Here is a 57,671-nt window from a genome sequence, read left to right as displayed (position 1 = left end):
CAACCACAGATATTGATGCAACTACAGGAGAATTATCTGCTGGTGTTGCTGAATTTAAACGAAAACTAGAAGAAAAAATAGTTGAAGCAAAAAGCAAATACACTGATTTTTCAGCTTTCTCTACTTTAAAAGAAGAAATTGATACTTTAATTAGACGTGAAGGCGAATATGCTAAATTAAATACTGATATTACTGCGTTAAAAGCAAAAGTCGAAACTATAACATATAAACTAGGTACAGGAGCAACAACTGATCCTACAACCAAAAAAGAACAATTTAAACAATTTGTTGCAAAATTAATTGAATATGGTGCAAGTAGTCAAATAAAAGATGACTCAATTAAAATTTCGCTATTGAATACTATTGTTTCAAACACTGATTCTTTAATTGATATTCAAAGTGAAAAATTAAATCATTACGAAAAAACTCCTTGAACTTATGACAATGTTCAATATGGTTATGAATCTGATGAAAAAAACATCGGACAAGCAGTTCTAGATTCAGTCCCTGATGTTCCTACGGGCGAGTTCAATTCAACCGAATTATCAAATGGAATTAATCTTTTAAAACAAAATCTAAATTCAGAATATGAAGCAGCCGATAATTTATATAAAGCTAGAGTTATTGCTTTAAACAAAATCAAAGAATTACTCGTTGTTGAACAAGGTCAAATTAATCAAATCCAAAATCCAGGAAATAAATATGATGAACTGACAGAAGATCAAAACATTTTCTTCAAAGAACAATTAACAAAAGTTAAAAATGTTGTCTTGCCAGCAAACATTTCGCAAATTGAAACAATTGAACAAGATACTATTAAAGCACACGATTTATTAAGCTTATATATTGAATTAGCTAATACAGTTGCCGACGCTAAAGCTAAAGTAGCCCAAGTAAATCAAACTAGCGCAAATAAAGCACAAGAATTAACTGATGTAATCCACGACATTACTGAAAAATACGAAGAAATTGATAAAGATTCAGCAACCCAAACTGCCGATAACTATTACTTCAATCAATTAAATAGAGCGGACATTGAACAAAAAAATGAAACATTAACTTCATTGATTGCTAAAGTTGATTTACTTGTTAAATACAATGAAAAAGTAAATGAACTTGAAGGCGAAACATTAGACAGTGACAGTACTGTAAACAATAAGTTAAAAGCTCCACTAAAAGCAATTCTTGCAAGTTTAATTAGTGATTTAGCTAACTATACAACAATCAATATCGATACAATCGACACACTAACCAATAAATACTTATCTGGTGGTGCTAATAGTTTTGACACTGCGTTGGCAAATACTAAGAAATTGAATGCTGCAATCGCAAAAGCAAAATCATTTGACGGTAAAAGTGACAATGATTACTACAACATAGAAACAAGCGAAATGAAAGCGCTTTATGATGATTTACAAACAATATTGGCTAATGCAAACACAAACATTAGACAAACATTTGACTATCCAACACCACACGACGAAGCTAATAAATTACAATCGATTTACAATATTGAAAACGATATTGACGGAATAATTGCAAGAATAAAAGCAGAAAAAGATAAAGAAGTTAAACAAGCTTTATACGAAATCAAAGTTATTGATGATTATCTAAGCGAAACATATACCGGTAGTCAAAGTCCTGAACAACGAGCTTTTAAGGATCTAGCAATTAGAAATAATGCTAACGATTCTGTTGAAACGTTAGCTAATATTAAATCAGTAAACGAAATTTATATCGCTGCAAATACAGAAATAGCAAAACAAAAAGAAGCTATTATTAATTACGAAAAAAATCGCTTAAAAGTGATGTATGAAAGATTAAAACCTTATGTTAACTTCCTAAGTGGAGAAAACTATACAAGTGGTTCAACAACAGGTGTTTTAACACCAGAACAATCAAGTAAAATTTCTAAATATTTAGGTTTAAACCTATTTATCAACGGAATTAAAGACGATTTAAACAGATATACACAAGTTCATGACTCAACCACAAATGATTCTAATTTCATTTTAAGAACAAAAGAATTAAGAAGTCTATACAATGTATTAGAAAACGACTATTCAACAATCAAAACAATCTCTCAAAAATCTATCATTAATCTAAAAAGTGAAATAAATAATTTCAATGAACAATTGAAAGAAGATACTACCGATCACTCGCACTTGTATGAATTAATCAAGAAAATTGCGGATAAAAACGGAAGTTTTCCAACAATTCAAATTCATATATCAGAAGTTAACTCAGCCAACTCAACAATCACAAGTGATTTTAATTCATTAGGTGTTAAAACCTATGAATCAATTGACTATAACCAAGATACTGATTCAAATACACAAAGTGATATTGAAAGAGAATTTGCAACATACGAAGAATCATCAAAAGGTATCCTAAATGCAATTAACAAAATCGATTTATTGATTTATGGAACTAGCGAAAACGATGTTGACGGTTTACAAGGTAATTACAATAAATTTATTGAGAAAAGAACAATGAATGAGATGTTGAAATTAGTTGCTGGCGAAGATTATCGTGAAAATGCACAAACCAACATTCCTTTTGCTGACATTATTTTGACATACGCATCAATTTATAATTCACTAACAGATGCAAACCAATCTTCAGCAAACACTGAATTAGCTAAGAAAAATGATCTATCTATTAATCAAAAACTTTCTGCTTTATTCAGCGTGTATAAACCAAGTGTTTCATTATTAGAATGAATGGAGCAAGAAACAAACAAACAATTCTTCTTTAATTACTTATTAGGAAATGATGAAGCAAAAATTAGAAAAGAAATTTTACCTAACTCAGATGTGTTATTAGAAACTGTAATTGAAAAAGTTAGAGCTGCTGATCCAAATAACGATAAATTAGAATTAGAAGTAACTCAAATTAATGAATTTATGGACCAATTTGATAAATTCATTTTCCTAAAAGATGTTAGCGCGCACGATAACAATTACAAGTTATATAACACAAATAATGTTAAAGTTTTCATTACCAGAACAAACACAACTGATGAATGAGTTCCAACAATTCTTCAAAGTGACACAAGTATTAAGAAAACTAAATTTAATATTAAGGTTAAATATGTTAGACCAACAAGCGGCGAAGAAGCTAACAACTTCTTTAATGATGTTACTGATTTTGAAATCAAATTCAATGATGTTTGAGTAACATTTAATACACTAAAAGCGTTAAGAATATCTAAACACGATATTTATAAAAATGATTCTGCAACAGTTGCCGAAAGTAGAAGCTATTCAAGTAGCAAAGTTCTTTTTGAAGCATCAAAAGCCGGATGAAATAATAAAACATTTAATACTGTATTATTGGGAAGACTATTAAAAGGTGGTCAACAGTACCAAAGTAGAAATAATTTACCTTTTTATAGAGAAGATGTTTCCTTTGATGATGCTCAATGAGATAATGCAATAAAAAATGAAATACAAAAACCAGCGAATGTAAATTCATTAAGTCTAAAACAAATTTTAGATGGTAACTATGATTCAAATACCGATCTTTCCACATCAGGTCCTAATTTAAAATTTAAAATTAAATTTAAAGAGAGTGTTGCTGGATTGTTGGCTGAAATAAATAGCGGAAGCAACGACCACTGAAATATACCGAAAATTGGAAATAAACAATTTATGTACTGAATTCAAAGTTCATCTGACTTAGTTTTACGTGGTACAGATTACACTTCGTATATTCCTTTCTTTGTATCTATTCCAGTAGTATCGGATACAGGTAAGTATGCAGTTCTTTACATTTTTTACGAAACATCAACGACAGTTGACTTCAATTCAAACGTGGATTTTGGATATGCTTACAACAATATCCCAGATGCTTTTGCTAATTGAAGCATTTACTTACCATTGGAGTCTACTGACAACAATTCATTTAATAGTCTAACTGAATCGGCAATAAATTCAAGTCCTGATGTTCAAGGTGTTACAGATACTGAAGCATTAAATGCTATTAAGGCAAATGTATTTGCGCAAAACTTCTTGACTCGTTTCAATGACAAAAGAGCTCAGGCTAGAGATAACTATAGAGGTAGAAGAATTGGACAGTTCAATTACTACGGTCCAGAATTAAATAACGTTATAGACAAGTTTGATATTTATCTAACGCTACACGATAAAAAAGAAGAAGGGAGAAACTAATGAAGAAAAGTAATATTTTATTAACATCAATAGTATTATTAACAGCTGGGTCTTCAGCTTTAACAATTCTTGCTATTAGCTCAAAAGAGTCAAAGATTTCTAATCGTAAAAATGCGATTAGAAGATATGAGGAATTTAATGCTCCGTTCGCTAAATATAAAAATACTTTCAATTTAAACGAGCAAGAATCAAAAGAATTGGATAATGAAACGAACTTAGCAGAATTTACTATTACTAATCCTGATTCAACCACACTTCAAAAATTTATCGCCCTTAATAGAATCGGAAATTATCAATTAGGAATTATTAGCAAATGAGCTAATTCTCAGTTGGATGCTGGTACATTCGACGACAAAATGGATGAGTTTAGACAACTATTGGAAGGTCAAGTTAATAGACTAAGAGAAATTGATTTACGTAGCCAATTTGATAATATTGAATCGATAAATCCTAAATATTCATTTGCAGAATTTTCTAGCCTTTCAAACGATGCTAAAAAAGAATGAATTAAAAAATTCAATACTGAATTTACAAAGAAAATCAATGATCAATATGAGCTAATTAGCGTTCATTTAATGGAACCAAATAATACATTAGATGATAATGTTGTTTCATTGATTCAAAAATACCCTACATTAGCATTGCGTAATGAAGTTATGCAAAATGTATTTCAAATTGAAAATGATCTTCTAGATAGAAGATTTAGAATCAATAATATTGCTATTAATAAAACTTACATTGAAAACAAACTTAAAGACGCAAGTAGTGAAAATACAGAATTTTTAAACAGATATAACGAAGTGTTAACTGAAATGAATAATATTGTAAACTCAAACTTTACAAATGTATTCAATAATATGCTTTCAGTTATTCCAACCAATTATCAATTGACCCAAGATCTTAAAGATGAAATAGCAATATTGAAATCTAACATTAGAAAAGAAAATTCTGCACTAGCAAACCGTGAAATTTTCGATAAATTAGTTAATTTAATTTCAAATGAAAAAATTGTTACTAAGAAAGCGCTAGACAAACATCTTAATTTAAAATCAATATCAAACTATATGTCGTTAAGCGATTATTTCAACAACACAAGTTCGCTTAAAATTCAGGCATCAACAACCACAAATGATTTAAATGACGCATTAGATAACTTAAAAACATTCAATAGTATGTTAGACTCAGCTAACTCAACAAATCAACAAATTATTGATGAATATCTAGCTTTTGTCAAAGCATTCCCAAAAACCAATTTTGAAAAAATTGAACAAAATCTAAAATTTGATAAATCATTCATGAATTTGATAGACACTAAAAAAATACAAGAAATTGATAAAAATGAATTAATTTCAACTGTAACTAATCTAAGAAACTCATTTAACACTTTACGTAATTTAGAGCAAAAATTCAATGTTGCAAAAGAACATTTTGCAAAAATTACTAAACAAGTAACTAATGCGTATCCTAACCCACTACTTACTCAAATTGAACTAGACGAATTCAATAATTTTGTCAAAGAAATCGGCAAGAAAGATATTAATGTAGAAAAATTAGTTAAAGAAGTTAATAATAAAATTGACTCTGTATCTACTTTAATTGAAACTCGTTTTGAATTTAGAGATTTAGCTTCTCAAATCAAAGAAACTATCTTAAATTTAAACGATTATCCTGAACAACTTAAAGCATTGTATCTAAATGGCAATGTTAAACAGTTGGCTACTGATTTGCAAAATAGAATTTTAAGCCTAGACATTTATGCTAATTTAGATAAAGACAAATTAGTTGCGTACAAATACAATGTTCGTGAACAATTGCGTGGTTTACAAAAAATAGAATTAGCATTTCTACGCTCAAAAACTATTGAGCAACTAGCAAAACTAAACAAAAACAAAATCACTGATTTCCAACAACTAGAACAAAGAATTACTGAAATTGCAACTGTTTTACAAAGTGATGATTTAAAACCACTTAATGTTAATTCCGAACTGTTAGAACAAAAATTAAATGAGCTTAATGGCAGAGTTAATAAAGAAGTTTCACTTCAATTTAACCCTATAATTTCAGACAAAATATTAGAGCTGATAAAAGAATATAAATTTATCGTTAACGCATTAGAAACATCGATAGTACAAGATAAAGCAACATTAGAGTTATATAAAGCAATTCAATATACATACGATTCTTTCAACCCTACAAACGACACGAATTATCTACCAACGGAATATCAAATTAACCAATTGAAAAAATTAACATCATCAAACAAATTATTAAGAGAACAAAACCAAAAAACAAATGATTTATTACTTCAAGATGATGCAGTAAATAATGATTCAAATTTATTCAATGATGATTTTCTAAACTCGATAAAGTCGGTTATGGATGTTGCTAAAAATACTCAACAAGATGTTAAACATATTGATGATGTAAGCAAAATTATTGATAAATTAGATAAAACAAGAAAAGAAATTGAATCTGATCCAGATATTAGAAACAATTTCGCAGAAGAATTTAACAAAATTGATGAAATCAGGGCAAAAATTGTCGAAGAATTATCAAATGATGTTATTGATTCTGACAAGATTGAAAAATTATCGGAGCAAGCCACAACACTACTTCATGAAATTAATGAAAAACGTAAAGACGGCTTTTTAAACCAAAAATTAGACAAAATTAAAGAAGCTATTGATAAAGCTTATCCAGAAAGCTCGACACAAAGTCCAGGCGAAGATGGTCTTCGTACAAGATGAAAAGATTTGTATAACCAAGCACAACGTCCAAACTTGACTAAAGAACAAAAAAACGATCTTTTAGCTAAGGCGGATAAACTATCGCAATCAGTTCCATTAGTGAAAAAACTTGAAGAAAAATTAAGAGAGTATGAAAAAGATGCTGAAAAATACAATAGTGATCCAGATAGAAAAACTAGAGTTCCAGAAGCTATTCTAGAGGCTAAATCAGTAAAAGATTCAATTAACGCTCTATTTATTGCAGTCGGTTCAGGTGATGATTTGCCAAGTATTGACAAATTAGATGGTGCATTGCATGAAATATCTAACGAGAAGGCGAAACTTGACTTAGCTTATAATCAAGACAAAATCGAGTCATTGAACGAGAGAATAGTCGCTAAAAAATACACAATTGATAGCCAATCTCCACACGCACTTAAATCTGAATTAAACAAAGCAATCATAAATCTTGATAAATATTCTAAACAAAAAATAGCATCAGATGCCTTGCCAGATACTGTAGACGCTTTAGAGAAACTAAATGCCGAAAATGATCTAATTGATGTTGTTAAGAATGCCATTAATGCCTACGATGAAATAAAAAATGATAAAGATTTAGATGAAACTAATAGTGCAATTGAAGCAAATAAACTTCAAGAAATAATTATGGAAAATATGCCAAACTTAACCGTTGAACCAAAAGATACAGTTGAGGAAATTGCGCGTAAAAAAGCTGCAATAGAAGAAGCAGTTCAAATTGCACAAGCAAAAAACAAATTACGTAAAGTAGTCGTAAATGAATTACCAAAAGTATTAACCGATGCTGAAGAAAACCGTGATTTGTTAAAATCAATTAAAGATAGCGTAAATGAAGCTAAAGCTCAATATCAAAGCATATTAGATTCTGATAATGGAGCATACAGCCCAGAAGCTATTGATGATAAACGTGTAGAACTTGAAAACAAAATTGCTAAATTAATCGAAGAAAAACAAAAATTATTATCAAAATATAACAAAGCAAAAAGTGATTCTGAGGCTATTAGAACAGAATATGACCAAAAGGCATTTATTGGAGACGGGGTTTCTGCTCCTGAGGGGGAAGACTTCAATAACTATAAATTAGCTAGACAAGAATATCTACAAGATTTGCAAAATACCGATAAATCTACACCTAGCACCATTGAAGCTGCTGTATTAGCAATGAAAAAAGCTTACAACAAAGATGTTGTTGAAAACGCAATTGATAAGTACAAAAAATTCGCAAACGACGAAATTAAATCAGTTACAGATGACGAAATCAATACTGTTAAAGAGTTAACTAACGATTTTACCAACTATGTTGACGCTATTTTAAATAGTGCTAACGGTATTGATACTGAAGAACAAGCTCTACAGATTTCAAAACAAACACAAGCAATGAAAAACTATAACGACACTCAAAAAGACGTTGTAGATGCTATTCGAAAATATAAAGAATTAGCAAAAGAAAACCCAGAAGATAACGAAATTACTGAAGGTATTGAACAATTAAAAGCATTGCTTAACAAAAACCTATTCCCAGAAAGTCCTTTTGATGTTGAAACAATAAAATCTAAACATAAAGACTTGATTGCTAAAATCACAAAAATTAAAGAAGAAATCGGGAAAAGAAGTGAAAATAAAGCATTGGCCAACGAGTTGATTGCTCACGCTGACAATTTTTCAAAATTACCTGGTGAATCTAACCCAGATAGAGTTGTAGTTAATGACGCAATTACAGAGATTTTTGGTGAAGCAAAAAACCTAGGCAATTCAGTTGATCCTGAATTTAGAATACTAACTAATAAAATACTAGATGACATTAAAAACACTAATGCTGATACTCTAGATAAAACAACTTTAAGTAAAATTAAAAATAAACTTGATGTAATTGATGAAACTAAAAAATACTCAGATGCACTTGCATTAATGGTAGGTTCAGCTCAAATATTAAAAGAAAATAACTCAGCTAACACATCAAACATTGTTACATCACTTATTTCTAAAGATCTAAATCCATTAATCAAAGAAGCTCAACAGTTATACGCAAATTCAATTTCGCTTGATGAAGATAAAAATCAAGAATCGGTTGATAGAATCAAAAATGCATATATAGAAAAAATTAAAGAGATTCAAGCAGCTAAAACAAGACTAGAACAAGCATTAGAAATTGATAAACTAGTGAAAGATACTATTGCTGAAAGTAATTCGGTAAACTATTTTGATCTAAATGGAGTTAACGGAGAAAGTAACTTACAAAAAGCGAAAAACTGATTGCAAAGTATTTCTAATTCCGCTACTATTGATAGCAATTTAACTACTGAACAAAAAGATGAAAAACTATCTGTTGCCGATGCGATGGCTCAAAAAGCAAAATTATTTATTGCCAAACAAAAAGAGATTTCAGACACTATTGAGCAGTGAAAACAACAAAGAGAAAACCAACCTGACGATTTATACGCTAACACAGTAAAAGATGAACAAAATCTAATTAAAGCAATGTGAGATAACTTGCCACAAGGTAGTGAAAATCTTGACGCCGACCAAATCCAAGTACGTTTAACAAATATCGAGAATGCTTTAACATTGCAAACAAGCAATCGTGCAAAACGCATGGAAACAACCACTCAAATCAAAGAATTTGAAAAGTCTGAATTGTATAGCAATACGACAAAATATCCAAAATTACTAGCAAGCTTAAAAGCAAAAGTCAAAAATCTATATAAAGAAAATTCAAACGCAGATAATGTTACACAAATGGAAGCAGTGCAAACAAAACTTGCAAACTTAAAAGAATTTATAGTTAGTCAAACACTTCTAGCCGAAAAAATTGAAGAAATTAACGCTTATGCTATTTCAATAACTCCTTCTACAAATGACATTGCTGATAAAAAATCATCATTGACTGATGAGATTGAAAGTTCTGAAGATATGTATAATGAAGCAATTCCAACAGCACAGATAATGGAAGAGAAAAAACAAGAAATAGAAAACAAAATAAAATTATTGGAATTACAAAAAGCACGCCTAAATGTTTATGTTTCACTTGGTGTAGTTAAGTCTGAAATTAAAAATGATTCAAACATCAACGCTGATGAGAGAGAATATCTAGAAAGAAAACTAAAACAATTTACAACTAAATTAGAAAGTATTCATTTTGACGAAAATACTGATCCAAGCGAATTTACTGATTTGCAAAATCAATGATTATCAGGTAAAACTGAAGACTCAATTCCTTATGCAATTCAAAATACTAAAGAATTAAGTTCTGCTTATCGTGAAGCACAAAAAGTAAACAATTTAAAACAAACTGGTCTTAGCGAGCAACTTGATTCGGCAGCTGTAAAAAGTGCATTTAGCAAGTTAGGTGAAGCAATTGAACAAGCAGTTGCAATGAATAAAGACGATAATACAACTAACGAAGCTAAGAAATTAAAAATAGCTCAATTACAGTCTTTAACAGAAGATGTTATTGCTAAGAAAAAAGAATCATTAACACAGTTAGCATCAAATGCTGAACAATTGTACAAAGTATTAAACGAACCAACTAACAATGCACAAGACGCTAAATTAGAACATTTTAAAGAAAAAGCAATCGACGATATAAAAAATTGTCAATTGGACGATCAAGCAACAAAAGCAGAATCAATAAATAAAATGAATCAATTGATTCAAGCAGCTCTTGATATTTTCCGTTCACAAGTTGAAAAAGCATATCAAGTACAAAGTGATAAACTAGATAAAAAATTAGAGTTATTGCAATCATATACTGACAACATTTTGATTAATTCAATTTGAAAACAACCTACAGCAGATAAATTTACTGAAATAACTGCTAAAAACAATGAAGTTAACTCATTTACCACATCAAAATCGAATATATCTAATTCCTTAAAACAATATTCAGGTATCGATATTCAAACATCATTTGTTAATGCATACTTGAACAAAAATATTGAACTAATTAAACAATCTCAGGAAGTTGTTGATCAATTTAAAGAATCTATAAACAATGATTTTGATGAATTGCTAACTGAAAACACTGGTAAATTAACTGTTTTAAGCAATATATTTGATAAAGGTCTAGTTACTTCAAGTGTTGGTTCAGAAGAACAAAGTTTATTTAAACAAATTGGTTTTATTGAAACTGAAGCTAACTTTTCTACATTAAAAACTTCATTAGCAAGCTATGTAGCAAAATTACAAACTATTAAATCAAACTCAAACACAGCTGAACTGCAAATCAATATACAAGAAGTAAATAATTTATTAACATCATTTGGTGAATTGATTAGCACTCTTAAAAATGAAGCGGAACAATTATCAGCATCACGTGCTAATTTAAATGAAATATGACAATATCTACTTAAAGCAAATAAAATAGATTCAGCAAACGTGATTTCTACAGCCTACCACAATAAATGAACACCATTTAACGAACAAATTACATCTATAGAAATGCACAGTGCAACTAACTTTATCTCAAACTCTTTTGTTTTTGATAATTTAAACGCAATTGATGGTGTAATAATAGGTGCAAAACCATTTATTGACTATATAAATAATGTTGATTTAAATAACAACTTCAAGAATTTATTACATAATATAAATCCAGAGGTCAAAGATTCAATCATTTTTGAAGACTTTAACAAGAATTTAGATAAAATGACTCAATCTCTAGATCCTCAAGAAGAAAAACTAGATATCACTAACAACGACTCGTTCTTAAGTATGTTCGATAATTTTGGTGATACAAAGATAGATTCTGAGTCAAACTTTAGCCCAATTTACTTCAAGGTTTACTTAGTAAAAGACACCAGTTTGAATAAATGAGTTGTAAAACAATCATCTAATATTAGTGAAAAAGTATACAAAGCGAAATTGAGATATGAATATAGACCAGATAATCTAAATTCATTTAGCAACTATTCAGGCTTTAGTTTTGATGTTGATAGAGAATTAAGATTCAAAACTAAAGATAGTTTATCGCTAGAATCAGGAACAAGTTCTGTATTCTTTAAAAACTATGAAAAAAGCTCACTTGGTTACAATTCAAAACAAGTAATTGGAAATGTTGAAGAATTAGGATGAGATGACGTTACTAATCGTGAACTTGCTAGTGAAAAAGTTCTAGAAACATTTAAAAAAGCTCTTGGAATTGAAGGAAATAAACAACTTGTTCTATATCACACACGTAATAATGACGAAGTTCTAAAACACGTAGGTGTTGTCGAAAATGGTCAATATAGCGAAAGAACACAAGGAAGTGATAATTTCAATATTAATTTCTTATTCCCTCAATTCTACATTTATCAACAATCTACACAAATTAGTGCTGATTCTGAACTACAAGCATTGAATATTTCAGTTCAAGGTAATGAAATTATTATTGACGCAGCTATACCTTCAAACTTATTAGTTGGTCCAGCTAACTATGAAGCTAACGCAAATGCAATTGTGGTTAATGACGGAGTCATTGATGATACTAAATCAATGCCTGATGTTATTCTAAATAGAATTAGAATGGGTGTTGATTTTGACGATGCAACTAAAAATGTGTCACTATTTCTAACACACTTTGAAAGTTTCAACGTAACAAAACAAAGAATATTAAATGATAATTCTATCACACCGACTTTAACATATGAACATGATAATGCACAAGCATATGTGTGATCTAATATTGACTTTGCTAAATACATGGTTCAACACACTGATATCTGAGATAATCACAATTCAGGAAACGAGTCATACCTTGCAAAAGATGTTGATGGTGGTGACGTAAGTAATGATTATGCTGGTTATACTCCAACAAGCACCGATCCAGGTTATAGCAAATATATTATTAAAAATCATCGTGCCGCATATATTTACATTTACACAACAGATACCAACGGCGACAATATCAAAAATACTTCAACAATTAGTGATGATAAAATTGGCAAATTGTCTGTATTGTACAACACAGGTATTGTTGAATTTAACTTTAAAGATTTAAAGAATTAATATAGCAAAGATCATATAAAATAGAGAATAATCTCAAACAAAAAATAGACTCGAAACTTTACGATTCGAGTCTATTTTTTTGTCTTAATTTACTATCAAAAAGTGGGATTTTTATATCAAAAATATTTAAGTCTAATTTGATATTTGTTGTTCAATAAATTCAATTTGTTTTTGGAATGATACGTCGAATATTCGAGCAATAATGTTTTCACTAAAATCTTCGTTTTCTTTTAAATGTGAATATATTAATTCTTTATTGTTTGGGTTGGTATATAAATCAACTAACTGTACTTTTGCTCAGTTGTCAAAATTATATTCGATTCCTGTTCTTTGTTTAAAATCGTTCTTTTTAGTTTCAAGATATGTGTTTAGTTTAGATTTTATTAATTTTAATTCTTCTTCATTTTCTGAAAAAGGAGGTGTTAAATATTTTTCGATGACAAGTTTATTAAATTCTTCCTCACCTTCGCCATCATTTATTAAGAAATAAACAAAATAGTCATAAGGTATCGAACTAACATCTATTGGTGCCCCATTTAGTCCTTTTAAAGTGAATCAATCTGGGTGAATTCTTAAATTATCCTTTTTGAAATTATATTCAACTTTATCTTCAAAAAAATAGATCATGCCAAACATAGCGTCTGTCATTGTTTTTTTACTTCTTCCTCCATAGTGTTCAGGGTAATAATCAATTATTCCATCATGACTATAGTCAAGCTCAAAACTATTTTTTGGAATTGAATATGTTCCTCATTGATCTTGTTCTTGGTATTGACCAACGTGTTCTAGAAAAATTTCATTATACAATCCAACTTTGTCAGTATCTGGTTTTACGCTTGAACCTAATAAATCAGCTAAAGTATACTCGCTTTGGTCAAAATCCAATTCCAATGTCGCTAAAGCTAATCTAAAACGATCATAACGCTCTGATGTCAATCTTCTTAGATTAGATCGAAAAGGAACGTATGGCGGCATTAATGATTGGTATTTATCTCATTTTTCGTTTAAGTATCGTGATATTACATTTTTTAAATATAACGGTGTTGCATTAGCGGGAACAATTTTTCCTTCGCTCATTCCATTTTGAATTACACCATCAAAATATATTTCCTTATTTGTGCCAGGATCTATATATCCAACTTGAATGTCAGGCAATAAGGAAGGGTAGAAAAATGTTTGTTTGAACACTTCTTCCTCTTCTTTCTTGTTGACTGGGGTTTTCATTTCAATTAAATAACCATGACTGTCTTTTTTTTCATAGTCATATCTATTTTGAATTACATTATTTTTTATTTTTGCTAGTTCAGCAGTTCCCAACTGTAATCTAACATATTCCAATCCGGAATTTTTTGCATACGAATATAATTTGCGGTTGTCGCTCATATGCTCATAATGAGAGGAAATAGTACTTATATAATATGGTAGATATTGTGTATCGTGATTTTGCACATCATCTCTGTTTGGATATTTTGAAGCAATACCATTTTTACCATCTAAAATATGTTCAGAAACTGCGCCATATCTATAAGAACTATATTGATCTGACTCTGTGTCAATAACAAATGGTTTAACGTTTCAAAATTTATCTTTTAATTGTCTATAAACATCCTTGAAGCGTTCTACTAAATCCGTCTTTTTTGGATCACTTAAAAATAAAGAGTAGGCAAATTCTTTCATTTCATAAGGACCTCAAAATTTATAACCGTTTACTCACACGTTTCATCTTAAATAAGTTGTGATAAATCTTCATGCATCCTTACCTATTTCTCTATCATAGTTATAATTTTTTAAAGATAAATAAAGTCTTTTAAGAAACACTTTACCATGCGGTGTGAATAGCACTTTATGTTCATTCTCTTTTGAAACTATAAAGTTAAGGTAATCACGTGGAAATCCATCAAAATCTGAGTTCTTAAATGGATTAATGTTGTTTATTAATTCGACCAACGGTTTGACATAGTAATCAATTTCATCTAAATTTTGACTTATTCGTTCATTTTCATAGCTATCTAGTAATCATTGCACTGGTTCTTTAATAGCAATTTTTCCATTATATATTGAATTGTAATTATATAATCCTGAATCGGTTGTTTTACTCAAAAGTTCACCTGTTTTATAAAGAAAATCGACCGCGGACTTTTCACTCAAATCTAAATTAAAATCATCTACCAATGCAGAATTTACTTTTTGCACTAAATTAGAACCTAACGAGTCGAATGCTCCGGCAAAATAAAGAAGGCTAGGCTTTACGTCGGGTAATTTACCCACATTTTTGTCAAAAAAGTCCTCAGTGGGTGCAACATTGATTTTTTTGCCTTCTATTTTTATTTTTTGTATTTTGTTTTTTAATTTTTCCAATTCAGTTTTATCATCGTTTTTGAATTCTTCTTTCAAAGCCTTGATGTTTTTTAATGCATTTTGTTTATATTCATTTTTTTGTTCTTCGCTAATTGACTCAGAGTTTTTGTTAAAAGCGTCGTATTTTTTTTCCGCTATTGCTAGATATTCATTATATTCATTGCTTTTTTGTCTTCTTAGCTTGTCATTAGCTTCTTTTAAATTTTCTATTTTTAAATTTGAATTATTGACAGGTCGATGAATCGAACATGCAGCCACGGCAGCAGTGGTTATAACCCCACCCGAAAATGCTAGAGTATTAGTCAAAATTAAAACTGTTTTTTTCTTCTTCATATGCCTCCATATTAATCTAAAAACTTTTTATAAAGGATTATACAATATTTCAGTATTATTTTACATTAAACTATTATTATGAGCAACTTTCGCACAAATCAATGCAATTTTTGTCTAATAAAATCGTCTGTAAAATGCTATTTTATTCGAACAGATTTTAGAAAATGTAGTTCAGATAAAAAAACAAAATTCAAAATGGATAGGCAGTTAAAAAACATAAAAGATCATGCACGCACAAAAAAATATGAAGAAACCAAGACTCCGATAACTAAAACATTATTTGTGTGCTATTGATACTTTATGAATTAAAATAGTAAAGTTAAAGACGTCATGCCTTTCATCAAGACAATAAAATTTCTATATAAAGCTGATTAGCTTTCTGTTTTTGTTTGATTTCGCAAATAATGTATAATCGATAAAGTTTAAAAACGTAACTTTATGCGGGAGGATTATAATGAAAAAGAAATGATGTATTACAACTCTCGCGATTTTGCCAATTGTTCAAGTTGCGCTCAATTACCGAGCTTCAAATGTAAATCAAAATTGACATAAGCAAAATGATTTAGCTCATATTTCAACTAAACGTATTAATCTCGACCAGTATGATGCGAGTGATTGGATGAGTAATCTCTCTGACAATAGAAACTTGTTTTCATTGTCAATTCCAGGAACTCATGACTCAGCAATGTATAATGGATACGGCATTTACTGATTTTTTGGGAGTCTAAGAGCACAAACACAAGTGTATAGTTTTCAAGAACAACTAAAATTAGGTATCAGAGCATTTGATTTACGAAGCCAAAATGACGGTAGGTTAGTGCACGGTCCTGTTACGTCTTATCAAACATTAGATAATGCATTTTATGAATATACAAAATTTCTTGAGAAGCATCCAACGGAATTTATTTTGGTGCGTATAAAAGATGAGAATTTTAATGTTCGTGATAACAATTACGCAAGACAAGCTAATAGTGTATATCATGATGTTTTACATAAATACGAGAAGTTTTTATACAACACGGAGGGTAAATCGTATAATACTTTATCACGTGAAAAGGGTTTCAATATTCAACAATTTCGTGGCAAAATTATTGTTTTGAATCATTGACACCACTTGGTTACTACTGACTTAAAAGGCGGATATCATTTTCGTGAGTTAACGGTAGAGCAAAGCATTCAGGATAAATATGATGGATTAAGTATTGATGAAAAAATTAATCTGATTACTAAACATTTTAACAAAACCAGTAATAAGGAATATTTAGAAGACAATGTATATGTAAATTTTATGTCAATGGCTGCGGGATGACGTCCCGATAATTCTTCTGCACGAATAAATCAAAGAATTGTAAATTATTTAAATCAACACCAGGAATTATCAACACTAGGCGTTGTTTTTGCTGATTATCCAGGCCCTTCATTAATTCAAGCAATCTATAAAACTAATTTTAACTATACAGATAAAATTCTTGATAATGATGGGCTTGAAAAAAATGTTAAGGACCTAAGTTTTTCTCGAATATACGATGGTGACACCGAGATAACATTGTTAATATCAGATAATATTGAAGCTTATCGCGGATTGAATTTAGAGATAAATATAGATGATGAAACGCTTCGTAGAACAATTCCTAATAATTTTAATTCAACTAAATTCGTGATTAAACTAGACAATAAAACATTAAAACAAGGACAAAATTTAACTATTAAATCTTACAAAATGACTCCAAATGATGGCTGGTATATGCAAAGAAAATACAACGAAATTAACAAAACACTGGAAATAGAAATTAATGATTTCATTATCAGCCGTAATAACATGATTAATGAAGTATATTCAATGATCATTGATTATAGTTACAATCCAGATTACAGTAACATTGTTGATTATTTACAATGCATTTTCATGACACCTTTAAGCAAAATACGGAACGGCGATAATGAAAAATTTGCCGAATTAAATAACAACTTCAATGCAATCAAAGAACAATTGAAAACTCAATTGCTTGTTTTAAATAACATTGACGATAATTTGCTTCATATTGAACAAAGCGAGTTAAATTTAAATAATTTTTTCACTAATGAAAATAGTGAAAAAATAATGAATTCCAAAGTCAATGCAATCAGTAAAATTGATAATTTATTCAGTAATAACAACACTTATATAAGTGGTGATGACATTGATGGTTTATTGACCGAAATAACAAAAAATAAACAAATTACTAGTGTTGCTACAGAGACTATTAATATTAATAAGAATGTAAATATTGCCGAAGCAAAAAAACAATTAAATAGTGTTGATTCTTCTTTTGATTTTGCTAAAAAATATTGAGTTGATGAACTAAACACAATTTTAACTAAACCAAATTATGTAATATCAGATATTGAAAATTTGAATAATATAGACAGGATAAATAAAGCGGCGGAAGATTTTAAAAATAATTTTTCAAGTCCAATGCCGAATGTTGTAAAAGATATTAATCTTGCTGTCAAAAACATTGAGATTATAAAAGAGTTTTTTGATACTGACGAAAACCGTACTTTACTTGATAAATTTACTGAAGATATTATTGAAAATATCGAGAATTTATCATCGCCTGATATTCTTAAAGAAAATGTTGAATTGTACAAAGAAAAATTACAAACTCTAAAATCTTCATTGAAAAAGGCAAAACAATATTTAGACGAAAATACCGTTTTTTCTAACAAAGCAATGCATACATTGAAAAATACAATTAATGAAATCAATAATATGTTTGAAAATCAAAAACGAATTGAATTTAACATTAGCTATTTTGAAACAGCAAACAATAAAATTGATACAGATATCAAACACGCTATGCATTCAAACAATCTTTACACTGAAATTAGTGAAAAAATAGACGAAAATGATGATTTATTCAGTGAATGAAAAGAACTTTTAAAGGAAAAATTAAATCATATTAATGACATTACTGATAAATCAGTAGAGCCAATTCAAAATTTAATTAGTGATTTAAAAAATGGTGATTTTAATAATAAATTGAATAATCTAGTTCATTTAAGTCAAGCTCAAAAAGAAAGAATGTTAACAAATATTAAATCTAATATTGATATAAATGCAATTAATCAATCATTTGTCGATTTTGCATTAGTTAATGCAAAAATGTTGGAGTTAAAAGATCTTGTTGATGAATTTAGCGATTTTGAAAATTTAATAGGTTATAAACTATTACTTGATGAGAATAAAAAAGAACTATCAAACAATATACATTTGATAACTCAGTCAATAAATGATGATCTAAACATAGAAGAAATTGAACAAAAAATTTCTTACTTATTGAATAATAAAAATATTTTTAACGGGGACCAAATTATTGCTGATATTGATAATTTAATTACAAATTCAACCCAGTTATATTCATTCCAAAAGAACAAGTTTAAAGACGTTTTAAGAACTGTTGACAACTACTCAAAATTACAATCATTAAAAAAATTAATTCAACTCGAAGAACAAAATGATTTGATAAATAATGATAAAAAGTTATTTAAATTATTATCAGCAACACAAGAAGAAAATGTTTTAGACGCGTTAGTAAATGCAAACAGTCAAGATGAATATCAACAAATCAAGGAAAGAACAACAGAACTAAACAATGTTGTGGGCAATGCCATTGATTTGTTGAGTAGAATTTCAAATATAGAAAATGATCAACGTTATATCAATAATTTCGAAGAAAATAAGCAAAATTTAATTGACTCCATCGATGTTTTAAAACATATTTACTTGATAAGTCAAGACTCAAACCAAATATTGAATCAAATAGGCGAGGTCGAGAAAAAAATTGAACTATTATACTCAGAATCAGAAAGATACATTCAATATCAAGAAAAAAGACAAGCACTGCAGCTATATGCAGAGACTAAGAACCGATTAAACGATGAAAAAGAACGGCTAAATAATGACCAGTATATATACAATGAAATTATTGCCGAAATTAATAATTTAATCGATCAAAGCGACCTTACTATCAGTGATGGAGCTTTAACAACTACTGAAATTAATTTAGCAAATGAGAAACTAAATGATTATTTACTGAAAATTAATGATTTAAAAATAGCTGCCAAAAACAATTATGACAAGGAACAAAGAAGATCGAATTTTGCGAATTTTTACAATCTATTTTATTTCACGATCAATGATGAAACAAAAGAGACAATCTTACCGTCTAATATTGTTGCATCTCAACTGAATAAAGACAATTACGACCCTAATTATCTAATTTCGGACATAAATTTATCAGCCAATAATGACAACGGCGAAATAACGATTTCTTATACAATCAGTACAACTGACAATGAATTTATAGATAATAAAACACAAGTAATTACTGGTTTGTTGACCACAAGTCGTGTAGAAGAAGCAAAAAGAATTGAACAAGAAAGACAACAATTGATAAATTCTCTTCAAAAATCAATCAATGATAAGTTAATTTTTTCAAAAAATAACTGAAATATAGAACAAATCCAAGATAAAATTAACGATTTTAATACTAAATTAAATCATTATTACGAGCAATCAAATTCATCTAATTTAGAACCTGTTCAAATTGACAAGATATCAAAACAAGTAGCAGATGATTTTAAGTCTACAAAGTCATTTGTTGATGATTTCGTAAATCATTACCTTAATAATTTGATAAATAATACCGAATTTAAAATACCGAAAGAAAAAGATATTACGCAAATAGAAATTTCTGACATTACATCAAATGTCAACGATAGTAATATCAGCCTAAAAATAGATCGTATTGAAAAAAATCTACAAGATTCAAAAATCATTATTCATTTTTCTTTGAATTATAAAAATTTAAATAAAAATGCCGAATTTGAGATTAAGGGCTTTTTGCCCAAACCATCTTTAAAACCTACAAAAAACAGTATTGCTGAAGAAAATAACAAACAAACAAAATCAGACCAAGAGCAAAAATTTTTAGACGCTCAACAAAACACTGAAAAAAGCAATATCACAAACGAATCGCCACACAATAATCAAATACAAAAACAAAATACTGAAAAAAGCAATATCGCAAACGAATCACCACGCAAACATCAACATCAAAATCAAAACACTAAAAATAATCCAATATTAAAACAAGAACAAAAATCGAATAAAGCTAGTTTTAATAAAAATTATCTTTGACTGCTATCAATCCCTATAGTTGGAGCACTAATTTATGGTGTAATTTTCTTCAATTCAAGGTCAAGAAAAAGATAGAAATATTAACCATGGTAATCATGGTTTTTTTATATTGCTTTGGTCAAAGCAAATTTTTTGTCGCAAAAAATTTATATTAAACAAATTGATATTAATTTTCATATTTTTTGAGATTTTAACGAGATAAGTAAATTAAATAAATTTAGTTTTTGTCCAAAAAAATAGTAAACAAGCGTTATCGGTAAACGTGCAAATGATAAATATTTACTTGTGAGTTTTCACAATTAATTTTTGCTATTCAAAAAAGGCTTTTTTGATGAAAAATACTTATTTTTTAGCACTTTTTTTCTACAAAAAAATGCAAAAAAATATTTTTATTATTTTTATTTTTTGCCTCATTTTTGGTTGTTTATAATAATTATTAACCTTTAAAGGAGGTGATTATGAAAGATCGAAAAACTAAAAGAAAAAACGAATATTACTACAATTCAGTTTCACCAATAGAATACTATCAAAATGGTTTTCAAGGAAGACTAAGAAGTGTTAATTGAAATTGAATCAACGACGATAAGGACTTGGAAGTTTGAAATAGAATTACCCAAAATTTTTGACTGCCTGAAAAAATACCTGTGTCAAATGACTTAAAGTCCTGAAATACTTTAGATGAGAAGTGACAACAATTGATTACAAGAACATTTACAGGGCTAACTCTACTTGATACAGTTCAAGCGACAGTATCGGATACAGCTCAAATACCACATTCAACTACCGATCATGAGCAAGTTATATATGCTAACTTTGCTTTTATGGTTGGTGTGCACGCTAGAAGCTATGGAACAATTTTTAGTACTCTATGTTCTAGCGAACAAATTGAAGAAGCTCATGAATGAGTTATAAACAATGATGCATTGCAAGCGAGAGCAAAAGCATTAATTCCATTTTATGTAGGAGATGACCCACTAAAATCAAAAGTTGCATCAGCACTTATGCCAGGGTTTTTATTATATGGTGGATTTTACTTGCCATTTTACTTAGCAGCAAGATCAAAATTGCCCAATACTAGCGACATTATTAGATTAATTTTGAGAGACAAAGTGATCCACAACTATTACAGTGGTTACAAATATCAACGCAAAGTAGAAAAATATTCTAAAGAAAAGCAAGAAGAAATGAAAAAATTTGTTTTTGACTTAACTTATAAATTGATTGATTTAGAAAAGAAATTTTTATATGAACTTTATGATGGTTTTCATTTAAGCGACGGTGAAAACTTGGCTGAAGATGCTATTAAATTTAGTTTATATAATGCTGGTAAATTTTTACAAAATCTAGGATATGATTCACCATTTAGCGAAGAAGAGACAAGAATCAAACCGGATGTATTCGCCCAATTATCTGCTAGAGCCGATGAAAATCACGATTTCTTTTCGGGAAATGGCAGTAGTTATGTTATGGGCGTTAGCGAAGAAACTGAAGATGAGGATTGAGAATTTTAATTATGAGCAAAGATTACATTAAATTAGATGAGGTTATTCAACCAAAAGGTGAAATTCACTGTGTTTATTTCACAACAAATACTAAAAATACAGAAACTTTCGTAAACAAATTAGGTTTTAAATCAACTGCTATACCATATAGTATTGAGGAAAAAATCAGTGTTGATTTTGATTATGTATTATTTTGCCCTACCTATTCGGGCGGTGGGGAATTTCGTGAGGGTGCCGTACCTAAACAAGTAATCCAATTTTTAAACAACGAGCAAAATAGAAAACATTGCCGTGGTGTTATCAGCTCAGGCAATACCAATTTTAATGATACCTACGCTATTGCAGGTCCAATAATTTCAAATAAATTAAAAGTTCCTTTGCTTTATCAATATGAGTTGAGAGGGACAAAAGCGGACGTAGAAAATGTGCAAAAAACACTAATTAATTTTTGAGGAAAACATGAATAACGAGACAAAAAATAAATTGAATGATGAAGACGACAAATATATTGCTTTAAACGCAATTGCAGGAATTAAATTCAATGGGAAACATGATTTTAGTGCAGATAAAGAGGCAGTAAAAAGGTATTTAATTTCACACGTAGAACCAAAAACAAGAAAGTTTGAAAATGAACAACAAAGACTGAATTTTTTATTGAAAAATCACTATTACGAGCAAAATTTAATCGATAAATATGGCCTTGACAATGTTCTTTCATTGACTGATTACGCATTGAGTTTAAAACACGAATTTCCTAGTTTTATGGGAGTTTTTAAATTCTATTCAACATATTGTTTGAAATCGTTTGATGAGAGTGAGTATTTAGAAACATATTCACACAGAGTGTTGATGAATGCTCTTTTATTAGCCGATGGCAATATTGAGCTTGCAAAATCGTTAATCAAAGATATCATTGATGGTTGTTTTCAACCGGCAACTCCAACATTTTTAAACGCTGGTAAAAAACAACGTGGCGAGTATGTATCGTGTTATTTATTGCGTGTCGAAGACAATATGGAATCAATAGCGAGAGCAATTTCAACATCATTACAATTATCAAAAAGAGCCGGCGGAGTCAGTTTGTGTCTAACAAATTTACGTGAGTTTGGTGCACCAATTAAAAAATTAGAAAATCAATCATCTGGAATAATTCCTGTAATGAAAATATTAGAAGACTCATTTAGTTATGCTAATCAATTGGGACAAAGACCAGGTGCTGGTGCGGTTTATTTAAATGTTCACCACCCAGATGTATTATCTTTTTTAGATACAAAACGTGAAAACGCTGATGAAAAAATAAGAATTAAATCATTATCATTAGGCTTAATTGTGCCTGATATTACATTCCAATTAGCTAAGGAAAATAAAGATATGGCTTTATTTTCGCCCAAAGATATCAAAGATTATTATGGCGTATCAATGAGCGACATTTCAATTACTGAAAAATATGATGAATTATTATTTAATCCAAAAATTAAAAAAACATTTATTAGTGCTCGTAAATTATTCCAAACAATTTCAGAACTTCATTTCGAATCAGGTTACCCATATATTCTTTTTGATGATACAGTAAATGCCAATAACGCACATCGAAAACAAGGAAGAATAGTAATGTCTAACTTGTGTTCAGAAATTGCACAAGTTTCAACTGAAACCGATTATTACAGTGATTTAACAATCAAACAATTAGGTCAAGATATTTCATGTAACCTAGGAAGTTTAAACATTGATAAACTTATGAAATCTGGCACTGATTTTGAAAATGTTGTGCAACGATCAATTAGAGCACTAGACACTGTTTCACGTGTTGCTGATTTATCATCAGCGCCAAGTATTCAAAATGGTAATAATAAAAATCACGCCTTAGGTTTAGGGGCAATGAATATGCACGGCTTTTTAGCAACACACAATATCTATTACAATTCTGAAAAAGCTTTGGACTTTACTAACATTTTCTTTTACACTGTTGCTTATTATGCTTATAAGGCATCAAATATGTTAGCACGTGAAAAAGGTAAATTCAAAGACTTTGAGATATCAGATTACGCCAACGGTAAATATTTAGAGAAATATACTGCTTGTGAAAATGACAAATTTACTCCTAAAACACAAGAAGTTGCTGATATTTTCAATAAATATTCAGTAAAAATACCAACAAAAGCTGATTGAATTGAATTAGATAAACAAATTCAAAAATATGGTTTAGCCAACTCTCATCTAATGGCGATTGCGCCAACAGGAAGTATTTCATACCTATCTTCATGTACCCCTTCGCTTCAACCTGTAGTAGCTCCTGTTGAAGTTCGTAAAGAAGGTAAAGTTGGTAGAGTTTATGTACCTGCATACAACATAAACAACGAAAATATTCAATTTTATCAAGACGGTGCCTATGAGCTAGGACCTAATCCGATAATTGACTTGGTGTCAACTGCGCAACAACATGTAGACCAAGCAATATCATTAACTTTGTTTATGACAGACAAAGCAACAACCAGAGATTTAAATAAAGCCTACATTAGAGCATTTAGTAAAAAATGTAGCTCAATTTACTACGTTAGAGTTCGTCAAGAAGTGCTAGAAGGTAGTGAAAATCTTGAGTGTGAATCTTGCATGATTTAATCGCTCATCATAAATATTAAACATTTTATAGGTGCAATTCATATTGCATCTTTTTAAATTCAATATTAGGTGTAAAATATTAACAACAGAATATTTTTATACTTTTATTTTGTGTATAGAAATTATCAAATAACTAAAGTGTTCTTATTTTTAAGTGTTTATCATAAAAAATGCTAATTCGTCATTAATAAATGCCTAAAAAAATGTTTTTGATATAATTTTTATTTTAATTAGTAATAAAATATCTATATATTCTATAAGTCTAATATTAATGGGGTAAAAATGAAATTTTTAAAAAACAAAAAAACAAAAAAAATAGCTCTTTCGCTTTTATCGACTGTCACAATAGCCTCAGTTGTTACAACAACTGTATATTTCAGCACGTCAAAACCCGCAGATTCAATCGATTATCAAAGCAATGCAAAAGTTAATGAAAAATTCATACCCAAAGATAATTTAGATTTAGAAAATACCGTTAGATCTATCCTTGATAATAACATTAGAGAAATAGAAAAACCTATTGAAAAACCAAAACCAAAGCCACAACCCAAACCCGAACCACCTAAAAAGATTGAAATTGTAAAGACAGATACTGAACCTAAACCAGAGCCAAAACCCAAACCCGAACCACCAAAACCAAAACCCAAACAACCCAAACCAAAACCAAAACCTGAAATTAAGCCAACACCTAAACCACAACCAAAGCCGGATGTTCAAATACTTGATGATGATAAAAAAGTTGCCTACGAAGACAACTTAACTAACATAACGATAGCGGGTGTTGATGTTCACGCAGAGGTTGAACTACCAAGAAGACGTCAAGTTTACAACTATGATGTGCGTAACAAAATTACTAACCCCAACCCTTATCAAAATAACACTGTCGGTAAAATTATTCACGTAGATGTTACTAATGAATTAAGAGAAGGTGTTATTAAACAAGCAAAAGACTCACCGGTTGGTATTAATGGATCGGGAATCAAAACTTTGGTTGGTTATATAAGCGAAATCCAAGATAAGAACGCCAAAAACATAGATAGTTTTATTGGACAAAACCAAGCATATTGAGATAAAGAATTTTGAAAATGACGCAGATTATTCGACAGTGATAAGGTCAAAGAATTTCTTAACGATGAAGGAAAACAACAATATGACACGATGGATTTTCAAGGTAGCAAGCAATGAAGATATGTTTGATTGTATCAACATCTAGATTTTAATAAATTCACTAAAATCTCTGCTACTGCCGAAAAATACTTAGCACAAGGTTATGTTTTAGACCCACGTGAAACATATTTCACTGAAAACGGAGAATTGGAGTCAAGTGTTTGAAATCTGCCTGATGAATTTAATGGCACAATTTCGAGATTAAAAAGAGATAACCTTACTCGTCGTGTATTCAGTTATGATACTCAATGAAACAGAAGCCCAGAAGATATCAAAAACGGGACTTATCCAGGTTGAAGTAGCAGTGATGTTACTCGTACTCACAAAGCATTTAGAGATATTGTAACCTATGGCGATGGTGTAAAAATCATTCAAATGAAAAGAAATAATCCAATTGATGATCCTAAACAAATCAACGAAGGACTGGTTTTAGAAATCGATGCAGCCAATACTGCCGGTTATGATAAAACTATTCGTTTAATTCGAAGAGTTAAAGAACAAAATCTTAATGTTGTTTCGTACAGAATAAAAAATATGGGTGAAAATGATAGTGCCCAAGCATTCAAACCTATTCTTAGAGAATTGCCAAACGAAATACAACAGCTTGAACTTTACTTTAGTGATCGGGCAACAAACACTGGTTCTCTAATTGAATTAGAAAACAAAAGAATTAAAGAATTGGCATTGTACACACTTGGTAATTCTCTACTTGATATTTGAAGTATTAACCCACTTTCACTTAGAAATACTGAGTGAATCAATACCAATGACTACAATGTTAGTTCAGAATTTGCTAATAATGTCACCGCAATTTCACGTATTACATTTGACACATTAGCTTTTGATGCCCAAGATTACGATGAAAACTCACAATATCCATACGAAAGAATAAATCTAGGTTTAAGAATGGCATATTATGCTCGTAATAACGAGCCTTTCTTCCAAGGTGGGTATGGACCAGGTTTAGATGTGGACCACAATGAAGGTGGCAACAATTATCCAACTGGACTTGACTTCACTAGAGTGCCTAAAATTAGATCATTACACGGCTTAGTATTTAAGGACCAAATTAAACAAAGTAATGCTCCACGTAAAATTTGGAGAGCAACATTCTATAACAATGATAAATATTTTGAAATTGGTGCAAAAGATTTAGATTCACCAGGACTAGAAAACTTCGCTCCACCAGCACCAGGGATGAGACCAAAAATTAAATTTTCAAATGGTACTACGACTATCGGTTTTAGAATCAATGAAGATATTAACTCAAGAGCAATTGCTAATTTAGCACGTTTTAGAGAATTAGCTAGAAATGAAGATCCTTTATTTCCAGGTAAAGTATTAGTTTCAGCGGATATTCCAAACAGCGAATCATTAATTAATAGATTACGCGGCGCTGGTTTCGATGTTGAAATTGACAATGGAATTGAATTCCAATAATGAGAGGAAAATATGAAAACTAAAAAATGATACTTGATGCTTTCACTTTTAGGCATATCAGCAACAACTCCAATGGTTGCTGCAGCTTGTGCAAAAAGTGACAGTGTAAGCGATATCGACAATAACAAACAAAAAAATCCCCCAACAACACAAACACAAAATAACTCAAAAGATGTTTCTTTTGATAATTTAACATCATTAAGTTTTGATGAATTATTTGACGCTAATTTTGGATTTGATTCAAGTTTAAGTAGATCGGAAATTGATGCTCTATCATTGTCAAAAGATGCTACTAATTTAGTGCACTTAACTTTTAAAAATAATTTAGCAAATAATTTTGATTTTAACTTAATAGGTGTTAATACTGCAGCGGACGCAAATATTACTGGTTTAGCTCAATTTAGCATTGAAATTACTGATAAAAAAGACAAAACAAAAAGCATTATTAAGAGTTTTGATTTAAGCGGTTTTAAAAAGACAGCTTACGGCGCAGACAGTAATGGGAACATTCCTTTTGATTCAACAAAAAATGTTGTAACAAACACATACATCAATTCTAACCAAATGGAAAGATACAAATTAGATAATGAAGAATATTTAACCGAATTGAAACACCAATATCACGATCAACCAGAAAACAGCGTGCGTGAAGAATTAAATTACACCCCTTCTTATGCACAAAAATTCAATGATTTAGCCGACGAAGCGAAAATACCAACATATGAGGATGGAGTTTATAAAGGATTTACCTTGCCTAAATTTAATCCTGATGGTAGTTTTGGCGGTTTATCAATCCACTCTGGTTCAGTTCCGACAAAATACTCAAAAACAGACTTTTTAGGTGATAGAAATATTTTCCAATCAATCGGGTTAGCTCGTTTATTGCCAAATGAAAAATATAGAGATATTGCCTATCAAACTGTGTCAGCAAGTTTTACATACGCCAATGATTTTGAAGTCGAAATAAATGAATTGCAAGCAAAAATTGCCAAAATGACTGAGTGAAAAAACAATAATCAAAATCAAAGATTAGCAGAGTACATAGAAGCTCTTGTCAATATTGAAAAAGAAAAAATTGAATATCTTAAATACGAATTGAAACAAACTTTAGAACACCCCGAAACAGCAGAGAGAGATAAAGACGGAATTAGAGCTAGTTATCAAAATCAAATCGATGAAATCAATAGAAACATTGAAGAAAATATTAAAAAATTAACTTTTGATGCGGTTATAGCCGGTTGACAAAAAGAAATCCAGGATTTTGAAAAACAAAAAAATTCAGCCAGAAATTATCTTAGTTCATCAGGAACAATGTGAATATTAGATTACGCAAAACCTGCAAATGGTGGCTACCCAACTAAATGATATTTTGGTACAAACTCACACGTGGCAAGAATTTTTCAACGTGAAGGTTTCACTGGTTTTGGAATTACCATTCTTAAGTCATCGCCTGAAGTTGGTTTAAATACCAAATTAAAAATAAACGGTTTAGATCCTCATTTTGACACATATATATTTGGTGGTCCAAATGTTAAAAAAGCTGTTACAAGAATTTACGATGGTACTGACTATCTAAAATCATCTCCAACTGAATACCTTGATGAAAAAGATAAAAAAGAGTATGCTGGCGTTGAAGAAATGATTGATTTTGCAGTGGTTGAAATTGATTTTTCAAAACTACAATTAGATACTGAGAATACTTTTTCTCTTAGAAATAATAACAATGATATAAGCAATGATTTTGTCACTGCTAATTCAGGAAATTGAGCTGAAAACTTAGCTCGTGCTATGACTAATAATTATGCAGAATTAGACGAAAGCAAAAAAGTTAAATTCCTTGGAAATTCATATCTAAAAGACTATGAAAAAATTAATTATGATTTAGTTATTAGAAAAGGTGTTCAACCTAAACAAACAGATCAACTATTTGCTTTAGGTTACCCAAGATCAACCGAAGATTTCTTCCTAGATAAATATGCCGATCATGATCAATATAGAGTAAAAGACTCATACGAAAGTCTATGAATAAATTCAGATTATCAATTCTACTACAGTGTGCCAACTTCGGAAGGCGGAACACCAAGTACACCAAAAGAAAAATTGGATAGAGGAAATTACTTAAGTTACCAAATTGGTTATCGTTCATTTATTGATAAACCTGGTTTAAACGATGGTTTTATTGTTAGCCCAATTCGTGGAAACAATATTTACACAACTCTTGATGATAATTATCATTCTCACAAATATTTTAACTCAGGTCTTCAATACATGCTAAGACACTTTGTTCCGATTGGTGGTTCATCTGGCTCGAGTGTTAGAAATCAAGACAATAGATTAGTTGGCGTTCACAGCACTATTATCAAAGATGCACGTACAGATTTTGTTGCTGCATTTAGATCTGAAGGTTGAGATTATAGAGGCGCTTATGGTAAATACAATTTAGAGCAATATGACTTAATCTATGGTGGCGGAAGAGATCAAAAAACTTCATATAGACAAGCACTACAGAAAAAATATGGTGGTCAATTCAAAACACAATTGTTCGCTAATGGTGTATCAGACAACGACATTCCTGATGAATTCAAATTTAATACACAAGATTTATTGAATAAAAAAGCAACCCAATAGCTTGCAGAAAGGAATTTGACATGTTAGACACTAAAATTGATAATAAGCGTGTTTATGATGATTATCAGTCTTTGCTCAATAAACAAAAGAGAAATATTTCGACTAAAATTTACCAATGAGTACTGATATCTTTGCTTTTTATCACAACTCTTTTGTTATTTCTTTTTGCAGATAAAACCTTATTAAGTATTGAAATTATTGAAAAAATTAGTGGTGTAAAAAATAACTACGGAATTTATTTTAATAGCACCAACGCTAGTTATAAAGAGATAAACGCTATTGTTTTTATTAGAATGACATTACTGCTTTTCGTCTTCATTTATCCTTTTTCAAAAGCATTTGGAGATTTAAGGTTAAACAAAGAAAAAGTTCAATATTATTGACCTTGATTTATATCTTATACACTGATTTCATTGACTGCATTTTTCTTGTTATTCTTCTTTCATTCGTTTATCACTAAAGACACCTTTATTGCAACATCTGTCTTATTATTGGTTACATTTTTAAGTGATTTTACACACTCAATATTTAATTTTTATCTAAAAAGAAAAAGTGATCCTATCAACGGTGGTAATCGCAATATTTTAATCATTTCCCAAGTATTTAAATTTGCATTATTCATCATCGCAATAACAATCTTTTTTGCTTGAAGTTCAAGTGGAAAATTATTATTACAAGACAATAAATTTGCTAATTGATTTAAAGACCTATTTGAGGTCAAAAAAGCAGCAAATTTAGCAATAATCATTGCTCTATTTGTTGGTTTTTCACTTGTTTTCTTCTTTGCTATCTACGATAAAATTAATATTTTAATATTGAAGCAATATTCTAAAGAATACTTAAAACAAAAGTTATTATTCAATCTAATCATTTTATTCGCTTTACTATTATGAAGCATCAGAATAATGACTTTACTAAAAACAACAAGAAACATTTTTGATGAGGAAGTTAAAACTAATAATTATTTATCATTGCTATTTATTTTAGTTCCTGTTCTACTCTTTGTAACTTATTTTGTTATCAATGTTATTCCTAAATTTAGAAACAAAGGGATTTTAATGAACACATTGATATTTGCCTCATTTAATACTATTCTTTGACTAGCATTTGCAATTTTTTCATTGAAATCAACTGATACCAAAATTAACCTTATCGTTTTATTTAGCTCAATAATTTCTTCGCTTATTATTCTTGCGATATTTATGTATAAGAATTACTCACCAGCCAAAACAAGTATTATTTTCATTATTTTATTGACAATTATTAGCGTTATCGTTTTAAGCATATTTAGCTTTTCTCAATTGCTAATATCAAATGGCAATAATGAATTAAGTTTCATTAACTCAAGTTTAAGTATTCCGCAAATATTCGCAATTATTCAGGTAAGTATTTCTATTGCATTCTTAATTGCCGCAATCGCACAATTCTGAATAGTAATTTTCAAAATCAACAACGCAAAATCAATCTATAAAAACGAGGTAAAAGATGAAAAATAGCAAAATTTCCAAAAAAGAACTTCATAATCTAAAATTGCAAACTGAATTAACATTATTCAATTTGTATGATGCTTACGAACAAAAAAGACAAAGCAAAAATTTTATTTCTTTTCAACAATTGCACGCATCAATATTACTTTCGATTGGCGAAGGTTTTGAATCTAAAGTCTTCAAAACTATCGAAGAGAGAGTTCAATTAGCACTTAGCAAAAAATATGACATTATTTTTAATAAATTCATTATCAGTTTTGGCAGAATAATTAAATTTAGCCAACATATTTTATTGCCAATATTAACTAAAGAAGAATCATCGTCTAATGATGTTGTTGTTCTTTCTCACGACCCTGAACTTTCAGTTTCAAGATACTTAGTTAAATTAAATCAAGAAATAGATAAATTGATTGATAAAGGTGGTTTTGTAGAAGTTATTCCTAATACGATTTTGTATCGTTCGAAACAATCTAATAATTTGAAATTGTCATTTAGCAAAGAAATGCTATCAACAATTAAGGAATAACTATGCATTTTAAGAAAATTGAACAGAAAAAAATGAGTTTAGAAAACATCTATACTCGTGTTAATAATGATAAAAATATTTTGTTGATTGAGATTATGAAGCTGAACAAAAAGCTAAGGTTTTATGTTGATAATGCTTTAACAAACAAAAATTTAATAACCAATTTGCGCAAAGAATACAATATTAAAAACAATTTTATTCAGAAAAAATCATTCACTAATGCTTTTGTTAGCAAAATGTTAAGAAAGATATTTGGTAAAAAACGTGAGTTGTGAATTTATTTAACTGAAGAACAAAAACACTCAACAGACTCGTACACACGTTATGAAAAAATGATTTTGCAAAATGTGAAAAAAGTTCAAGCCGATTTTATAGCAATTGGAGATAAGGCTATTGATTTTGTCGATAACAATAAGTTGAATTTAATTAAATCATTTAAACAAAATGAAGCGAAAATGAATATTGCCAAAGAATTGACTTTTTTAATTAAATATCTTTATATTGATGAAGGCTATGACAGTGTTCGTTTTGTTATCAATACCAATAAAAACTTTAAAAACGCTTTTACAGTTCTTCCGTTAGAAAACTTTGATGTTGACCAACTATCAAATGAAGTTAAACAACCAATCTTAAAACCGGTTAAAAAATATGAAATTTACCCTAATTTAGAGGAATTTATTGATAATGAAATAAACATATTTTTATCAAACGCTATCCACTCTTTAATCATTGAATCGTATTTTTATAACGCTAAAAATAATTTAATTAGTACGAACCAGATTATTAAACAATTGGATGAAGATATTCTTAAATTAAACAAAAAAATAATTAAATATAAACGTGAAAAAGAAATCGAAGACATTGTTATGTTCTTCAGAAAAAAAAGAGAGGAGTAAAATGAATAATAAATTTAACATTCAAATTAACTCGCTTTCAAATGTTTCCTTAAATTTCAAAAACGCAATGTTATATTTAAATATTAGTGAATTTGGTGAATGAATTACTATAAAAAATGATTCTATAGCTAGCTACGAGATGACTTTAATTAAAATAAAATCTAACAATAAACCTGATTTTTATTTGTTTATCGAAAACGCTAATATTGTTGTCGAAAATGACTGTATTATAATCAACACTTTTTCTAATATTAAGTTAATGGTCAGTGATAAAAATAATTTTGAAAAAAACCGATTTAAAAACGAATTAAAAGCAATAAATGCCCAAATTAATTATCTATCAGCAAGTCAAAATATCGGTATTAAACTTGATGAAGTTGCTAAACTCTACGAGTTGAAACAAAAAAAATTTGAAGTGCAAATGTTGTTAGAATTTTCTTTAATTGAATATGAAGGAGTCTATAATGAGTAGAAAAAAAAGATTCATTTATTCATTAGGTTCAATAACTTCACTTTCATTGCCATTAGCAGTTATTAGTGTAGGTGAAGGTGGAAGCAGTAATCAACCTAGTTCCACAGAAAATTCTAATGAATTTGATAATAGCACAGTCGAACAACCAAAAGATTATGACCCTTCGTTTTCAACCTTTAAAAATTTCACTACCCAAAGACTTAACGAGGCATTGACCAAAATGCCTGACGTCGTCATTGGAGCAATTAAAAATGAAATTTTAAAACTTAAAAACGACGACAAGATAGAGTACCGTAAGTCGCTTTCAAAACAAATTTATCTTTATGCTTTATTAGATTTTTTTGAAGCAAACAAAGATGATATTAAACAAAATCCTGATAAATATGGATTTTACATTACATTTCCAAACGTAGTGTCTAAATTGAGATTATATGATCGTGGTAGCGTTGAATATAACGGAAAAATTTACGATAATGTAATTTTTGGTGCTAAGAGCGTGACTGATGTTGATGCTAAATACGAAAGAGTCGTATCTAATCCTGAGACTGATATTAAGGTTCAGACATCAAATGAAAAAAACTTTACCGATCGAGATTTTTTCGAAAAAACTATTCGTAAATATACCGATGAATTATTGAAAAGATCGATGGAAATTTCTTTCAATGAGTCTGACGTTTTATTGCTTGATAAAGATATTGAATTAAGACACGAAAAAGTAACAAAAGATACAGTTACATTCAATGGTTTTAGTGTAACAACACCAAAAGGTTTTGACTCGTGAAATAGCTATATAGTAGCAAAAATTAAGCCACGTTTTGTTGATTTTGACTTAACACAAAACCAAGAATTTGTTCCTGAACAACAAAAACAACAAGAACAAACATCACCACCCAATGTGCCACCATTAGTGCCTAATGATAATGCACCTTCAGAACCTGAAGTGGTACCACCAAATACTATTGCTGAAGCCATCCCAAGTTTAGTTCCCTTTGTGCGTGCTGAACACGCAAACAAATCACTGGCTGAATTAAATGCCTTAGCTATTTCTAAGGCAAAAGGTGTGTTCTTCTTCAATAACCCAATCAATACACGTTTTGAATATGAAGTCGAAGCAGTTCAAAATGGGCAAGCAAAAGTTGCTGTGTTTGAAAAAAGTAAACCTAATCTAAAACGTGTATATAACGTTGAATTCAATTTTACAAACAACAATGATCCTATATTACAAAAAATTCGTTACACAAACATAGAATCAATAAAAAACACTGTATTGCGTTTCTATGAATCACTGGGCTTAGACGAAAATATTGAATATAAAAAACTAAGTGACTCAGTTTTAGCTAATACTTTTTTTGGTATGGTTGATTTATTTGTTAAATCAATTTATTCAGACATATTTGTTAATGAACAAGAAAAAGAAATTGAAAACTGAAGACAAAAAATCAATAATGTTACTGACGAAAAATCTTTTAAGGCAGTAGCTAAACAGGCAAGATTAATGTTTATTTCATTTATTTCTGCAACTAGATTTAACGATTCAAAAACTTGGGTTGCAATTCCTAAGGCATATGATACTTTTGTTCAAAGATACCAGGTCGATGTATTTAGATTGAATAAAAAAATAATCATTAAAAACCTTGATTTAATGAACAAAGAATTTAAATCTAAACTTAATAACAATACCGATTACACAATTGCCACAATTGATAAATTTTTCAATAAAACCACTCGTGATGTTTCTTTATTAAAAGCAAATGCCGAAGCAAAACCACGTAATCTTGACGATTGATATAATCAATATTTAAATCAAGTTAGTGGCGTGCGCAAAAACTTTGCTATCTTAAGAACATTGGCCAATTCGGTAGAAGTAACCGATAGCAATTATCAAGAATATGATGCTGCATATCAAGAAGCATTGAAACAAAACGGCGAAAGAAAAGCGAAAGTTGAGAATATTAAAAAGCAACTTGGTATTTCAACACTTGTGTTGGGTTCACTGGTCTTTGCACTATTTATTATCTTAATTTCTCTAAACATAAAAACTATCAAACAAAAAAAATTAAGAAACGTATATATCACTTTATTAGGAATTGCACTCAGCGTCATGATTGCCGGTGTATTGCTAATGCTAATATAGAAAGGAAAACATGGCTAAAATTACAAAAAACCCAGTAATTACATCTATTTTTGACTACATGGTAGAAATTCAAGGCAAATTTGATTACTCACAAAAACAGATGTTTATTGCTAAAAATAAACCTCATATTAAATTTATTTTAATTAATGCTGATAGCAAAAGTGCTATTTTACTATCAAGTGATGAAGAACACGAATTAGAAGTTGGCGATGAAGTTGAATTATTAGACACAAACTTCAATGTTTTTACCTCACAATCGTATTTTGGAAAAGTTATTGACGTAGCAGGTAACATTATCTTACCAACTGCGATGGCAAAACCTTCATTTTCACCAACTCAATTTTCAAGTCCAATATTCAATCTTGCACACGATTTGATGAGTGTAAAAACCCTAAATGAACAACTTTACACAGGTATTCCTGCAATTGACTTATTGATACCAATCGGGAAAGGTCAACGTGAATTGATTATCGGCGATCGTCAAACCGGTAAAACACACATTGCTATTAACACAATAATTAATCAATCTAATAAAAATGTCAAATGTATCTATGTTGCTATTGGTCAAAAAAGAGAAACAATTGCTAGTGTATATTCAACTTTACAAAAACATAATGCCTTGAAAAATACAATAATTATTGATGCTTTTGCGACATCAACATACGATCAATATTTAGCTCCATATGTTGGTATGGCACACGCAGAAAATATTTCACAAACCGATGATGTTTTAATCGTTTTTGATGACTTAACCAAACACGCAAACGTATTCCGTGAAATGGCTTTGCTTTCAGATGCACCAGTTGGTAAAGAAGCGATGCCTGGTGATATATTCTTTGCTCATTCGCAATTATTGGAAAGATCGGGAAGCTTTGTTGGACGTAAAACTATTACAGCATTGCCAATATTACAAACTATTGATGGCGACATTACTTCATTAACTTCATCGAATATTATTTCAATTACAGATGGTCAAGTTGTGACTAGTTCAGATTTATTCGCAGCCGGAAAATTACCAGCTATCAATATTGATTTATCAGTATCGAGAACCGGTTCGAGTGTTCAAAACCACACCATAACAAAAGTTGCTGGTGAGATAGGTAAAATTTACCGTAAATATAAACGTCACTTAAAATTAGCAACACTAGATTACGAGTTCAATGCTGAAACATCATTATTGCTTTCAAAAGGTAAAATGATTGAAAAAATGTTCACACAGAGAGGTTATTCTCTATACTCGAATAGATTTATTATTTTAACTTCAAAAATAATTTCTTGAGGATTATTCAAAGGTGTTAGAGACGAACAAAAAGCAATGAGTTTTCTAAACAAATTAATTGACACGAATAAAGAGGCTAAAGAAACATTCGAAATCATTTCAAGTGCTAATAAATATGATGACAATATTGTTAAAAACTTTTTTGCATTTGCTCTAAAACAATATTCAGATTACTTAAATTTAGGTTGAAACATTAAAGTTGAACATAAATTTATTGAATTTGATAAAGAGTATCTTTCATCAATTGCGTCAATGTTAGGAGATAAATAATGACTGGAAAAATTATTAAATTTAACTCAGATGTTATTGAAATTCAATTCGAAGGTGGAGAATTACCTAAAGTTAATACTTTGCTAACTTTACACGAAGGTAAAACTTACTTATTGGTAAAAAGAATTTTAAGCGATACAACTGTCAGAGCTATTGTTATTTATACATATCAACCAATCTCGATGTCTGATGAAGTATTCAATACTCAAAAAAGCTTTATGGTACCAGTGGGTAAAAAATCAAAAAATAATATTTACAGTTTCACCGGCTATCCTCTTTTACCACAAATAGAACAGCCTGATTATGTAGAAATGAATTCAACAATCAATAGAGATAAATTCATTGATACTAAAATTGAACTAATTGAAACCGGAATTAAAGCAATCGATTTCTTTATCCCAATTATTAAAGGTTACAAAATGGGCATTTTCGGTGGTGCCGGTGTTGGTAAAACCGTGTTAATGAAAGAGATAATTTTTAACGTTAATAATGCAAGTAAACAAACGAGCAATATTTTTATTGGTTCAGGGGAGCGTTCACGTGAAGGTATTGAATTATATAACGAATTAAAAGAGTCTAATTTGTTGAAAAATTCAATCATGTTTGTTTCAAAAATGAACGAATCTCCAGGGGCTAGAATGTCAATTGTTCCTATTGGAATCACAGCCGCTGAATATTTAAGAGATAAAGAAAAAGAAGACGTATTATTGTTTATTGACAATATTTATCGTTTTGTTCAAGCCGAAAACGAAGTTAGCTCGTCTCTAGGTAAAAAACCTTCTGTTGGTGGATATCAATCTACATTGGAAAGTGATGTTGCCAACATTGAACACCGTATGTTTAAAAATGCAAACGGGGCAATAACTTCATTCCAAACAATGTTTTTACCAATGGATGATTTATCAGATCCATCAGCCGTAGCTGTTTTCAACCACCTTGATGGTAATTTGGTTTTATCAAGAGCACAAACGGCAAAAAATATTTTCCCAGCGTTTGACCCATTAGCAAGTCAATCAAACTCAGTCAATGAAACAATTATTGGTAAAGAGCACTTTGACGCAATCATTGAAACAAAAAGAATTTTAAAAGCGTATAAAGACCTTGAAGATGTTATCTTGATACTAGGTTTTGATGAATTAGATGACGAAAATAAAATCATTGTTAAAAAAGCATTGCAACTTGAAAACTTCTTTACTCAAAACTTCTTTATGACTGAACATTTTACTAAGTCAAAAGGTGAATTTGTTAAATTGAAAGACACCGTAAAAAGTGTTCAAAAAATACTTAATGGTGAATATTTAAAACAAAGTCCTGAAATTTTCTCATATGTGGGTTCAGCTTTAAAAATACCGACAGATAAAGAATTAGGTCTTTAATAATACTTAAAAACACTCGTTTATGCGAGTGTTTTTCAATATTTGTTGGTATAGTTACACAAAAATATAAATAAAAAAACTCAACATGATTATTGCTGAGTTTAAACATACATAATGAAAGAAATTAAACACTAGCTGCGTTTCTTCTAAGTGTTTTAGCAGTTTTAGCTGTAACTCTTAAAGTAACTTTTTTGCCATCAACGTATACTTTAACTTTTTGTAAATTTAAGTTAAATTTTCTTTTAGATGCATTCATAGCGTGTGAACGTTTATTTCCTGTTTGAGCACGCTTTCCTGTTAATTGATCTACTCTAGCCATTTTGCTCCTTTCATTTAATAATTAATTATCTTATAAAAAGTATTTGTATTATACCTAAAAATGATTTTTTAAAAATAAATTTTACCAATTTTGCTCTATTTATTTAAATTTAATTTGTCGATTAATGTTTTAGCAGCAATGCAACCATCAGCTGCTGCTGTAATTAGTTGTCTAACTTTTTTAACAATGATATCACCGGCAGCATAAATATTTTTTACTGCGGTTTCCATGTCTTCATTGACTTTTATAAAACCTTTTTCATCAGTCAAATTAAGGTGTTTGTGAATTGAGTCATCTGGGACAAATCCAATCAATGAGAATAGGGCCAATGAATCAAATTTTTTGATTTCATTTGTTTCATTGTTTTGAACCACAATTTCATTAATTCCGTTTTCATCGCCATTCAATTCTAGTATTTGCGATTTAGTATAAACTGTAATATTTTTGGTTTGTTGCAATGCATCAACTAATACCTTATCAGCAGTAATTTCGTTCAAAACAATCATATCCACATGATTAACGAATCTTGCGGCGAAAATAGCTTCTTCAACAGCGGAATTTCCGCCCCCTAAAATAACAACATTTTTATTGCGATATAACGGTGCATCGCAAGTTGTACAAAAGTGAACGCCATTATTTCTGAATTTGTCATAGTTTTTGATAAATGTTGGTTCACGGTGTTTCAAACCTGTTGCAATAATTATTGATTTTGCAGTAATTACATTGCCATTTTTCAAGACAACTTCTTTTTCGAAGTCAGATAACGAGTTTATTTTAACAACTTCACCTATCATTAATTTGGCCCCGTTTTCTTTGGCGTGGTTTACCATTTTTTCACCCAAATCATAGCCCGAAATTGTTGGAATACCTAATCAATTTTCTACTGTGGCACTTGTGACAATTTTGCCACCAGTGTTTTCTTTTTCGATAATCAGTGTTTTAAGGCCGCCTCTAGCTGCGTATAGTGCAGCATTTGAACCAGCTGGACCTGTACCAATGATAATTACATCGTAATCCATTTTACCCCCTTAATATTGTATATAATGGTTTTTTTCTATCAAACAATCTTGTTTTGTTTACATGTTCTAAGTAGCTTTGTGGATGCGCATAAACGTATTTAAATCTATATTTGTCTTTAATTTTTGCGTAGTGCACCGAATTGAAGAACATAAAGTAGATAAACATTATTGTTCCGATTGCGATAAAGACTAATGAAGCTACTGTATAAATTTGGTATGCGTTTTCACGCAATGGTTCAAGAGCCAATCTTACTAAACCGTATCATACGAAATATAACCCTGATGTTGAACCTGGTTTTGCCAAACCGAATAAATTGATTATTCATACTAATACTAAATATCCCGCAAGGTTTGCTAAACCTTCATATAAGAATAGTGGATATCTGAATAGTCCTGGTTGGTTTAACGAAGCGCTGTATGCATCGGAAATAAACATGTTTTGTGCGAAGGTTTTACCAAAAATCAACACAGAAGACCCGTCTCAGTCAACTTTTCCATATAATTCGTGGTTTGCATAGTTTCCTCAACGTCCGATCACTTGACCAATCAATATTGTTGGGATAATAAAGTCAATAACCTTTCTAAAATCAACCTCATGACGACGGTGGTAGACATAAAGCATTCCGCAGGCGGCACTCAATACAACACCCCCTTGAATACTTAATCCCCCTTCTCAAATTTTGTACCAGTCTGCTCACTTGAAACTAGGATCATAAAGACCTACTTCAACTAAGTCTCATAAACGAGCACCAATGATTGAGGTGGGAATTACAATAACAATCAATGTGTATAGAATATCTCATTTATATTTTTCTCTTTTTCAGAAAAAAGTAATTGTCAAAATTGCGGCTAACATACCTAACATCATTGTGATTGAATATGTACGAATTGGGAATGATCCAATAGTGAATAATACTGAACCAGAGTTGGCAGGAATACCGGCAACTATATCGTATTTATTATTAGTATTCATTTAACCTCCTTTATTTATTTTCTAAATTATTATAATTATTTAACTTTTTTAATTATAATGTATATTAAATTAAGTGGTAATTCTTTTATTGAATCACATCTATCAATTTATTGATAAATTAATCGGTAGTTGCTCGAGTGGCTGAAGAGGTTTGTCTCGAAAACAAATAGCGATGCAAATCGCTCAAGGGTTCAAATCCCTTACTACCGGCCATTTTTTTATTTGCCTTTTTGCTTTATTGATTTTTGTGGTATAACATTAGTTATTACTATAATTATAAATTTTCTTATTATTAATAATATTTATAGACAGGGGGAGAATGAAACCTACAAGACTAGTAGCCATTGGTGGCGTCCAAGAAATTGGTAAATCATCGCTATTTGTTGAATACGATGACAATATTTTTATTGTTGATGCGGGTATAAAATTTGCAGATACAGCCCAAACAGGTATCAAAGGTATTATTCCTGATTATTCGTATTTAGCCAAAAATAAACACAAAATCAAAGGCCTATTTATCACTCACGGACACGAAGATCACATCGGGGGTGTAGTTTATTTAGTTAAACAAGTTCCATTGAAAAAAATATTTGCTCCAAGAATTGCAATTCAGTACCTAAAACTTAAATTTGAAGAACACAAAGTTCCAGGTGATATAGAATTTGTTGAAATTGAAAAATCAGCAGTCCACAGATTTGGCAAATGTTCAGTTGATTTTTGATCAGCACAACACTCAATTCCCGATGCTTTTGGAATTAGAATCAATACACCAAACGGGTCAATAATGTGTACTGGTGACTTTAGATTTGATTACAATCCAATCGGAGAAAGTTATACTGATTTTGCTCGTTTAGATCAAATTGGTAAAGAAGGCTTAACTGTTTTACTATCAGATTCAACAAACGCTATGCGTCCATTCCATTCGCCATCAGAAAACGATATTTTAAAAGACATTGAAAAATACATGCGTCAAGCAACCCGTAAAATAATTATTACTGCTTTTGCGTCGAACTTAACTCGTGTTAAAGCTATTATTGAACTTGTTGCAAAATTAGGTAAAAAAGTCGCCACATTTGGTAGATCAATGGTTAACGGGGTTAAAATAGGTCGTAAACTAGGCTATATTAATGTTGACAACAATGTTTTAGTTGATAAAAAACAAGTTTCAAACGTTCCAGACAAAGATTTAGTTATTTTGACTACTGGTAGTCAAGGTGAGCAATTGGCTGCTTTAGCCAGAATGTCACATGGTAAACATCAAAGCGTTAAAATTGAAAAAGGTGATTTAATTATTTTCTCATCAAGCCCAATTCCTGGCAATCACATGGTTATTGAGCTTCTTGTCAATCGTTTAGCAAAATTAGGTGCCGACATAAAAGAAAACGGTGTTGATGGCTACTTACATACATCAGGACACGCTTACAAACACGAACATGATAAAATATTCCAATTAACAAAACCGAAATACTTTATTCCTTACCACGGTGAATATCGTATGAGTATAGTTCACGGTCAAAGTGCAGTGCGTAATGGTGTAAATCCAGATAATGTTTTTATTCCTGAAAAAGGTCGTGTGTACAACATTATTAAAGGTGTTGTGAGTGAAACGGATGAAAAAATAGATTATGGTCCAATTTATATTGATGGACATAATGTTTTAAACTTAAATGCGAATGTTATTAAAGAAAGACAACAACTTGCCGAAAGTGGTTTTGTCAATATTTGTTTAGTTATTGATCGTAAAAATAAAAATATTATTGGTCGACCTTCATTGATTTCACGTGGGGCATTTTACGTTAAAACATCACTACCTTTAGTTACAGAAGCTAAGCGTGTTGCACACGGTGCCGCTCTATATTACATAAAAAATACTGAAGAGTTCAATATTGTTGAGTTAAAACAGTTGATTGTTGATCGTCTTGAGAATTTATTTTATAAAGAAAAAAGAAGAAAACCAATAATTATTCCAACTATCTTATACACTGACGATGCAGATGATGAAGTATTGAAAAATTCTGAAATTTCATTTGAGAAAAAATCTAAATCTAACGATAAAACAAAATCAATTTTGAAAAATATTCGTTCAGAAATGTTTGGTGATAAATCAGAATTAGACGATGACATCCACGATGATGAAGAAGATATCGAATAGAGCAAGGGCTCTATTTTTTATTGACGAAAAAAATTAATTAGGTTTGTATAATTAGCTCATGAATAATTTAACTGAACAATTTAAAAAATTTTGAGAATATATATCTAAAGCTAAATTCATCACCTTATTAACACACAAAAACCCCGATGGCGACACCATCGGTGCCTCTGTGGCATTAAAAGAAATTATTGATATTAATTCGCCAAATACTGAAGAAGTTAGAATATCTGGCGGTGATTGCCCTCGTAATCTTGAATTTTTATTTGATGACAAATTAGATCTAGTTGATCAATCTTTTTTTGATAAATCATTGAAAATTGTTGTGGATACTTCAAACAAAAAACGTGTTTTTGATCAAAGAGTTATACCTTCGCAATCACTAAAATTTGACCACCACCCAGTCGAAGAAGAATTTATGTTCGGAATTGGCGGTGACTATTGACCGGCAACAGGCCAATTATTGACACAAATGGTTATGGCGTTAGGTTTAAAAATTAACCAAAAAGCAATGCAAGGATTAGCGGTCGCAATAATTACTGATACCAACAATTTTACTCAGAGAAACATCACTAATACTACATTTGACACGATGAGTTTTTTACTGAAAAACGGCTTGGATTATAAGGAAGTATTGCAAAAAATCAGGTTAAATACAGACGAAAAACAAGCTATATTTAACACGTTAAAAACTATGAAGATTGATGGTCTAGTTTCTTATGTAATTTCGCAAGATGTTATCTCAAATGATATTGTGCGGCCATTAGTAAATTCATTTTTAGATATTTCTAATACAGAAGTCTCGTTAGTAATTTTAAAAGATAAATACAATAATTATCGCTGTTCAATTCGTTCTAACTCGTATTTTGATGTCTCAAAAATAGCGAATTTATATGGCGGTGGAGGTCATTACCATTCTTCAGGCTTCAATATTGATTCGTTAGATAAAGTTACAGAAATAATTGCCACAATTAACAAAAAATAGCGATTAATTTTCGCTATTTTTTGTTATTTTTTCTTCTTGCAATCTAATTAGATTTTTTAAATCCTTGATTTCTTTGTTTGTTAAGTTACGATAAGTTCCTTCAGGCATTTTATCAACATTTATATTAGCGTATGAAACTCTTTTTAAATTAATAACTTTTTTGTTAACGGCTTCAAACAATTTTTTAACGTGATGATATGAGCCGACGTGTAAAGTTACCATATAACTTTTGTTTTCGACTTGATCAACAATTTGGCTTGAAATTTTGCCATTAATCATCACACCTTCGTTTAGGGTCATAAATTCTTTATATGTTAAAGGTTCATTGATTCTTGCACGATAAGTTCTTGGAATTTCGTATTTAGGATGAGTAAGTTTATTGACCATTTCGAAATCATTTGTTAATATGATTGTTCCTGTGGTGTTGTAATCTAATCTACCTACCGGCACAACACGATAAGTGTCGGGAACTAAATCGACTACACTTTGTCTATTGAATTGATCTTTAGCACTTGAAACTGTTTTTTTAGGTTTATTTAAAACATAATAAACAATTTTATCGTTCACGATTGCTAATTGTTTATTGTTGATTTTTATCTCGTCGGTCGTTAAAACTCTATCGCCTATTTTGGCGATAACACCATTGACTGAGACTTTACCTTGTGCGATTAATTTTTCCGCTTCACGACGGCTAATTAAACCTGTATGTGCTATAACTTTTTGTAACTTTTCTTTGTCCATAATCTTTCCTAATTCAAATATTTTTCGTATATTTTCAATGCTTCATCAGTAAATTTAACACCTTTATCAATATTGTATTGATAGTTTACACGCACAACTTCTTTAAAACCTTCTTCAAGATTTTCTAAAGCTAATTTGCGTAATTTTTGAACACCGGTAAAAGCACGGCCATCGCAAATTTTATCAGCAATAAAGAGAATTTTATCCATCTTGGTTAATTCGCCTAATTTTAACGTTGTATGACATGCAATAGCATTAACGATATCTTTGTCGTTTATTTTGTAAACATGTTCTACCCATAGAGCACCAGCAACTTGGTGTAATTTATGCCATGGGAATTTTTCTTTGTCGAACCCATCATAACCAAATGAAGCAATAAATTCGCGCGAACTATTTTCGTCTATTTCTTTGCAAATATCGTGGAATAGTCCAGCATAATAACCTTTGTTATAGCCTATGCCGTTTGCTTTAGCTAATTTTGCACAAAATTCAGCAGCAGCCAATGAATGTTTTGCTCTTTTAGCACTCAAGGTTGAGTGCACTATTTCACTGGCATATAATTTGTTTTCACCGATATACGAGTTAACTTTTTCGTCTGTGTAATCTAAAACGCCACGGCGTATTTTTGTTGATGATTCTTCGTAAATTGGATTATTCAATTGCAAAATGTTGAATTTTTTAATATTATTTTTATCAATATTTTTATCTCTTTTAAACACAACAAATTGAGCTGTTTGAGTAATTTCTTCAATAAATTCTCATTTATGTAAGGCTGGTAATGAGTCAGAGCCAATAATAAAATATAGTTGATCTTGTGGGTATTTATTGGCAAAATATCTTATTGTTTCGTAAGTATAACTTAAACCACCTTTTTTGATTTCAAATAAACTAACTTCAAAATTTTCGTTAGCATCTTCAATAGCCAACTCAATCATTTTTACACGGTCATTATCCGGTGCATTTTTTTGTTTTTTCTTGAATGGATTAGTTGAGGCGGGAATAAAAATTAATTTGTCTAAATTCAACTCTTGATAAGCAAATTTTGCAATCTTCATATGTCCGTTGTGAATTGGGTTAAAACTACCGCCATATAAACCTATTTTCATATTATTTTTCCTCTCTATCGCTTTTTAAATAACGATTTTGTATGTTTTCTTTGATTTTATCTTTTTCAAATTCAAAACCAGTCTTTAAAACTTTTCTTTTAATTTTTTTGTTTAAGTTATCAACCAAGATTTTCAATTGATTATTGTTTTCAACTTTTTCATCATCAAAAATAGTTTGCTGTTTGGCTATATCGAATTCATTAACCAGTTGTGAAATTTTTATTCCTATTCCCCTTATCATTTCTTCTTTGAAAAGTTGATTGAATAAAATAACACCATTTTTGTATATTTCTTCAGCGTTATTTATTGGTTGATTAAGCGTTAATTGTTTTCGTTTTCATGTTTTTTCAACACTTCTTAAAGAAACAGTAACTGAATAACCTAACATATTACGATTGATTGCTCTATTTGAAACCTTTAAGGATAGTTGATAAAGTATTTTTAACAATTCTGTTCTATCGTCTAAGTCAACCGAGAGAAAAGTTAATTCATTTCCGATGGATTTTAGATCGTTATGATCGTAATTTAAACCCGACTTTCCGTTTCCTCTTGCTTCATTAATAAAAACAGATGTTTGAGATTTGAATATTTCATGCAAATCAGTATCGTATTTGTCTCTTGCCGCTAATTTACCAATCGTGTCAATTCCGATATTTTTCAATTTAACAGAAGTTGACTTGCCAATTCCAAAATATTCTTCAATTTTTAAAGGCCATATGCAATCTTTAAGATCAGTGATTTTTGTCTGTCTCACACCATATGGTTTCGCAAGATTAGTAGACAATTTAGCAATAAATTTATTGTAAGAAATACCAATTGACACAGGTATTCTAAATTTTTGCTTTATTTGTTTTTGAATCTGTAAAGCTAATTGCACTGCGTTGTTTTCGTCAACAATATCACTAACATCCATTCAGCACTCATCGATCGAATAAACTTCAATTTTCTTTGTGTATTTTTCAACTAAAAAATCAAAAATTTTTGTTGATAATTTAACGTACAAATTAAAGTCTGGTTTAATAAAAATTGTGCGCGGTTCGATCTCTAAAATTTTGTAATTAGGTCAGCCGGCTTTTACACCTTTATTTTTTAATTCATAACTAACGGAACAAGCAATAGATCTTTTTTTATTATCTCCAATTGCGATTGGTTTATTTTCGTATTGTGGATTGAGCACTCGATGTGCACTGGCAAAATATGAATCAAAATCAATATGAAAAATAATATTAGCCATTTAATTTCTCTTTGATGGCAGTTGATAACATCGTGGCACAAAAAATTCTATTTGGATGTTCATTAACATTTTGGAAAATAGCTAATTCACCTAAAATTTTTTCTGTTTCTTCGTCACCGCCATTTCTAATAAAATCTTCATATTTATCAATAAAATTCAGTACCTCTTCAACAGTTTTATTGTTTAAATAACTAATTAATAAGTCAGTAGAAGCCATCATGAAGGCACAACCTCTACCATCAAAATGCAAGTCAACAAGTTTGCCGTCTTTAATTGAATATTTGAATTCTAGATAGTCGGCACACGCTTGTCCGTGCTTGATATTTTTATCTCCTTCAATTACTTTTTTATATTGTGGATTTGTGTAATGAGACATTATTATTTCTCTTTTTTGGGCTTGATTATATGACAATGAAATCACCTCCTTTTTTCAAAGCGTCAACTAATTTTCTAACATCTGATTTTGTATTATACACTCCTAAAGAAACACGAACATAAGAATTTGACTCTTTGACATTTCTTACATAGTGTGCACAAAATAAACCTGAGCGTACATAAATATTATTTTGACCTAAATAATGAGCAATATCGTGTGAATCAACACCATCAATATTGAATAAAATAATATGATCGCCTGGCTGTGAATAAACCTGAATATTATTGATTTTTTTCAGCTCTTTATGTGCATAATTCGAAATATCATTCAAGATTTTGCCTGTATTTTCGTACCCAATGTGTGTATTAAAAAAATCAATTGCGGCATTGAACATATATATTCCAGCAAAATTTGCTGTACCTGGTTCAAATAAATCGATACTTGGAATTTTTATTCAGTTGTTTTCTTTATCGATGTTCAATACTGATCCGCCACCAAAATTTACTGGATTTAGTTTAGAAAGCACTTCGTTATTAACTGCTAAAACTCCTAAACCTGTAGGTCCATAAAATTTATTAGCACTGAAGGCGACAACATCGCAATTATTCATTGAAACTTTTTCATAAACAATTGCTTGTGCTGCATCATTAACTAAAATTGCCCCCACTTCTTTGGCTTTTTGATAAATTTTTTCTAAATTGTATCTAACGCTGAAATTGTTTGTGATTTGCGAAAGAGCAACCACTTTTGTTTTTTCGTTTATGTAATCTTCTAAATTTTCTTTAACAACTACTTTAGCACCAACTTTTTTTGCCAATTCTATTCACGGAATAAAATTTGATGAGTGATTATAAGCAGATATTAATATTTCATCATTGCCTTTGATTTTGTCTGCGAACATTAAGGTAAAATTGTTTAGTGATTGTGTCGCTCCGGATGTGAAAATAATAGATGTTTTTTCTATATTTGTATCTAACAGTTTTGCGATTTTTTCACGTAAATCGCTAATTATTTTGATGTTTTTTATACCTAGTGGAGCATTACTAGTTCTTACACTCACTGAGTATTTATTATAAAAATCATTGTTAGCCTTAATTGCGGCATTAGGCTTAAGACCTAGGGCTGCACTATCAAGATATGTTATATTTTTAGCCATTCTAAAATAAGATTTTAAATTTTTCATATTATTATTTTATTGCAGATTTAATTTTTTTTATAAAATTGCTTTCACTTTCAAAAATTTGTTGTATATTTTTATTTATATCAGTACCACTTGTGTCGTGGTATTTGTTATACTCGGTTCGACGAGAGAAATATCCAGTAAAAAATTATCCCGTTAACGAATAAAATGGTTATTACCAAAATTTGAGGAGAAACAATGAGACAAACAACAATTGTTAACAAACAAAACGCAAACAAAAAATGATACGTTGTTGATGCTGAAGGTCAAGTTTTAGGTCGTTTAGCAGCAACTGTTGCCTCTGTATTAAGAGGAAAAAACAAACCAACTTTTACTCCTAACGCTGACATGGGAGACTATGTAATAGTAGTTAATGCTGAAAAAGTTGTTTTAACAGCAAGCAAAGAAGAAGATAAAATGTACTACCACCACACAGGTTACCCAGGTGGTCTAAGAAGTATTAATGCTGCTAAATTAAGAATTAAAAAACCAACTGCATTAGTACAAAAAGCAGTTGCAGGTATGTTACCACACACAAAATTAGGAAACAAACAAATTAAAAACCTATTTGTTGTTGCAGGACCAGAACACAATCACCAAGCACAAAAACCAGAAAGTTTAGAGGTAAGATAATATGGCACAAAAAACAGTTATTGAATACCGTGGATTAGGACGTCGTAAAAGTTCAACAGCACGTGTTATTTTAAGACCTGGTGAAGGTAAATTCACAATTAACGGTCGTGATGCAAGAGCATATTTAGCTTCTGATTTATTTTTACAAGACGCTTCACAACCATTAGTTTTAACTGAAACTGAAGGAAAATTTGACATTTCTGTTAATGTTCGTGGTGGAGGTTTAAGCGGTCAAGCTGGTGCTATCCGTTTAGGTATTGCTCGTGCATTATTGCTTGCTAGCGATTCTTACAGAGCAAAATTAAAACCAGAAGGAATGTTAACTCGTGATGCACGTGTTAAAGAACGTAAAAAACCAGGTTTACGTAAAGCACGTCGTTCACGTCAATTCTCAAAACGTTAATTTTAATTTTTTATTTCATTATGTTTTATGCTGTGGTATAATAATCCCGCAGCACATAAGCGAGCGTAGCTCAGCTGGTTAGAGCACACGACTGATAATCGTGAGGTCGATGGTTCGAGTCCATTCGTTCGCACCATATCATTAAGTTGATCCGAAATAGCGAAAGCTATTTTTTTTTTTTTTTTTCAAAAGTCTATAATTTATGTGTAAAAAAAATAGAGAGGGAAAAATGAAAAAAAGCAGACTTTTACTTATTTTATTAGCAATATTTTTTGGGTACCTAGGAGCAGATAGATTTTACGCCGGACGCTTCTGATTAGGGTTGTTAAAATTATTAACTGGTGGACTTTTTGGTATTATGTACATTGTTGATATTATTTTAGCCATTCTAGGCTTACAAAAAGACGGAACAGGTAGAAATATTTAATTAAAGAAAATCAAGAAAATAGGGATCTATTTTCTTGATTTTAATTTATATAAATTACTGATTAAATTATAGAAATTTAAATAATCTAAGCTATAAATTTGATAGTTTTTCTTTTTCACCTTCGATGTGACAAAGTCTGCAACGTGCTTCGTATTCCGAATCACCTAAGACATTTAAGTCTTGCGATTTTATTTTACGAAATGAAAATCCCGCAGGAGCTTTACATTTAACGCAAACAGCTTTTAATTTTGATACCTCGTCGGCAATGGCAATAATATGTGGAGTGATGCCGAATGGTTTTCTTAAGAAATCTAAATCTAACCCCGATACTAATACATTAACATCATTGCATAATAATTCTTCAATAACCATAGGTAAATCTTCATCGAAAAAGTTCATTTCATCTATAGCAACTGCTCTGTATTCTTTATTTCATAACTTTAGTATTTCTTTTGAACTTGTAACATTTTGAGAATTAAGTCTTGCTCCTGTACGTGAAACAAGTTCACTTTCACTAAAACGATTGTCAAAAGATGGTTTAATTACCAACGTCTTTACGTCTGCTCATTTTAAAGTATTGACACGTTTTAATAATTCTTCTGTTTTGCCCGAAAACATCGGACCTGTGATTACTTCTAATCACCCTTTTATATTTCCTCTATTCATGTCTATTATTATAAAAAAAACTGACCGTATTTTCCTATTTAACTTAATTTTCTTTGTGAAATTAAAAAGTACTCTAAATCAAAACAAAAAGTCAAAAATTAAGGCCTAAAAGTAAAATATGCATAAGCAAGGCTCAAAAAAATTTATTAAAAATATGTAAAAAACTCGCATTTGCGAGTTTTCAATTATTTAATTAAAGCTAATTCGGTTAATGTTTTAACCATTGGTCCTTGTGGAACTTCGTTAATGTCTGCGGTACCGGCAATATCGATGTGAATGTATTCTACATCTTCGGTAAATTCTTTTAAGAACATAGCCGCTGAACATGAACCAGCATTACCTGATAAATCAGTGTTTTTTAAGTCGGCAACAACAGATTTTTTAATGTTTTGGCTAAATGCTTCATCAAATGGCATTCTTCAAACAAGTTCGTTTGCATTTTTGGCAGCTTGTGAAAGATCTTCTCATGCTTTATCGCTAGTTGCTCAAACACCTGAATAGGTGTGTCCTAGAGCAACAACGATTGCACCGGTTAAAGTCGCAACATCAATAATACGAGTCGCTTTTAAGTTTCTAACTGCGTATGTAATTCCGTCAGCTAATACTAAACGACCTTCAGCATCAGTGTTGTTAATTTCGACGCTTTTACCATTCATTGATTTTCAAACTGAATCAGGTAATGACGCATCACCATTAACACGGTTGTCAGTGATAGCCATAACGGCAGCAAAATTTTTCTTAGGTTTTAGTTGAGCAATTGCTTTTAGAGTTGAAGCAACAATTACAGAACCTGACATGTCATATTTCATGCCTAACATTGAACGTGATGGTTTTAATGAGTATCCACCAGCATCAAATGTGATTCCTTTACCAACTAATACAGTTTTTTCTTTTGATTCAGGATCTCCGTTGTATTCAATTACAACCACACGAGCTTCATACATTGAACCACGGTTAACTGATAGTAATAAGCCCATTCCTAATTCTTCGATTTGTTTTTTGTTTAAAACGCTAACTTTTAAGTTTTCATATTCTTTGAAATCATCAGCGATTTTTTGAGCTAAAACTTCTGAATTTAGCACGTTTGGAGGTGTAACTTGTAAATCACGTGCGTAGTTTGTTGCTTTTGCTAAAATTAAAGCTTTTTCAACTTTAGCTTCCAATTCTTTATCAACATCTTTTTTGAAAGCTTCTAAAACAAGTTCATTGTCGTTTCTGTCTGTTTTTAAGTTAAATAGTTTTGCTTTTTCAAAATATTGACCACGAATGAATGCTTCCATAACTTTAGCAGCGTCTAAATTTGGGGTTGTGAATGAATCAACGTCAAATTGGTAACTACGTGCTAAGTTGATTGATAATTTACCGAAAAATTTAACTAACGTTGTGAAAGATAATTTATCTTTTTCGCCTAAATAAACATAAGCGACATTATCGTTTAAAAACTCAGTTATTGCTTGGTTTTTTTCAATTAAATGTTCGATTTTTTTATCTTCTTTAAAAGTTGCTTTTAATAAAACATCTTTGTTTCTATTTTGGTTTATTTTTTCAAATAACATAATTCTCCTTTACTAGTATATGAATATTTTAACACTATAAATTTTGCACATATAATTTTTGCCTTTATTATTTTAATTTTTTAAATAATGATTCAATTATAAATGTATAATAAAATCATGCAAAATTATGACGGTGACAAAGATTTCAAAACATTTTCTCGTTGATCGATTCGCAAGATTACATTCATCGGTATTTTGATAGCAATTTCAGTTGCGTTTTTTTTAATTGTCTTTCAGCTAATGCCATTGATTTCGTTGCCTTCATATAAGATAAGTATCATAGGTTTGCCGATTAAAATTACAGGATTTATTTTTGGTCCTTTTGTCGGTGCCTTTGTCGGTGCCACTTCCGACTTAATATCATTTATGTTTGTGCCGACTTATTTTAATCCGCTATTTTTATTGGCAGCCGTTTTAGACGGTATTATCCCCGGAATAATTGGTTTACTATTTATGAGATTAATCAGATTTATTTTTGGTGGTCGATTCCAAAGAAGTTTACACGAAGAAACTATTAAAACCTTGTTTAAAAGAATAGAAAGATTACAAACAGAGCTGGATAAAAATGCGAAAAAAATAAAACTTTTAGAAAACCGAATCATTAAACTTTTTTTTAAATTAAAACAAAACAATAATTCTAAAAAAGTTAACTCTAAATTGCTAAATGTTAACATGATTGTGTGTTTATCGATATTGTCAATTGTTTCGATGGTTGTTATTTACTTAATAGGCTTTAAAATAAATAATCAAACAATTGAAAACGGAATAATTCCTAATAGATGAGTTTTACTAGCGTTGATGTTATCAGGTTATTTTGCGATGATTTTATTCATCTTTATTACTAGATTTAAGCTTAAATCTTCGCTATATATCATAATTGTTCCTATTGTTGTGTTTTCAGCATTAATTGAATTATTTAATGTTCCAATTTTAGCACTAGCCGAAAAAGAATCAATTGGTGCTGGTAGTTCATCTTCAATCTTTGTCTACATGTTCCAACACATAATCATTAGTCCTGTTAAAATATGGGGAAATATGTTTATTATTTTCTTTACTTATAAAATAATTTCGCCAATGATATATAAAAATCACAGCATCTCTTACTAGATGCTTTTTTTGTAAGCTTAATCAAATTATTTTTTTATTAGTGGAAAAGCAATAAAATAGAGAAATGAAGAGATTAAAAAAAATTAATTTAGTTGTGTCGCTTAGTGTAATCGGATCTATTCCGTTTTTAGGTGCATCATGTTTTCACGCATTTGTTTCACCAAAATCAAACGGAGATAAAAATAATGACGTTCCCGCCAATAATACAAATCAAGAGTCAAATGATAAACCACAACGTATTGATAATGCCAATAATAATATAAGAGAGAAAAATGCCCCTGACAATATTGAGGAGACTTCACATCAGAGCACAAACGCTAGAAATGGCAAAACAAAAAAAACTGACAATCCCGGGTCAAAATGAGATTCTCAACCACCTGCTCCTATCTATGTTTATACTGACGAAACAATTCGGTCAAGATTAATAAATAATGGTGAAAAAGAGTTTAGAGACTTAGATTCTCAATCTAATCCAAAGATTTTATTTGATACTTACAGTCATATTTCAACCGGCGACGACTATATTAATGTTAATGATTTTGTCAATAGAATAATAGCCAACAATAACACTAACTATTTTAAAATCGAAGCACAAGATTCAAAAAACATTACATTTAAAATCAACAACACTAACAGACTAATTTTTGATGAAGAATATGATACAGTGACTTTTGACTCACAAAATGCTTTTGAGATTGCCCCGTTTAATGGCAATTCTTTTGGCGATGATTCAATCAAATATGAAGGTATTGAAACACACAAAACAAAGCCAAGCACTACAATTGACTTGTCAAAATACAACGTTGATGTCATTGTTGATAACGGAAATGTATATCTACCAGTTTCAGTATTTAATTTAATGTTTCTAAGTGGTTCGTACTATAACGTGTATTACAATAACGATAGATTTGTTGGAGCAAGTTATAATACAAGTCGTTCAAATCCAGGACCTTTATACTCTTTCTATACATCAAGCAATACTCATGAACCAACTGTGCAAAGCAGGATAAATAATTACAACTATTTAAGATTATTGTTTGATCATTATTACGGACTGGCAAAACGTTTTTATCAAAAAAACAATGTCAATAATTTTGATGAATTTTCAATTAAAACAAATTTAAAACAAAAATTATTAAGCACCAATGTGAATGTTTACAAAGGTGCCTATGAAAAATTATGATATAAATACCTAGACGATCTACATTCAAGATTGATTTCTAAATCATACTATGACATTTATGATGGACAAATTGCCGACTACTTTAATTTTGACGGACGTGAATTGTCGGCTAAAAGCAATAAACATGCAGTAAAAAAAGATGAATTGGTATCTTATAGGGAAAAATCTATCACTAGAGATCGCAATGGTATATACAATTTAAATAATAAAATAACACACGTGCACGGGGATACGGCTAGAATTGTTCTAGACGAGTTTGTCTCAGCTACTGAAAAACAAAAACGATTGCCGGATGCTTGAAGATTTGATACATATTTAAAAATGCGAGCAGCTCTAAATCGTATTAAAAGTGACGATCCGCACGGAAAAGTAAAAAACATTATTTTAGACATTTCATTAAATGGCGGTGGTAGCACTGATGCTCTACAAAAAGTTTTAGGTTTTTTAAGCAATCAAACATTGAATTTATTCATACAAAATCGACAAACAGGTGAATATAAAGAACTTAGTTACAAAGTGGATACTAATGGGGACGGTGTTGTTGATTCACGAGATGGTTTCACAAATTACAAATGATACATTTTGGTTGGAATTAATACATTTAGTGCCGCAAATCTTTTAACACATGCTGCTAAAGAGATGAAAATAGCCACAATAATTGGTCAAAAAAGTGGTGGCGGAATGTTTTCAGTGTTTCCGACAGTTTTACCTGACGGGACAAATGTTGATATTTCTAGCGTCAATGGTTGAACCGGTGGTACAAACAAATCAATCAAATCTATCAAGGATTTACCATACACTGAAGATGGAGTTGATGTCGACTACTTCGTGAATTATGAAAACTTTGCAGATCATGATATTTTGCACAAGCTAATTAAAAATAATCAATAATCGCTTTTATTATTGCGATTATTGATTTTTTATTTTACAATTTAACTATGAAATTTAAATCAACATTGAAATTTATGCCATTAATTGCCGCTACATCTTTAGCACCAATTGCCTCTGTTGCGTGTTTAAGACTGGTTCACAGAGATATTTTTGTATCCGAAGATGTTCCAGATGAATTAGATTTTGTTGCTAATGCTAGCTTTAGTAACATTAGCAACAATTATGTCATTGCCAACCAAAATATAAATATTTTCAAAAATAAACAAAATAAAGATACTTATATCAATGTTAATGAAGTAATCAAAAAATTAAATGGTTATTTTGACTTAGAAAAAATATCTCAAATTGATGTTGTTGATGATAAAGGGGTAATTGAAAAAAATGATGGAGATGTAATTGAATTTGCTTTAGGTCAAGACGTGATTATTTATTCTGGAAGCGAAGCTTTTGAATTGGCAAAATCTTCTGTTTCATATGATTATAATAAGTACATACATTTTTTGAACTTTTCAACAAAATCTCTACGCCCAAAAGATGAGCTTTTACCTTATATTGATTTAGGAAAATACAATATGAAGATTTTTGCTAAAAACAAAAATATCTATATGCCTTTAAGTTTATTCAATTTATTATTTATGTCGCAAAATTATTATAATCTTCAGTACAATGGTGTTTCACTAGTGGGGATAGATTATGATATTTCGCATGATGCTGATAATGTTGAATATGAAAAATTTTACAATCAAAGTAAACTCGAAGTCAACGATCAACAACGCCTAAATAATTATAATTTTTTAGCATTATTATTTGATAATTTCTATGGCTTATCGAGTGAATTATATAAAAAATATAATTCAACAAGTTTTGATGAATTTACACATTCTGTAGGCTTATACGACAAAATAATTGATAAAAAATATTCAGTATATACAGGTGCCTATCAACAGTTATGATATAAGTACTTAAATGAATTACATTCAAGAATTATCACAAAAGGCTACGCAGCGCCAAGTAACACAAATTTAAATCAAAAAGATGGTAGAACTCTTTCTCGAAAATGACAAGAATATATGCAAGTGCTTGACAAGCTTACAAAATTAAGAGAACAAGAAGAACCAAAAAACATTGTTGTAATTGAGAATGATGTTGCAAGAATAAGAATTGATTCGTTTTTATCAGGAACTAATGAAGAAATTGCACGTGGCGATTCATATTTATACGACTCGTACGAATTGATGAAAGCGGCAATAGCTAAAATTCAAAGAGTTGATACAGAAGGAAAAGTTAAAAATATTGTTATTGATATTTCACAAAATGGCGGTGGTAGTTCCGCTGCTTTAGAAAAAGTTGTTGGTTTTTTAACAAAGAAACCATATAGCTTATTTGTGCAAGATCGTATGACTAAAACATACTCGGATATTGAAATAGGTATTGATACTAATTCAGATGGTAAATATAATTCAGAAGATGGTTACAATCAATATCATTGGTATCTTTTAACAGGAATTAATACATTTAGTGCTGCAAATTTATTTGCACATATAGTTAAACAAAGTGGAATGGCTAAAATTATTGGTCAAAAAAGTGGTGGCGGTATGTTTGCTGTTTTACCGACTATTTTGCCAGATGGTACAAACGTTGATATTTCTGGACCAGATGCTTGAACGGGTCCAAAAAGTAATGTTAATTCTATAAGTGATTTGCCAATCAGTGAACACGGTGTGAAACCTGATTATATATACAGTTATGATGATTTTTATAATTTGAAAAAGATTCGGGATTTTATAAAATCGATTGATAACCATTAGATAATTTTGTTAGTTTCAATTTAAGTTTTAATTTGCTAAAGGCGATTAAAAATTTTAATTGATATATATTAAAAATAGTTTCTTAATATCTTGTGAGTTAAGAAACAAAAAAAGCCTTTTTTAAAAAATAAAAACGGGCTTTTTTTGTTTTATACATTTGTGATTTAAATGTAGAATTTTATTGTCTAGTATTGTGCTTTTTTAAAGCACATTTTAAATTTTATTAATTAATTCCTGATAAGTTTTAGATAATAATTTAAGAATTTCCTCGGAAACCAACAAGTTTTTTTCAAGCAATTCTTTTTCTCTTGTGTTTGAATTTCT

The 57,671-nt window shown here is 30.0% G+C and carries 34 protein-coding genes and 2 tRNA genes (1 of these 36 running past the window's edge); 25 read left to right on the top strand and 11 right to left on the bottom strand.

What is annotated here, in order from left to right; genetic code table 4:
• Both NXS15_RS00180 and NXS15_RS00175 read left to right on the top strand, forming a co-directional pair.
• Positions 1 to 4,172 carry the 3' portion of a hypothetical protein gene (locus NXS15_RS00180; protein ID WP_259289861.1) on the top strand. Its footprint begins 4,003 nt before the window's first position, so only the last 4,172 of its 8,175 coding nucleotides appear in the window; its start codon lies beyond the left edge, outside the window; its stop codon occupies positions 4,170 to 4,172.
• Positions 4,172 to 12,922 (top strand): hypothetical protein, encoded by an 8,751-nt coding sequence (locus NXS15_RS00175; RefSeq protein ID WP_259289860.1) that lies wholly within the window; start codon positions 4,172 to 4,174, stop codon positions 12,920 to 12,922. Before NXS15_RS00180 ends, NXS15_RS00175 begins: the two co-directional genes overlap by 1 nt.
• 132 nt (positions 12,923 to 13,054) lie before the next feature.
• Here the strand turns inward: NXS15_RS00175 and NXS15_RS00170 are convergent, their stop codons facing one another.
• Entirely contained in the window at positions 13,055 to 15,613 is a 2,559-nt protein-coding gene (locus NXS15_RS00170) for a hypothetical protein (protein ID WP_259289859.1), read from the bottom strand.
• A gap of 454 nt (positions 15,614 to 16,067) precedes the next feature.
• Here NXS15_RS00170 and NXS15_RS00165 point away from each other — a divergent pair, with 454 nt between their 5' ends.
• The 13 genes from NXS15_RS00165 (at position 16,068) to NXS15_RS00105 (ending at position 38,591) form a co-directional block, all read left to right on the top strand.
• On the top strand, positions 16,068 to 20,870 hold the full coding sequence (locus NXS15_RS00165; protein WP_259289858.1) for a hypothetical protein: 4,803 nt from the start codon (positions 16,068 to 16,070) through the stop codon (positions 20,868 to 20,870).
• 383 nt (positions 20,871 to 21,253) lie between these two features.
• Positions 21,254 to 22,306, top strand: a complete 1,053-nt coding sequence (gene nrdF, locus NXS15_RS00160; RefSeq protein ID WP_259289857.1) for a class 1b ribonucleoside-diphosphate reductase subunit beta — start codon at positions 21,254 to 21,256, stop codon at positions 22,304 to 22,306.
• A gap of 2 nt (positions 22,307 to 22,308) precedes the next feature.
• On the top strand, positions 22,309 to 22,764 hold the full coding sequence (gene nrdI, locus NXS15_RS00155; protein ID WP_259289856.1) for a class Ib ribonucleoside-diphosphate reductase assembly flavoprotein NrdI: 456 nt from the start codon (positions 22,309 to 22,311) through the stop codon (positions 22,762 to 22,764).
• The gene (nrdE, locus tag NXS15_RS00150) at positions 22,757 to 24,916 is read left to right on the top strand and encodes a class 1b ribonucleoside-diphosphate reductase subunit alpha (protein WP_259289855.1); all 2,160 of its coding nucleotides are present in this window, start codon (positions 22,757 to 22,759) and stop codon (positions 24,914 to 24,916) included. Before nrdI ends, nrdE begins: the two co-directional genes overlap by 8 nt.
• Before the next feature lie 282 nt (positions 24,917 to 25,198).
• A complete protein-coding gene (locus tag NXS15_RS00145; protein ID WP_259289854.1) occupies positions 25,199 to 27,523 on the top strand; it encodes a putative immunoglobulin-blocking virulence protein in 2,325 nt (774 codons plus the stop codon).
• 12 nt (positions 27,524 to 27,535) lie between these two features.
• Positions 27,536 to 30,151, top strand: a complete 2,616-nt coding sequence (gene mip, locus NXS15_RS00140; protein WP_259289853.1) for an Ig-specific serine endopeptidase MIP — start codon at positions 27,536 to 27,538, stop codon at positions 30,149 to 30,151.
• Positions 30,152 to 30,171: 20 nt separating this feature from the next.
• Complete coding sequence (locus tag NXS15_RS00135) at positions 30,172 to 31,647, top strand: MSC_0624 family F1-like ATPase-associated membrane protein (protein ID WP_259289852.1); 1,476 nt, start codon at positions 30,172 to 30,174, stop codon at positions 31,645 to 31,647.
• Positions 31,637 to 32,164, top strand: a complete 528-nt coding sequence (locus NXS15_RS00130) for a DUF2714 domain-containing protein (protein ID WP_259289851.1) — start codon at positions 31,637 to 31,639, stop codon at positions 32,162 to 32,164. The genes NXS15_RS00135 and NXS15_RS00130 overlap by 11 nt, the downstream gene beginning before the upstream one ends.
• A gap of 2 nt (positions 32,165 to 32,166) precedes the next feature.
• Positions 32,167 to 33,060 (top strand): MSC_0622 family F1-like ATPase gamma subunit, encoded by an 894-nt coding sequence (locus tag NXS15_RS00125; RefSeq protein WP_259289850.1) that lies wholly within the window; start codon positions 32,167 to 32,169, stop codon positions 33,058 to 33,060.
• A gap of 1 nt (position 33,061) precedes the next feature.
• Entirely contained in the window at positions 33,062 to 33,532 is a 471-nt protein-coding gene (locus NXS15_RS00120) for an MSC_0621 family F1-like ATPase epsilon subunit (protein WP_259289849.1), read from the top strand.
• Complete coding sequence (locus NXS15_RS00115; RefSeq protein WP_259289848.1) at positions 33,525 to 35,666, top strand: MSC_0620 family F1-like ATPase-associated subunit; 2,142 nt, start codon at positions 33,525 to 33,527, stop codon at positions 35,664 to 35,666. Before NXS15_RS00120 ends, NXS15_RS00115 begins: the two co-directional genes overlap by 8 nt.
• A 10-nt stretch (positions 35,667 to 35,676) precedes the next feature.
• Positions 35,677 to 37,215: an MSC_0619 family F1-like ATPase alpha subunit gene (locus NXS15_RS00110; RefSeq protein ID WP_259289847.1), complete on the top strand. Its 1,539-nt coding sequence runs from the start codon at positions 35,677 to 35,679 to the stop codon at positions 37,213 to 37,215.
• Positions 37,215 to 38,591 carry an MSC_0618 family F1-like ATPase beta subunit gene (locus NXS15_RS00105; protein WP_259289846.1) on the top strand — a complete coding sequence of 459 codons (1,377 nt, stop codon included), beginning with the start codon at positions 37,215 to 37,217 and terminating at the stop codon, positions 38,589 to 38,591. Before NXS15_RS00110 ends, NXS15_RS00105 begins: the two co-directional genes overlap by 1 nt.
• Positions 38,592 to 38,715: 124 nt before the next feature.
• Here the strand turns inward: NXS15_RS00105 and rpmB are convergent, their stop codons facing one another.
• The 3 genes from rpmB to lgt form a co-directional block, all read right to left on the bottom strand.
• A complete protein-coding gene (rpmB, locus tag NXS15_RS00100; RefSeq protein WP_259289845.1) occupies positions 38,716 to 38,910 on the bottom strand; it encodes a 50S ribosomal protein L28 in 195 nt (64 codons plus the stop codon).
• Between the two features lie 95 nt (positions 38,911 to 39,005).
• A complete protein-coding gene (locus tag NXS15_RS00095) occupies positions 39,006 to 39,929 on the bottom strand; it encodes an NAD(P)/FAD-dependent oxidoreductase (protein WP_259289844.1) in 924 nt (307 codons plus the stop codon).
• Between the two features lies 1 nt (position 39,930).
• A complete protein-coding gene (lgt, locus tag NXS15_RS00090; protein ID WP_259289843.1) occupies positions 39,931 to 40,902 on the bottom strand; it encodes a prolipoprotein diacylglyceryl transferase in 972 nt (323 codons plus the stop codon).
• Positions 40,903 to 41,025: 123 nt separating this feature from the next.
• Between lgt and NXS15_RS00085 the strand changes: the two genes are divergently transcribed.
• From NXS15_RS00085 to NXS15_RS00075, 3 genes are all read left to right on the top strand, one after another.
• Positions 41,026 to 41,115: transfer RNA gene (locus tag NXS15_RS00085), tRNA-Ser, on the top strand.
• 106 nt (positions 41,116 to 41,221) lie between these two features.
• Entirely contained in the window at positions 41,222 to 43,054 is a 1,833-nt protein-coding gene (locus NXS15_RS00080) for a ribonuclease J (protein ID WP_259289842.1), read from the top strand.
• Between the two features lie 58 nt (positions 43,055 to 43,112).
• Positions 43,113 to 44,036 (top strand): bifunctional oligoribonuclease/PAP phosphatase NrnA, encoded by a 924-nt coding sequence (locus NXS15_RS00075; protein ID WP_259289841.1) that lies wholly within the window; start codon positions 43,113 to 43,115, stop codon positions 44,034 to 44,036.
• Positions 44,037 to 44,039: 3 nt separating this feature from the next.
• On the opposite strand, the gene NXS15_RS00070 is transcribed toward NXS15_RS00075, so the two are convergent.
• From NXS15_RS00070 to NXS15_RS00050, 5 genes are read right to left on the bottom strand one after another with little or no spacing between them, the layout of a single operon-like run.
• On the bottom strand, positions 44,040 to 44,777 hold the full coding sequence (locus NXS15_RS00070) for a pseudouridine synthase (protein ID WP_259289840.1): 738 nt from the start codon (positions 44,775 to 44,777) through the stop codon (positions 44,040 to 44,042).
• 8 nt (positions 44,778 to 44,785) lie between these two features.
• The gene (locus NXS15_RS00065) at positions 44,786 to 45,883 is read right to left on the bottom strand and encodes a nicotinate-nucleotide adenylyltransferase (RefSeq protein ID WP_259289839.1); all 1,098 of its coding nucleotides are present in this window, start codon (positions 45,881 to 45,883) and stop codon (positions 44,786 to 44,788) included.
• 1 nt (position 45,884) lies between these two features.
• Positions 45,885 to 47,117 carry a DNA polymerase IV gene (locus NXS15_RS00060; RefSeq protein ID WP_259289838.1) on the bottom strand — a complete coding sequence of 411 codons (1,233 nt, stop codon included), beginning with the start codon at positions 47,115 to 47,117 and terminating at the stop codon, positions 45,885 to 45,887.
• Entirely contained in the window at positions 47,110 to 47,493 is a 384-nt protein-coding gene (locus NXS15_RS00055) for an iron-sulfur cluster assembly scaffold protein (RefSeq protein WP_259289837.1), read from the bottom strand. The genes NXS15_RS00060 and NXS15_RS00055 overlap by 8 nt, the downstream gene beginning before the upstream one ends.
• Before the next feature lie 25 nt (positions 47,494 to 47,518).
• Positions 47,519 to 48,676, bottom strand: a complete 1,158-nt coding sequence (locus NXS15_RS00050) for an aminotransferase class V-fold PLP-dependent enzyme (protein ID WP_259289836.1) — start codon at positions 48,674 to 48,676, stop codon at positions 47,519 to 47,521.
• A 195-nt stretch (positions 48,677 to 48,871) separates the two neighbouring features.
• Here NXS15_RS00050 and rplM point away from each other — a divergent pair, with 195 nt between their 5' ends.
• The 4 genes from rplM (at position 48,872) to NXS15_RS00030 (ending at position 50,136) form a co-directional block, all read left to right on the top strand.
• Positions 48,872 to 49,306 (top strand): 50S ribosomal protein L13, encoded by a 435-nt coding sequence (gene rplM / locus NXS15_RS00045; protein WP_259289835.1) that lies wholly within the window; start codon positions 48,872 to 48,874, stop codon positions 49,304 to 49,306.
• Between the two features lies 1 nt (position 49,307).
• A complete protein-coding gene (rpsI, locus tag NXS15_RS00040) occupies positions 49,308 to 49,709 on the top strand; it encodes a 30S ribosomal protein S9 (protein WP_259289834.1) in 402 nt (133 codons plus the stop codon).
• Positions 49,710 to 49,768: 59 nt separating this feature from the next.
• Positions 49,769 to 49,845, top strand: a tRNA-Ile gene (locus tag NXS15_RS00035).
• A 93-nt stretch (positions 49,846 to 49,938) separates the two neighbouring features.
• Positions 49,939 to 50,136 carry a TM2 domain-containing protein gene (locus NXS15_RS00030; protein WP_259289833.1) on the top strand — a complete coding sequence of 66 codons (198 nt, stop codon included), beginning with the start codon at positions 49,939 to 49,941 and terminating at the stop codon, positions 50,134 to 50,136.
• Positions 50,137 to 50,226: 90 nt separating this feature from the next.
• Here the strand turns inward: NXS15_RS00030 and NXS15_RS00025 are convergent, their stop codons facing one another.
• Both NXS15_RS00025 and NXS15_RS00020 read right to left on the bottom strand, forming a co-directional pair.
• Positions 50,227 to 50,802 carry a thymidine kinase gene (locus NXS15_RS00025; protein WP_259289832.1) on the bottom strand — a complete coding sequence of 192 codons (576 nt, stop codon included), beginning with the start codon at positions 50,800 to 50,802 and terminating at the stop codon, positions 50,227 to 50,229.
• 185 nt (positions 50,803 to 50,987) lie between these two features.
• Positions 50,988 to 52,358 (bottom strand): leucyl aminopeptidase family protein, encoded by a 1,371-nt coding sequence (locus NXS15_RS00020; protein ID WP_259289831.1) that lies wholly within the window; start codon positions 52,356 to 52,358, stop codon positions 50,988 to 50,990.
• 117 nt (positions 52,359 to 52,475) lie between these two features.
• Between NXS15_RS00020 and NXS15_RS00015 the strand changes: the two genes are divergently transcribed.
• The 3 genes from NXS15_RS00015 (at position 52,476) to NXS15_RS00005 (ending at position 57,347) form a co-directional block, all read left to right on the top strand.
• Positions 52,476 to 53,465 (top strand): ECF transporter S component, encoded by a 990-nt coding sequence (locus tag NXS15_RS00015; RefSeq protein WP_259289830.1) that lies wholly within the window; start codon positions 52,476 to 52,478, stop codon positions 53,463 to 53,465.
• 64 nt (positions 53,466 to 53,529) lie between these two features.
• Positions 53,530 to 55,539, top strand: a complete 2,010-nt coding sequence (locus NXS15_RS00010; protein WP_259289829.1) for a S41 family peptidase — start codon at positions 53,530 to 53,532, stop codon at positions 55,537 to 55,539.
• Between the two features lie 47 nt (positions 55,540 to 55,586).
• The gene (locus NXS15_RS00005) at positions 55,587 to 57,347 is read left to right on the top strand and encodes a S41 family peptidase (protein WP_259289828.1); all 1,761 of its coding nucleotides are present in this window, start codon (positions 55,587 to 55,589) and stop codon (positions 57,345 to 57,347) included.
• Positions 57,348 to 57,671 lie beyond the last annotated feature (324 nt).

The sequence above is a fragment of the Mycoplasma sp. CSL7475-4 genome, assembly GCF_024834065.1.
Lineage (GTDB): Bacteria > Bacillota_I > Bacilli_A > Mycoplasmatales > Metamycoplasmataceae > Mycoplasmopsis.
This window is presented reverse-complemented; position numbering and strand designations above follow the sequence as displayed.